Here is a 57,671-nt window from a genome sequence, read left to right on the forward strand (position 1 = left end):
TGCTCTGGGGAATCGCACACGCCATGAGCGATGTGTTAAACAAACATTTTCAAAATGTACTTCAAGTAAGCAAAGCCCAATCGGGGCTCATTCAATTATCTGTTTTTGGGGCGTATGCGATCATGAGTATTCCTGCGGGACTATTCATGAAGCGATTTGGGTATAGAGCAGGTATCTTATTTGGCTTGGGCTTATTTGCATCGGGTACTTTTTTGTTTGTACCTGCTGCCAATGCCGAATCTTTCAATATGTTTCGTTTGGCCTTGTTTGTGCTTGGCTGTGGTATGGCAACACTCGAAACGGTGGCACACCCTCTGGCTGCTTTACTTGGTGCACAAGAAACCTCAGACCAACGACTTAACTTTTCACAATCTTTCAATGCCCTCGGAACCATTATTGGTCCTGCTATAGGCTCATTCTTTTTGCTACGTGCTGGTAACCAAGAGCATAGTGACTTAAGTTCAGTCAAAACACTTTATGTATCTATTGGCATCGCTATTTCCATAATTGCTGTGTTATTTTCTTTGATACAAATACCTCATTTATCGGTTGAGCATCATGCCGAAATGGGAGAAAATAGCCCTATTGATAAGCCCCTTTGGCAACAATCACATTTTGTTTGGGCAGTAATAGCACAATTTTTTAACGTGGCAGCACAAGCAGGAACATGGTCATTTTTTATCAATTATGGTCACGAAATAATGGGTTTTAGTGACGAACAGGCAGCTAATTACATGATTATCTTCATGACAATGATGGCTTTAGGGCGTTTTGCAGGGACTTTCTTGATGAAGTTTATAGCTCCCAACAAGTTATTAGGATTCTTCGCTACAGGCAGTATTCTTTCTTGTTTGGTCGTGGCACAAGCTTGGGGATGGGTCTCGTATAGCGCTTTAATGCTCATCAATTTTTTCTTTAGCATCATGTTCCCAACCATCTTTAGTTTGGGACTAAAGAGTTTGGGTAAGCATACACAACAAGGAGCATCATTTATTTCGATGGGCGTAGTGGGTGGGGCTTTTTTTCCCTTAATGATGGGTTTGGTAGCAAATCACAATGTAGCCAAAGCCTATTATCTCCCTATAATCTGTTATCTGATGATTGCCATTTTTGCATTTAGGTTATATAAAATAAAAAAATAGTACAAAAAGGGTATTCGTGATACATTTCGTTCTCCTCTATAAAACGGAGTGGTATCAAGGATACCTTTTTTCGTAGCTGTAATAAATGTATGATTTCTAAAAAGCTAATAAATACACTCTCCAACTGTTTTGTTTGGGCGAGCATAATGTTTTGTGCCGAATCTATAAAGGCGCAAACACCTTTTGTTTCTAAGGTTTGGGTTGCCGACAATGGCGATGGAACTTACAAAAATCCAGTCCTTCATGCCGATTATTCTGACCCCGATGCCATTCGGGTGGGCAATTACTACTATTTAGTGGCTTCGTCTTTCGAAAATATCCCTGGCTTACCTATACTTCGTTCGAGCGATTTGGTCAATTGGCGTATTGTTGGAAATGCCTTAACGGTACAAAATCCTAAAGAAATTTTCAATACTCCTCAACATGGCAAAGGTGTTTGGGCACCAGCGATTCGCTTTCACAAAGGAGAATACTTGATTTATTATCCTGACCCAGATTTTGGGATTTTTGTAATACGTGCCAAAAATCTTGCTGGTTCTTGGTCAACACCTGTGTTGGTCGAAGCAGGTAAGGGTTTGATTGACCCTTGTCCTTTTTGGGATGAAGATGGAAAGGCTTATTTGATTCATGGTTTTGCAGGAAGTCGGGCTGGTATCAAAAGTTTTTTAGTACTGAAATCGCTCAATGCCGACGGGACAAAAGTGTTGGATGCGGGCAAAATTATCATTGATGGACATGAAACTGACCCTACTTTAGAGGGACCCAAATTGTACAAACGCAAAGGATATTTCTATGTGTTTGCGCCTGCTGGTGGAGTGGCTACGGGTTGGCAATTGGTGTTTCGTTCCAAAAATATTTATGGTCCTTATGAAAGAAAAGTTGTGATGGATCAAGGAAAAACGGCAATCAATGGCCCTCATCAAGGTGCTTGGGTTACGACACCTTCTGGCGAAGATTGGTTTTTACATTTTCAAGACAAAGGGGTGTTTGGTCGTGTGGTGCATCTTCAACCTATGTCGTTCAAAAATGATTGGCCAGTGATTGGTATTGACCCCGATCAAGATGGGAAAGGTGAGCCTGTATTGACTTATAAAAAGCCTAAAAGTGTCATCCCTTCGGTCATAGAAACACCTCAAGATTCTGATGAATTCAATACGCTTGATTTGGGTTTACAATGGCAGTGGAATGCCAATCCCAAACCTACATGGTCATTCGTATATCCAAGTAAAGGGGTTTTGAGACTATTTTCTGATAAAATTCCCTCGAACGAAAACCTATGGTGGACTCCAAATGTACTGCTTCAGAAATTCCCAGCGCCAGCTTTTACTGTTACCACCAAATTGCAATTTACACCTTGTGAAAGGTTAATTAATGAGAAAGTAGGCTTGACCATTTTAGGGTTTAGCTACGCCAATATTGCCCTAAAATCGGCAAAAGATGGGGTTTGGTTAACTTACACAACTTGCAAAGATGCTGATAATCATAAGCTCGAAACTGAAACTAAAATAAAACAAATCGACTCTAAACAAGCGATTTATTTTCGGGTAAAAGTACAAGAAGGAGGAATTTGCAAATTTAGTTATAGTATTGATAATAAATATTTTACAGAGATAGGAGAGGCATTTCAGGCGGAGGTTGGTCGATGGATAGGCGCAAAATTTGGACTTTTTGCTACCCGTGAAGATACCATCAACGATTCAGGCTATGCCGATTTTGATTGGGTGAGAGTTGAGAAATAATATACTTGTAAAACATTTTCTTAAAGCACTTTCTTATGAATCATTATAAAAAACTTATTTTCTTCTTCAGTATGCTGGTAGGAGTGGAGGCGCTGGCACAAAAACATCAAAATTTATTTTTTACACCAGAACGTATTACTCATTTAAAAAAACGAATTGAAACCGATGCTGAAGTAAGAAAAAATTGGGAGGAGGCGCTTACTGTAGCAAAACATCAACTTGAAAAAACTGATTTGGATAAGATTGATTATCTGAGTTTGGCATATTTGATGACAGGCGAGCAAGCTTATGAAGATAAAATCAAAGAACAACTTTTGAAACTTTGTTCAAAATCAACATGGTCGAATCCCGAAATGTTGAAGCGCCAACCTGCTTGGACTTCAGATTTGAAAACAGCAGGAAATTGTTGGATTGTGACCATGGGACTCGAAGGAATTTATGACCAATTATCGAAAGAGGAAAGAAAGACGATTGTTTCGGGCTTGGTACGTATGGGTATTCGTCCTGCTTTAGACGAATGGTTTTTGCCCGAAAAACGGATTCATACTCTCAACTCCATGGGACATAATTGGTGGTCATCATGCGTGTATATGGCTGGTGTGGCTGTACTTGCTGTCAAAGATGATGTGCCTGAATCGGATCAATGGCTCAAAGATTTGAGCGCCTCTGCCGAAGAGTGGTTTGGTTTTGCAGGAGACCAATTACAGCACAAAGTCAAAACTTGGGACGCAAACGGAGGGATGTACGAAAGTGTGAATTATGCCTCTTTTGGCGTTTCAGAGTATCTTTTGTTTCGACTGGCCTTTCAAAATGTTTTACCCAAAGTAAAACAACCAGAGATTCCTTTGTTAAAAAATATTCCTTCTTTTTTTATGAATGTGGGTTATCCTCGTGATGGAATGATGTATTCGTTGACTTTTGGCGATAGCCATAAAAATATTGTAGGCGAACGACCAGTCAAATTGCTATGGGCCTTAGGCTATCAAGATCCCAATGCATTATGGTATTTGAACAATATCGAAACAGGGCAACATCGTGAAGGGTTGGCCAAAAATGCACCGATGGGATTGGTATATCATCCAGATTTTTCAAAAGTGCCTCCATTACCCAATCTTCCTACTTCGCAATTGTATGAGGATATGGATTGGGCAACGCTCAGAGATTCTTGGAAGAAAAATTCGACCTTATTGGCGGTAAAATCTGGTCATACTTGGAATCATTCTCATGCCGACGTCAATTCTTTTTTGCTATTGCATAAAGGCGAATTTATCATCAAAGATGCAGGACATAGTTGGTATGCCTCCAAAGAGTATCCTGCCTACTTTTTTCAAAGTCCTGCGCATAACGTCTTGACTTTTAATGGAAAATATCAGCCGACAGAACAACAATATCATGGAGCGCCACTTCGGGGCGAAATGTCAGAATTGTTAGACGCTGGTGATATTAAATATGTAATGTCGAACGGTACTGGACCAACGTCGTGGATTTACTCTCGAAATTTTCGCCATTTTCTCTGGATTGGCAAAGTAATTTTAGTCATTGACGATGTGAAAGCGCACGAAACAGGCAAATTTGAATGGTTATTGCATCCTGCTGGTGAGGCTCAAAAAGTCCGTGGAGATATAAGTATTGTCAACAAAAAAGGAGCTGTATTAGTTAGACCTCTTTTTCCAGAAACCTTAGTAGAAACAGGTTTTAACCATGATTTTCCTGAAAAAATGACCCTAAATGAAACCCTTGCCCCGAATGAAGAAAATGTAAAAGAGCAAGAAAAGTATTATAGTATCGGTTATCCAGAGCAAGTGCGCCAAACCAAATTTATTACCGCCATTATTCTGAAAGATTCAGTGAATGATACCAATATTCCAGACATTGAGCGAATGACGGGCGAGGATATGATAGGAGTCAAAATCAAACAAAATGGCGAAGTCACCGACGTGTATTTGAATCTCAAAGCAGATGGTCGTTTGATGCACCTCAACAGCATCAAAACTTTTGGTGGCTATACAACTGATGCTTACCTAACGGCTATTTCGTATCCTGAAAATGCTCCAAATACCATTTCAAATTATTTTATTGGGTATGGTAGTTTTTTAAGAAAGGATAGTACCAGTTTGTTTAGTTCGCTTTCTAAGCTATTTTTGGTGGCAAAAAAACAACAATCCCAATATGAGATTCAAGTAAGTGGTCAGCCGCTCATTCGTGCAAGTTTTTATGCTCCCACAAAACCGTCGAATGTGATTGTAAATGGACAAGTGCAGAAAGTTGACTATCAAAAAGGAAATTTTTTAATCAACTTGCAAAAGTAGTGAGTATAATATCTTAAAATATTGACTACTTTAGAAGAAATTTATTAGGCACAGTTGTTTCAAACAAACAATTAGTTTCTCAAAAAACACATTGTGCCTAATACCAAATATGCCTTAACAACCTCTCTATAAATTCATTGCTATGAAAACAACAGATAAAATACCTCACGATGAAGCACTGCTAAATCAATTATGGTTGCGATTTAAGCAGGGAGATGGGGAGGCTTTTGACCAAATTTTTGCTTTGCGCTATCGTGAACTTTTCAATTATGCCACTCGCTTCACCAAAGATCACGAGTTTATTAAAGATTGCTTACAAGACTTGTTTCTTGAAATGTGGGCACGCCGTGAAGGCTTAGTCGAAAATCCCTACGTGACAGTCTATTTAATTAAGGCGCTTCGAAATAATTTGTTCCGAAAATTGAAGTTAGAGAAACGCCTCGGTGCACCAACTGACCTCAATGATGAACTTTACTTTTTAAGCGATGGGCAATCTATGGAGTCAGAATGGATAGCTGCGGAGTTGATGGATGAAAACGAACAGAGCATTCGTCAGGCGATTTCACAGCTATCGAAGCGACAACAAGAGGTAATTTTTCTGAAATACTACAAAGGTCTTTCCAATGAAGAAATAGCCTCAATTATGGAAATTGAAAGACAAACTGTTGCTAATTTTTTACATCGTTCGCTCACAAATCTCAAACGAAATTTATTAATGATGGCAGAGTTTTTACTACTTCCATTTATCAAATTTTTGTACCTAGAATTTTAATCCACTTTCTTCATTTTGACGTTATACTCAAGCAGTATAACCTATACTTTATGTCCTTTTTGTGACCGAAGCATTGCTTTGGTTATTGTTATTTTAGTGAGTTTTATCAAACAATACCTTCTTATCTTTAAGATTGTCTCAAGAGTCATTTACAATACTATTTAATTTTATTTACTCCAAGCAACTAGCTGATAAAATTAAATAATATCAAAATTTTTGTAAAAAAATCAATAACAAAAGGGTATCAATGATTCAATAACTTCTATATCATACAAGGAAGGCTAATAATACAATTTTATCTATGCAGAATTATACAGAATTTACGATAAAAGATTTCATGTTAGATGATGCCTTTTGTCGATGGGTCATACAAAATTCGGAGACGGATAATCAGTTTTGGAACAACTGGATACATGAAAATCCACACCAAACCAAGAATATAGAGACTGCCAAAGAAATAATTAAAAAGATACGTGCTGCTCATGAAGAAATTTCTGAAAGCGATTTGAATGCAGAAATTAAAAGGTTTTCAGATAGCCGAAAACTTTTGTCTTCTTCTCCTCAAATTGATGAAGCCAAAGTGCGCTATTTTGATTTTACCAAATTATGGAAAGTAGCAGCGGTATTATTAGTGGGAGTGTTTGGGGTATTATATCTGTCCAAACAAACAGGTTTTGATGAGTTTAGTTTTGAGAAAACCGCTTATAAAAAACGAACTGACGACAAAAAAGAAATATTAGAAGAAATCATTAACGATTCAGAAAAGACGAAGCTTGTGGATTTACCCGATGGCAGTCAGGTAACGCTATCAAAGCATAGTCGTGTCAGTTATCCGAAGTCTTTTTCAGCTACACAAAGGGAAGTTTATTTGAGCGGAGAGGCATTTTTTGAGGTAACCAAAAACCCGCATAAACCTTTTGTGGTTTATGCCAATGAGCTAGCTACAAGGGTTTTAGGGACTAGTTTTACGATTAGTTCTTATGATAAAGAGGAGGAAGTAAAAGTAATTGTTAAAACAGGAAAGGTAGCAGTTTTTCCTTTGAATAACGAAGATGAGGTATTAGAAAAGAAGCCTGAAGTAATGCTTACACCTAATCAGAAGGTGGTTTTTAATCGAGCTGACAACCAGATGAAAAGGTCGATTGTTGCAAGTCCAGAACCACTCAAAAGTATCGTATCAACGAGTAAATACCTTGTATTTGAAAATATACCTGTTACGCAAGTTTTTGAAAAACTTTATGAATTGTATAACATTCCGTTGGTGTATGACAATACATTGATGGTCAATTGTCGAATTACAGCTGAATTAGGAAATCAACCTTTATTTGAAAAGCTCGATTTGATTTGCAGAGCAATCGATGCTAAATATGAAGTAATTGATGGACAAATCGTGATTCATGGCAAAAAATGTAACTAGCCTTCAAATAGTTCTATACCATTTTTAATTACCCATTTCAACAAAAAAGTCGAAGGTGTAGCAGCACCTTCGACAAAGGTTTCCCTACATGTTGCGCTAACAACTTCCAACCTACGCTAATAGGCTGGGCAGGGATTTTTTTGCTAAAACTTAACAAAAGACAAAACAAGTTATGAAAAAATTTACGAAACAAATTAAGATTTTGTTGAAAATCATGCGCTTTTCTCTTTATCAAGTTATGTTAATACTCTTTTGTGCAACCTTTGCGATAGCACACAAGAATCATGGGCAAGAGTGTTTGAACCAGAAAATTGTTCTTCATTTGGAGAATAAGCCTTTGGATATGGCTTTACGTCAAATCAAGAAGAATGCTTCTGTAAGTTTTATCTATAGCCCACAATTGATTGGTTCTGAGCGGAATGTAACTATTGTAGCACAAAACGAATCAGTCAAAAATGTGCTATTTAAACTACTTGCGCCTTTAGGAATCGATTACGAAGTTTCGGGTACAACCATTATCCTTAGCAAGGCAAACAAATCGCTGCTCACGTCGATGTTTTCGTTGAGACCCATGTTGCTTGATTATATCTATGAAAAATCGGTAACAGGCTTAATATTGGATGAGAAAAACCAACCAATGCCAGGAGTAAATATCTCAATTAAAGGAACATCAAAGGGGGTATCTTCTGATGCAGACGGTAAGTTTTCGATACAAGTACCCAATAACAATGTTGTGTTGGTGTTTTCGTTTGTGGGCTACAAAACGCAGGAAGTTTCGGTGGGTAGCCGCTCCAAAATTGAAGTCATAATGCAGGTCAATAACCAAGCGCTTGACGAAGTTGTCGTTGTAGGTTATGGGGAGCAAAAAAAGGAGAGTGTAGTTGGAGCTATTACTACGGTAAAAATGGCCGACATTAAATCTGCCGCTCCACGCTCCTTGAATAACGCCTTAGCTGGTAAAGTAGCAGGGGTAATCGCAGTTCAACGAAGTGGAGAGCCTGGCTATGATGACGCCCAATTCTGGGTACGTGGTATCAGTACTTTTGGAGCTGGCGCTTCGCCACTGGTATTGGTAGATGGTGTCGAAAGACCTATCAATAACATCGAACCAGAAGAAATAGAGTCTTTTTCAGTTTTGAAAGATGCCTCCGCAACGGCAGTTTATGGTATTAGAGGTGCCAATGGTGTTATCTTGGTTACGACTCGTAGGGGAACAAACGATAAACCGTCCATTAGTTTTAAGTATGAGACAGGCTCAAATTCGCCAACGATGCTGCCACAAATGGTGGATGGCCCAACGTATTTGAATCTTTATAACGAAGCTCAGTTGGCTTCTAATCCTAATTTTGTTACACCTTATACACCTGAGGTTATTGCCAAATATGCTTCTGGTGCCGATCCTTATCTTTATCCTAATGTAAACTGGATAGATTTATTGGTGAAAAAAAATACACCGACCAAACGTGCCAATTTGAATATTTCGGGTGGTTCGCCCAATGCTAAATACTTTGTGTCGGCAACATACTATGATGAGGAGGGAATCTGGAAGGGTGATAATCTTAATCGGTACAATACCAATGCAGGTCTGAAGCGCTACAACTTCAGAGCCAATACGGATGTTAAATTAGGAAAAACGACTGAATTAAAACTAGGATTAGGCGGTATTTTGATTACTGCGAATTACCCAGGTGTAGGAGCGCCAACCATTTGGAGCGATGCCTTATATAATACCCCAATAGGTTACGCACCCACTTATCCATACGACAATCCTGCAGGGTTTGTGTATGGCGGTGTCAATGGTATTACGAATCCATACCAGTCCTTGACAGGAAAGGGTTTTGCTACAGAATGGAGAAATAATATCCAATCAGATTTGACGCTTAATCAAGATCTTTCGAGTATTACAGAAGGTTTGAAGGTTTCAGGAAAGTTTGCATTTGATGGATATAATTACCACTTTATTCAGCGCACTCGTTCTGCGGTAGATACCTATACGGCTCCAACTAGAGATGCCAATGGTAACTTATTACTGACTAAGTTGGTGAATGGAAATGCTGATTTGGGCTTTGCAAAATCTTCTGGCGGAAATAGACGTATATACATGCAAGCTAACTTGAATTATGACAGAACCTTTGGCGGACATACCGTCAGCGGATTGATTTTGTACAATCAACAAGATTATCAAAATGCCGATGCTACCGATGCTATTAGCTCTTTGCCGTTTAGATTGCAAGGTTTGGTAGGTCGCTTGTCTTATAGCTATCAATCAAGATATTTTTTGGAGTTTAATGCAGGGTATAATGGCTCAGAAAACTTTGCAAAAGGACATCGATTTGGTTTTTTTCCTGCTGTAGCGGCTGGATGGATTGTTTCACAAGAACCTTTTTTCAAAGACAACGATGCAATTCAATACCTCAAAGTGAGAGGGTCGTACGGACTTAAAGGTAATGATCAAATTGGTGGACGTCGCTTTGCTTATCTTACTACCGTTGGCGGAGGAAATGGAGGTTATACCTTTGGGCTAGATGTCAATAATGCTTTTGGAGGTAGAGGAGAAGACCAATGGGGCGCAGATTTGACATGGGAGCAAGAAACTGAAACTAATATCGGTCTCGAACTACGATTCCTCAGAGGTTTTTACTTACAAGCAGATGTTTTTAAGAGAATCAGAACGGGCATTTTTATGCAGAGAAATTCACTGCCTGCCATCTTGGGACTTCAAAATAATCCATGGGGAAATATCGGAGAGTTTGAAAATAAAGGTATCGATGCCAATATGGAATACAACAAAAAAATTGGTAAACTCAACCTTGGCTTGAAAGCAAATGTAACTTATGTGAAAAATACCCTCCTCAACGACGATGCACCAGACTATAAATACACCTATCAAAATAGAAGAGGAAAGAGGTACCAACAACCTTTTGGTTTGATAGCAGAAGGTTTGTTTTCAAGCGAAGATGAAATCAATAGCTCTCCTAAACAAACTTTTGGTCCAGTTAGGGTAGGAGATATTAAGTATAAAGACATCAATGGTGATGGATTGATAGATTCTTATGATGAAGTAGCTATCGGAAATCCTCCTACGCCACAATTGGTTTACGGTTTTGGAACAACGCTTGGTTTTAAAGGATTTGATATTTCTGCATTTTTTCAAGGTGCTGGTACGATGAGCTTTATGCTGGGCGGTGTGGGTCTTTATCCTTTCTCAGAAGGAGGTTTGAGGGGCAATGTTCATGTAAGCGCCTTGAGCCGATGGACGCCCGAAAACCCAAGTCAAGATGTAGTTTATCCTAGATTATCCTTTGGCACAAACTCAAACAATTTCCGTTCGTCATCGTGGTGGTTGAGAGATGCCACTTATCTACGCCTAAAGACAGTAGAAATAGGATACACTATTCCCAAAAAGCTCACTCAAAAACTCAAAGTGAATACTTTACGCTTTTATGTTGCAGGGCTAAACTTACTGACTTGGAGTGGATTTGATTATTGGGATCCTGAGTTGGGGAATGGACGTGGGGCTGTTTACCCTATTCAAAAAAATATCAATGTTGGGGTAAATATCAGTTTGTAGGCTATTACAGACCACAAATGGAAAAACGATTTGTTCCAAAACTAGTACTAAAACTCATTCATGATAAGTAGTAGGAAAGTTTAAATTAATAGTATGTCTGTGGTGTAATCTAGTCGTAATATTTTGATTATGAATTACTTCAGAAAATGAACTATTAACATCTTCTTACTTGGCTAAATTTTATCGAACTATCATTATGAAAAGAATCTCTATATTTCTTCTATTGGTCATAAGCGCATTAAGTATTTCATGCGATGATTTTTTGGATAAACAACCCGACGATATGCTTACAATCGATGCGGTATTTACTACCCGATTGGAAGTAGAAAAGTATCTTGCCAATGTTTATAGCTATTTACCAGACCCTTCCGACCCTTATGCAAACTTTACGCCTGTGTCTGATGAGGGAGATTTTGTATGGACAACCATTGGCGCCAACTCGATTAATACAGGTAACTGGGGACCTACTTCAATTCCTTATGATAGATATGCCCATTATTACAAAGGAATTCGTGCGGCATCGGTATATATCAATTCTGTAGAAAAATGTGCTGAATGTGAAGGTGTAACCCCTGGTATCAATCTTCGTACAAAAGCGGAAGCAAGAGCCTTGAGAGCCTATTATTATTTTTTATTGCTTCGTCAATATGGCCCTATTGTGCTATTACCCAATATTATTCCAGTAGACGCCTCGATTTCTGAAACAACTAAGCCTCGCAATTCCTATGATGAATGTGTGAAATATATTGTAGACGAGCTTGATTTGGCTGCCAAAGATTTACCCGCTGTTACACAAAATGTCATTGATTATGGTCGTGTAGATAAAAGAACAACCTTCGCCATGAAATCTCGTGTGCTTTTGTATGCTGCTAGTCCTTTGTTCAACGGTAATAATCAAGATTATGTCGACTTCAAAAATCCTGATGGGAAGCCATTAATTACCAATACTTATGATGCGAATAAATGGAAATTGGCAGCTGATGCAGCCAAGGCTGTGATAGACTTAATGCCAAACGGTTTATATAAGAAGTTTGATGCAACGGGTGCATTAGATCCCTTTGCCTCTTATCGCGATGTTTTTATTGATCGCTGGAATGCTGATGTTATTTGGGGGAGGCCTAGTTCTGGAACTAATAACTGGACAGTACATGCGGCTCCGCGTCAAATGAAAGGTTGGAATGGTTTGGGGGTAACCCAACAAATGATAGATGCCTATCACATGGCAAATGGCAAACGTATTGATGAAGCTGGCTCAGGATATGTTGAAACTGGTCTGTCAACAGCAGATACCAAATATACCAAAGCGTTGGATTGGAATATGTACCTTAATCGTGAACCAAGATTCTATGTAAGCATACTTTATAATCATGATACTTGGGTGTTTACAGGAGCATCAGGAACGCCAATTCAGTTATATGCAACAGGAGCTTCTGGAAAAAATGGCTCACATGATCATACCGAAACTGGCTATTTGTTGACTAAGTTTGTAAGTCCCAACAGTGATGTGCCCAACAACAGATATACTACCCAATCTTGGATTTATTTTAGATTGGCAGAAATGTACCTGAACTACGCTGAGGCATTAAATGAATACAGTCCAAACAATACGGATATAGCTAAATATGTCAATCTGGTGCGTGAACGAGCGGGTATTCCAGCTTTGCCAACGGGCTTAACACAAGCAGATATGCGTGAGCGAATTCGTCACGAACGCCGTATCGAACTAGCTTTTGAAGAACATCGCCTATTTGACGTGCGTCGTTGGAAAACCGCCGATAACACTCAAGGTGGACCTATGTATGGGATGAATGTCAGTAAAGGCACAAGTTTTACGGACACCGAATTTTACCAGAGAGCGATATTCGAAACTCGTGTATTTGAGAAAAAACACTATTTCTGGCCAATTCCACAATCGGAAATAGACCGAAATAAGCAAATGGTTCAAAACCCAGGCTGGTAAGTTAAAGTGCTGAATTAAGAACTTTGCCCTCGTTAGAGCTTTCTTCAACGAGGGCAAAATAGAAGAATTATGGAAAAGCTTTCACTAGCAACAAATTGGTTTAATATTCGCTGCAACACCAATTCGTAATCTGTTTAAGAAAATATCAACGAGTATAAGGGAGATACTGAAAAACGGGATTAGAAGTAAAGATTCTAATTCCGTTTCTTTCCTTTTACCATTCAAGTTTAGTTTTTGTATCTGCCAAAAATTCTTTCAAGGCCTTACTTAATTCTTCATTCAGAATACCATTGTCAGGGCTAAAGTTCTCGTAAAACTTAGGTAATGGGAATGTATTGATAATTTCAGCCCCAAACATTGGCAAAATTTTAATGGCAAGTCCAAGACTGTTTTGTCCCCCAAAACCGCCAGGAGAGGTGGACAAAAGTAGAATTTTCTTACCTTTCAAAAAGTCATATTGCACTCTAGATGACCAATCAATGAGACTTTTGAAAGCAGCTGTCATGCTTCGATTGTGCTCTGCCATCGAGATAACCAAAAGGTCTGCGATTTGTAAAGTCGAGATAAAATCTTGAACAACCGCCACATATTGTGGCTCTTTTTCAATATCAACAGAGAAAGCAGGCAAAGGAAAACTATTCAAATCCAGTAGGTTTAAATCATGTTCTTCAAAGCTTGAAGCTACAAAATGGGCAAAAGCTTTATTGATAGAGGTTTTACTAATAGAAGCACCGAAAGCGACAATATTCATTTGATTGCGGTTTGAAGGGTTTATGGTTTAGTTTTCTCAAAAGTACGATAGAATCATCGAAATGTATTATCAAGAGAAATACATTTTACCATTGTTGTCCTTGTCCCCAACAAACGAGCTCTGTGTTATTTTTGAGAAAGTGCTTTTCTGACATCTAAGGCAAGCTCATGACTAGTAAAAAATGGTGAAAACCCTTTTTTGAAACCTGTAACATGGGTTAGGAAAAAGCCATAAACACCATTGGTTTTATCAATCCAAGGATACGCGCCTGCCCATGAAGGACTGCTTAGGAGAGTGGCTTCTCCTTGAGTATTCACTTCTTCTCGCCATTCGCCTAAGCCATAAATATCTGTTCCTCTTCGCCCTCTTGCTTGCTCGACAAATTCTCCAACTTGAACCTTTACATTTTTTATTTGGTCAGATTGCATAAAAGCAATAGTTTTTTTAGATAAAATCCTTTTCCCTTTAAATACCCCTTTGTTGAAAATCATGGATAGAAAATTGGCATAGTCTTGAAGTGTCGAGCGAGCACCACCGCCCAACATGGGTGCGTGTCCTCCAGCTGAATCGACTGGGGTAAAATGGGTATGAGTCATTTCGAGAGGGTGAGCGATTTTTTCTTGAAATAATTCTTCCCAACTTTTACCAGAAGCTAATTCTGCTATTCGTCCTGCAACTTGCATCGCCAAACCTCCATATTTGAATTTTGTTCCTGATAAAGTATCGGCAGGTAGAGGAAGAATGTTGTCAACAGAGCTCTTTAAGTCCTGCGATATGTCGACAGGGTTGCCTTGGGGCTGATAATCAGGATAGCCAGCAGTATGAGATAGAAGTTGTGCTAAAGTCGCATCTCCTTTAGCATCGGTAAATTCTGGAAGCCAGTGGTTTACCTTATCTTCCCAATGTAATTTCCCTTCGTCGACCAAAACCGCAATCGTTGCGGCTGCCAACCATTTGCCAGCAGAGGCAACATATACAACCGTTTCGGGGCGATATGTTCCGAAGTATTGTTTGTAGAGGATTTGATTATTTTGAAAAACAACTATCGAAGCTCCATCATAATGACCACTGTCTACCCAAGTTTGAATTTTTTGTTGAATAGGCATAAAGCTCTTGGGTGTTTTCTGAGCAACAGCTGACCAAAAACATCCGCACAAGCAAAGAATAATAAGGAGTTGTTTCATAGAGTGTCTTATTTTTCGATCCAAAAACTTTGTTCAATAGGCTCGGCAGATTGTACTTTTCCTGCAATGCCATATTGCCAAGCCACAACGGTTACTTTGATAGGCATTTTAGATTTTGGTGGAATTGTAGTGAAAACAAGTTGCTGATTTTTAATCAATGCAGGCCCTTCTTTTACATAAAAATATACTGGAAGTCCTGCATTTGACGTAGCACTTAATGAAATAGAACGTACATTCTTTATCGAGTTTGGAATAGCTTCAAAAGAAATATTTTGTGATATACCTTGTGTATTTTGTAGGGGAAATTTTAGCTCAAATTGCTGTACGACTGATTTATAATTCTCATCACCTTCGTTATGCGCCAATAGCCAAATCGTATTGCTCCGTTTTTTGTTATTAAATCCCATGCGGTAAAAACTGATTTGAAAAGTACTATCATCCAGTTTTTTGACAGGACCACAAATACGGTCTATCATAATCGGTGTTTTGGCGTGATTGATGACAACTGTAGTTTTGGTCGTATCACTAAAAAAAGCTTTGAAACGAAAACTAATACCATCAGACAAAGGCTTGAAAGTTGGTTGATATTGAGCATGATTTTTGGAAGGAATAAGTATTTTTTCTTCCTGAATTAAGCCCATGTATTGCATTTTTTTACTTCGAGCTTTTGCATAAAATGCTTCTGTGGCTTGGGCATGTTCTTTGTCAAAACACCAAGATGCCGTGTATTTATTTCCTGTAAATTGCGAATAGGGACTAGCTGGAGAAATAGGCAAGGAGTCTTTTCTCCAACGGTCAATCAACCAACCGTTTTGAGGATATACAGGACGTAGTGCTTCGCCTTTTTTTTTCGGAAGGCGATATTTAACGGCTTTTTCGATAAATAATCCTACATAATCGACCATGGATTCATTATAATCAAAATGTCCATGTCCAGCGTCTGCAAAAAAGGTAATAGGCGTTTTCGGATGTTTGGATACATATTGAAAACCTGGTTCGATTCGTTTTTCCCACCATTCGTATTCGCCCATAATAAACAGACTTGGCACACCCTCAATCGTTCTATTTCCCCAGTCTGGATTAGCTCTGCCGTAGCCAGTTAGGTTGGTTTGAGGGGTGTCGCCATGAACAGAAATTATGGCTAAAGTTCTGGCAGGATTCCACGCACCAAAATTCCAAGGATAAGTCGCCATGGCTGAGTGTCCCAAGGGAATAATCGGAGCATTCGATAATTCGGTATATCCCGAAACTTTGGCAAGGGCATCCATCATGGTTTGAAAATGCTTTGGAGCATCTTTATGAAAATCGAAAGGAAATTCTAAAATGGGCGTAACCCAAACTTCGGCAAGACCTAACTCGGTAAGTTTTTTCCTGAAGTTTTCGTTCTCTAACATGCCTTCTTCTATCATGTTGTGCATTCCTACGACCACGCCTTTCACTTCCTTACAATTCTCAGGAATCCACAGAAATGCTTGCGGATTGGCATTGGTTTCCTCGCTAATGAGTCCTTCTATGGGGGCTGACCACTGCCAAACTTGTGCGTGAGTATGGGCGGAAAAACCGATAAATAGTAGGATAAAAATGATGAGTGTTTTTTTCATAAAAGTATTTTTAATCAAGAAAATTTAGTCATGAATTATATCCCAGTACACCACATATCGTTCTCGATGATTGAAAAATTCTTTTCTGAACATAGTTACAAGGTTTATTTTAGAAAAGATGAGTCGAAGGCCTGTTTGATACTCTTTATATCTTAAGAATTATCTTTCAAATGTCTTTTATGTTCTGAAGATTTGTGTTTGAAAAAATTGGATAAATGATATTTTTACCAAATACTAAATATCAGATCCCTAATTTGTTTGTTTGCTAGAATATTCCCATTTTGAGGTTGATCAATAACACACAGAATTTATGTCAGTGGTCAGTGTCTCACTGACCAACTTGCGACAGCAAAGACTTACCCATAAAGCTTTTGAGTAAAGATTGTAAAAGAAGTCCGCTGTGCTACAGCGAGTTGTCGAGTGGGACACTCGCCACGGAAAGAAAGAATTTATATAAAAGCCATTCAAACGGCTTTTCAGGAGTTGCAACTCTTGAAATCAAAGAACCATATAATAGTTGCTCAAAAATAACTTTGCATAACATCAATTATAATTTGACAAGGATAAATTTATGCCCGCTTTTACTTCAAAACTTCTTAATATAAAATCTGCAAAAATTAATTGTTCTACGATTCTGAGAAAAGATAAACCGTACTTTTGTCAGACATATTAAAATATAAGCATTCATGTATAAAGTCCTACGAACACTTATCTTCTTTTTTTACACTTTTAGTTTTTCTACTACTCATGCTCAACAGTGGAAAACTTATAGTTCATTTTCTCAAGCCAATTGTTTTTTTGCAGCCCAAGATTCGACCTTGTGGATTGGAACAGATGGAGGTATTTTGCACTATAATAAAGATTATCAGCTTCTTGCTTCTTATAATCAGAATAATGGTTTAGATAGTACTATTACTTCTATTACTCAGGATGTTCAAGGGAATATTTGGGCTTGCTATTATGATGAATACTTAGGTGAATATGCTAAAACATATCTTTTTGATGGTAGTGTTTGGATAAACAATCAAAACTTAGGAAAGGCTCTTATTACAAATAGGCCTCTCTTATTTAATGCCAAAGATGGCAGTTTATGGATAAGCTATGACAAAGCAAGTAAATTTGTTCAAGTAGGAAAAGATTCTGTATATACTTCTTATGATTGGGTAAATCAAGGGGTAACTTCATTTAACAATAAAAGTCAAAGGCTTTTAGTTGACTCAAATGGGCATTTTTGGGTAAGTATTGGCGTATCTTTTTGGTCTTTTGATGGGGAAAAATGGACAAAATATGATAGTAGCAATAGTACGCTTCCTAAAAGCTATCAATACAATAATGCTGTTATAGACCAAAATGATAATATTTTTTTCTCAAGTAGTGAAGGAATTTATAAATTCAATATCTCCACTAAAACCTGTGAATTTATTTCTTTTCAATATGGTTGGTTACTTTACGTAACCAAAGACAATAAGGTGTTAGTCGGGACAGATGCACTTTATCAATTAAATGGAGATAAACTTTCTGTATTTATTCCTAATGTTTACCCTATTAATATTTGTGAAGATTTTCAAGGAAATTTACTTTTAGGAGATTATTGGGGGCGAATGGATTTATTTGATGGCAATAGTTTAAAAAAGTTACCCCTGCCCAAAAATAATCTTTCCAGCAGTATTATTACTAAAATTGTATCAGATACAAAAAATAATATCTTGATTCAACCTTATTTTACCGAGATTCAATACTTAAAAAATATAAGTGGAGAACTTATAAATATTGCCAATTACGGATATACTATTGCACAAGGCGAAGGAGACGATTTATGGGTAAGCGAACAAACGTCACTTACTCAAATAAAACAAGACAATGGTTTAAAATTAATAAACTACCCTTTAGATATAGAATATGGTGTTAAAAAAATTGTAAAAGATAAAAATCAGCATATTTGGGCGTGGGACTATCAATATTCTTGGTCAACCAATCGCTATCAATACCTTTTGTTTTACTATGATAAAAGTAAATGGACGAAATTTGTGTTAGAAAATGAGATTATAGACATTGCAGCGAGTCCTAATGGGGGGCTTTGTATTCTTAGTTCCAAAGGCTTCTTTACACACGACGGCATAAATTTAAAAGCCAGTAATTATACGAATATACCTTCTAATATCACAAGAATTGTGAATGATAATAATGTAGGTTTATATCTCATTGCTTATAACAATAAAAATTACGAGGGCGAAATCCATCATTTAGTTGGGAATAATTTTGAGAAAGTACAAACTCCTGATGAGTTTAAAATATCAATACGTAACTATTATTATAACGATTTTATGATAGATTCCAAAGGCAATTATTGGAGTGTAAGAGATAAAATACAAAGATATGATGGTGAAACACTCACTACTTTTAATAGTCCATTTTCTTCATTGCTTATTAATGCAATCCATGAATCTAAAGATGGTAGAATTTGGTTGGGGAGTTATACAGGACTTACATCACTTACGTTAGATTGTAAAAATCCTTTACCTAAATCCCTTCGCACAGAAAAGACAGAAATGTTTGGCACAAAAGAAACCTTATTGTCTGTCAACGAGAGTTCTGCCAGCAGTTTTGCTTGGCAAATCAGTAAAGATAAAGGTGCTACTTGGCGAGCTATCACCAACTTTGATTCCACTTATTCGGGGCATCGAACTAATCAATTGACAGTTAATCAAACTAAAATTCGTGATAACAATATTGTTTATCGCTGTTTAGTCAATGGTGAATGTAACAGTGTATTGTCGGATACCGTAAGTATTCAAGCCAAACAATGTGAATTACCACAAACTACACTTCAACCCACCGCACAATCTACCACAGAAAAAAGCTCTGCTCAATTTTTTATCAATGTTTCAGGAGCTTCATCTTATCAATGGCAAGTAAGTACGGATAAAGGAGTTACTTGGAATATGATTTCGAGTAGCGATACTTTATACAGAGGACAACAAACTAACACATTGAATCTGAGTTCTGCCAATCTTTCCCAAAATACTTATCAATATCGTTGTGAGGTAAAGAATGACTGTTATACAATTTACAGTACTGCTGCACCTTTAGAAGTGATGATGATTTTAGGAATTGATAAATTCGAGCGAACAGTACAGGCTTACCCCAACCCCGCCAATGATAAGATTTATGTAAAAGTACCAGCCAAAACTTATACATTGACTTTAGTGGATAGTAGTGGTTCGATAGTCAAGCAAGTATCGAATCAGGATTATATCAATTTAAAAGATATTCCAAACGGCTTATATTTATTGTTGATAGAAAGTGGAAAAGAACGACAAAGTGTTGAAGTACAGGTTTTGAAGTAGGGTTTTACCTCCGTGGTCAGTGTCTCAGTGACCAACTTGCGACAGCAAAAACTCACTCACTAAACTTTGGAGTAAAGATTGTAAAAGTAGTCCGCTGTGCTGCTGCGAGTTGTCGAGTGGGACACTCGCCACGGAAAGAAATGTGTTTTATGTTCTAAAGATTTGTGTTTGAAAAAATGAGATAAATACTATTTTTTGCCAGATAATAAATATTATGAGCCTAATTTGCTTGTTTAAGAGAATATTCCCATTTTCAGGTCGAACAATAGCACACAAAATTTATGTCAACGGAATCAAAAATTAAAGCACGCCAAGCCCTCAATATTGCTCCAGACAATAAGATAATTTTTAGTTTTGACGGAGGAGGAATACGAGGCATTTTTACTATTCAGCTCTTAAAAAAAATCGAAGAAATCGTAGGCTCGCCCATCTACGAATGGGTAGATATGGTGGCAGGCACCTCTACAGGAGCGATAATTGCGAGCTTGATTGCAAACAAAAAATCGGCGTTAGAGATAGAAACACTGTATGAAGATTTAGCTGAAAATATCTTTAAAGAACGATTTTTGGGTAATCGTTACACAAATCCGCCTCAATTCGATAAAATCAATTATAGAGCGATTTGTAAAGATATTTTTGGTAATAAATCCTTAAAAAACCTAGGCGAATCGTCAGGAATAGACCTATTTTTCACTGCCAAAGATATGGTTGCAGGCGAGGAAACGTTTTTTACTTTTTTTAATAAAAATGAAAACTCAAAAGTGGTGGACACTTATCAGGATGCACTGATGCGTGCTGTGGTAGAAGCCACCATGTCGGCACCGACGTATTTCCAGCCCTTTGAGCGCTTTATCGATGGAGGAACTACTGTGTACAATAATCCAGTGATGGCGGCGCTGATGGAGGCATTTCATTATAACGGAAAAGAGAAATATAGTTCGGACAATACGACCGTTTTTAGTTTTGGCACTGCAAGCTTGTTTAGGTTTGTCCCTCTCGAAGAAATCGCCGAGCCTAAAGGACTAGATGTATTGTTTTGGCTGGATTATGTAATGGATGAATCAAGCAAAGATGCGAGTGAAATGCAGGTGAATTTTCTAAGAAGTACACTTATGAGAGGACTCGATTTTCGAAGATTTCAACTTTCTTTGGATCGAAAGTCTATTGAGAAACTACCTAATAAATCACTCAAGAAACTAGACAACATCGATGCCAATTCTATACATCAATTAAGTAACAAAGAGCTGGCAAAAATCAACATGGCTGATGTGAAGATGTTGCCATTAATGAAGATATTGGGCGAAGCCGTGGCAGATTTTGTGCATGATAAAAATGGTTTTAAGTCAGACCTCAGAGGTGAGAATAAGTTGGTGACTGGTATGGATAGCAATTATCGAGAAAAACTTAAAAAGCATCTTCAAAAGGCGAGTTGGATAGATCATTTACCAACAGCGTAGTGACGGTTTTTGATTTAGGTAATATACGTATATTGATTTTGGTTAAGAAAATACTTGGTATGATTCAATGCTTGATATTGGCTAGATTGCCGATATAAAATTTGATTACTCGCTAGTGCTGGCTTCCAAGCCAGTACTTACTCAATCTAAGGATTCCGATCCTATTGGCAAGTATAATGATTTCCTAGTCTCAATTGAAGATTTTGCACAGGATGGAAATCAATTTTTATTTCTATATATTTGAATTGTACTTTAGCTACACTACTAAATCTCGTCTATTGCTAACAAAAAAAATGATACTATGCACTTACAAGAGACTCTACAAAATCACAGAAATTCACTTCATGAGCTACCAAACTACGCTGAGGATATGGCATTAAAATATATCTTGATAATAAAATCCATATAACTCGTGTTGCAATTGGCGGTGTCTAAAGTTGGGGCACACCAAACTTTATTGCATTTCATAATTTTTAACTTCATATACAAAATAGTGGAGTATTTGAATGATTCGATAAGGTATTGTGTCAATATTGAACTTTGGCATTCCCAATATCAAATCGTTATACTCACTCACCCTTTAACTACAATTCTATGAAAACTTTAGCAATTACAATAGTGACAATATTTATTTCACTGACTTCATCATTAGGGCAAACCTCAAAGGACAGTTTGTTAGTCTTTATCGGAGAAAAAATTGAAGTGAAATACATACCTGAAAAGTCTTTGTCAGATACAGTCATTATGGGTAAAGATACTGTGATAACCGTGGGTATAAGTCTTGACAACAGATATAGAGCAAAATACAAAATATTACAAGTAATCAATGGTTCCTTCAGACAAGACACTATTACATTTTTTGCCTATGACCATTATGGCGTACCTGCATTTTCCAAGTTCAAGACAGTTCTTCTTTTTGTTTCTCCTCACAAAGGCGAGCTATATCATGAGAAATACCAATATTTTGATTTGTATTTGACAGCTGACAACAAATGGGCAAGTCCTTATTCAGGTAGATACTATAATGATTATTTCAAGGATAAGGTTAGTGTAAGACCAGAGAAAATTTCGTTTAAAGAAGAAGTTTTGTCTCCAATTAGTCATTTATCAGAAGACCAACGAAAAACTTTGTTCCCTAAACCATATTTTGACATTAAGAATGGTAATGCAATCGCTATTTATGGCAATTATGTGGATGATTTAGTTAAACTCAAAAAACAGACAAATTGAAAGCGAAATGATATTATTGGAAGTCCTGGTTATCTGAGCGTTTAACCTTGCTGTAGCGAGTTGTCGAGGCGGTCTTATATACACCTATGAACAAACAGCTTAGAGATAGCTTCGACAATATACGTATATTGACTTTGGTTAAGAAAATGCTTGGCATACTTTAATGTTCTATATTGGCTGGATAGGCGGAATGAAATTTGATTATATTGCAGTTATAAACTTGTTAGCACCAATTATAACACGACTATGGTAAAAGCACATTTTGACGACATACGACATACCATTTTAGACGAACTTGACAAGGCGACTGAAAGGATAGTTGTTGCTGTTTATTGGTTTACAAATCAGACATTATTCCAAAAATTAATGACAAAAGTTTTGGATGGACTAAAAGTTGAACTAATAATTCATAATGACTATATAAATAATCGTGAGACAGGTTTAAATTTCCAAAGTTTCATTGACAACGGAGGACATTTTTATTTTTCAGACACATACAACCCAATGCACAATAAATTTTGTGTTATAGACAACAAAACTCTTATAAACGGTTCATATAACTGGACTTACTATGCCGAAGATAGGAATAGAGAAAACATTTTACTTATCAAAGACGAAAAAGAAACAATAGATGCGTTTATTTCAGAGTTTGACAGACTTAAATCTTTAACCGAAAAAGTTGAAAAAATTCGTCAATTGACAAAGTTTGAAGTCGATGAATTTAATCTATTACGAGCAAGAGACTATTTAGCAAATGACATCGTATTTCAAGCAAAAGCGACAGGAAATAAGGAAATAATTGAAAGTGCATTTCAAATTGCCCCAGACAATATAGAAGTTCAAAAAACTGCATTTGCTCTTGACTTGACAAAAAAATGGAAACTTAAATATTCTATTGGTTCAAGTTTGAAATATGACAATTATTTAATTATAGTTCCTAAGGATACTTTGCTACCTGTTTCTATATCAAAAATTGTTCAAACATCTGAAGACAATCAAAAAAGTTCAACTTCTACAATTCACTACGGAGAGAATCCAAAAGCAAGTAGAAATAAACAATTTGCCGAAATGACTATCACAGGAATACCACCAAAACTTGCAGGAGAAGCGAAACTCAAATTTCATTTTACAATAGACATTTATGGTAACTTAAAGATGGAGAAATTTTCATTAGACACAGGAAGAAGACAAATAATAACTAAAAAAATTACTGGGCTACTTGAAGAAGAAATTGAAGATAAAATAGAAAAAGAATAACTGGTGCTAACAAGGGTTTGCTAAAATAGGGGCAGAAGTGCTAAATTGAGTATTTGTAATTCTATTGTAAATTTGTGCTAAATGGAACATTTATACTTCTAATTCCCCCACTTCGGTAAGCCCAAAAACGTTGTGTGATATTTTAAAACCCAAAAACTAGTAAAATGATAAAGAAACTTGAACAGCTAATTGTCAAACTAAATCCAAATCAAAAAATGATTTTTGCAATCGTAATACCTATTGCATTATTTGTTTTGACAATGCCAATAGCAGGCAATTTAGTTGCTGGCTGGTATTACGGCTACAATCCTTTTAATTTTAATGTAACTTGGTGGGTTTGGTTACTTTATGTTTGTATTGTTGGATTTATAGAATATAAGGTTTTTGAAGATAAGCCAAAGGCTAATTAAAGATATTCATAGTTCGGTACTTGTTCTGCTTGACATTTGGTTAGACTGTGGTAGTCCCCAATTTACTTGCAAATGAAACAGGTTGCAAGGAAGGTAATTTCTAAAATACAAATTATTTAGAAAGAAATTTCTGAACTTGTATGTAGCGAATTTGCCACTTGTTATTTGGGTATTCATAATTTAGTTGTTTGATTAAATTTGGTACAAAGATAATAATTCCATTTACGGGTTGTGGTGCAAGCGTATAGGGCAGTTTTAGGTCAAGTAATATGAATTGCATTTAGTCACCACACAAGTACCAACTATGATTTTTTCTATGAAAAGTAAACAAAAAAGTAAAACTTGGTTTCAGCCCAAAGGGTATTTACATTTTACAACAAAGTTAAAAGAAAGCAATCTTAACTTTGTAAAGAGTTACATTGAGCAAATTGATAAAAATGGAATACATACCAACATAGTAAAGCACGCATTTTACCCGCTAATCCACAGAACAGTTTTACAAAGGAGATTTAAGAAAGTCCAAGATAATGCAGGTAATCAAATTTTAACTGATAAAGGAAAGCATAAACGAAGTCATTACGATTTTGTAAAAAACAAAACAAATACAAAGCCAAGAGAAATATTTTTTGCAAACCACCTAGACACGCAAATATATTCATACTTTGCTAAGGAAGTTTTAGGGAAAAAATATGAAGAGTTACTCAAAGAGCCTGAAAATATTGGGCTTTCTAAATGTATTTCTGCATATAGATTTATTCCTACAAAAGAAGGAAGTCAAAAAGGAAAATCAAATGTACACTTTGCAAAAGAAATATTTGACTTTATTTCACTTCAAAATGAATGTGTAGTTTTAGCATTTGATATTGAAAAGTTTTTTGATAGCCTTAATCATACTTACTTGAAAGAAATTTGGTGCAAACTCTTAAAAGTGAATAGATTACCAAAAGACCATTTTGACATATATAAATCAGTTACTAATTTTTCGTTTGTAAATGAACAAGATTTGTTAGATGAATTAGGCTTTTCCAAAGTAAAAGATAAATTTCTTTTACGAAAACTTATTGAAAAACAAGGTATTAATTCTTTTTGTGCAAATGCCAAAGAATTTAGAGATAAAATAGCAGGAACAAACAATCAAAAACGTAAATCTTTGATTATTCCTGAACCTTCAAAAGTGTGCGAAACTCAAAAACATTTTTGGGACAAAGAAGGAAATCGACAAGGAATAGCACAAGGTACTGCAATTAGTGCATTTTTAGCAAATCTCTACTTGTTAGACTTTGATAAAGTAATATTCAACGCTGTTAGTCATATAAAAGGACTTTATCGGAGATATTCAGACGACATAATAGTTGTTTGCCCTATTGACAAGCAAGACGAATTTCAAAAACTTGTTTTATGCGAAATCATGAAATATGGGCTTAAAATTCAACCTATCAAAACAGAAATTACGTTTTTTAGAAGAAATATTAAAAACGAATTAGAAACGGACAAAACCAATGATAAAAATGCAAGTTTGAAGTATTTAGGTTTTGAGTTTGACGGACAAAAAATAACAATTAAGAAACCAAGCCTTGCTAAGTATTATAGACGTTTAAAAAGAGTAATTAGAGTTAAATTAATTAAGGCAAAAATTGTAGAAAAGAAGACAGAGAAGAAGCAATTTTTGCACAAAAAAAAAATATACAAACGATATAGTCATTTTGGCTATCAAAACTTTATTACCTATGCTTACAGAGCCAACCGTATTTTGAAAAGTAATAACATAAAAAGACAAGTAAGACGACACATAAAAATTATAAAAGAACACATAAACAAGCACGAATCTAAGACGCAATAAAACCATCACACAACATTGCATTTGTGTAAGGCGGGCTAATGTGCTAATTTAGACTTTTATGCTTTACATAAACACTGTGACCATAGATTTTGGTAATATCGGATTTCAAGCAAGGAAATTTGATACAACTTGGCAACCTAAATTTTAAACTTTTTGATACCTTATATCAGAAGGTTTCAGGTCTTCGGATAATCAAATAGGTTAATTGATAAAGCCTCCCCATAAATAAGCTATCGAATAATTCACTTAGTAAAGAGAATCATTCGATAGCTTTTAATATATACAAAAAAATAGATTGATTTTGGGTATAAAGTGTTGATAATTAAATTGTTAATTTATGATTCGCAATTCATCATTCACAATTCACCACTAATGCTTACTCAACCCGTTTTGCCTCAATCAATCGCACTGGACCAACTAAACCAGATGGTTTTGGCGACCATTTTGAAGCGTCAAAAAGACCTTCCTTATTACGATTTTCGGCTAGTCTGGCGGCCATGTTGATGTTATAATACTTTTTCCAAGGCATTCCATTTTTGTCCATCCAAGCCATACGGTTCGCCATCAAATTCGAAACTTGTATCTCCAACGTGTTTTGGTCTTGTAATAGGTTCGAAGGAATCTCAACAGTGTATTGTGGTCCTATCAAAGTTGCCACAGGTTTACCGTTTATGATGACTCTCGCAGTTTCGTGTACTTCTCCCAAATCCAATATCCAGTGTTGTGTGTTGCCTGAAGGCTTGGCAAAAGTAGTTTTGTAGCTGGCTGTTCCCGAAAAGCGATTCAATGCTTCCTCCGACCATGTAGTCCATGAGCTTAAGGTCGAAATCGTTCTGGTTGCAGGAAGTTCGGGACCGCCTTCTACGAAACTAACTTGCCAGTTGTCCTTAAGTTCCTGAGCTTTTTCTGCTGGTGCGAAAAACGGACATTCTTTTCCTTTGAGAAGATTTGGCGAAACTTTTACGATAATTGACTCATTGGGTTTGAGCGAAACAAATACAGAAGTCCCCGAGTTAGTTTTTTGTACTTTTCCAATGCCTGACTCGCCCGTCATCGGGTTGAAAATAGCTGTGGTAACGCCTTTTCGTTGTAGATTTACCCAACCAGAAAAGCTTATTTTATTCTTATTCCAAACGAAGTAGATGGTTTCGTTCCCCATTTTTTTACGAATAAAAGACAACCCTTGTTGAGATAAGGTTTCCTCTTTGACGCCATGAAAAGCCAAGAGTTTTTCAAATGATTCACCTACACTTATTTGACCCAAGCCCACTTTAGCATTCTGAATCGATTCGCTAGTAGCTTGTAACTGAATACCGTTTTTGATTTGAGAAAAAGTCTTTTGTTTTTCCTCCAAATTTCCCCAACCTGCTACCGATTCAGGTAGTGCGTCGATGAACAAAATCTTGGCACCTGCTTTTGCCAAGGCATTCAGTTTTTGCATGGTTGCCAAAGGTATATATGTACATTTGGGCACTAGAATTACCTTATAGTTGGCATTTACAGCCTGAATTTTTCCGCCAGAGGTGTTGAGCTTTTGTAATTGACTATCAGAGATAAAATCGTAAGTATAGCCTTTTTCTAACAAATTTTCAGCCAAATGAGAGAGTTCTGGCAAGCCCAATTCTTTGCCTAAACCATCGTAGTGACGCAACAGCGATTTGCTTGGTTTTGACCAACTATCCGAAATAGGGAAATAGACAAGCACATCATTGTCGGCAGTAGATTTTTGTAAAAATGACTGCACACGAGTCACATATTGGTTGATACTAGCGAAGTCTTTCCACCAAGGATTGGCAGGTGTAAACTCCGTTGCGGCATAAAATAATCTGCCAGGCCAAGGCTCATTTTCAGGAGAATAGGCGGTGCCATGATAAAAAATATGGTTAATACCCCCTAAAAACATCAAATCAATCGCCTTTTTTACGTCGGAAAGATTTGAGACAAAGTGCTCGTTGAGCCAAGTGGCAGTTTCGGAAGCAACGAGTTTTTTACCTGTCAAGTTAGCGGCGGAACTCGCAAATTTGAGTCTTGGTACTTCCATGCCCTCTGCTTCAGGAATGTCAGCAGCTACGTACAAATCCAAAATATTGGCAGGGGCACCATGACTTTGGTTACGGATAATCTTATGGTTTTTATGCGACCAAGAACTCCATACACCCATGTACTTTTCCAAGATTAAGTCAGAAATCGTTTCACGATAATCACATAGAATACGAGCATTTTTTTCTGGGGTGTCTTTCCCGAAAAGCGCAGGTAGAAAATTCCTTAAATCATAGCCTCTGCGTTTTTGAAACTCATTGAACATATCAGGCGTCCAATCGCTTTCGCCTTTGGCATCGTCGACCTCATAAGAATCGTTGAAATAGCCTCGTAGATAGCTGATATTGGCATTTTTGAACGCTTTGTCAAAATAAGTAAGATAGTTTTGGATAGCTTTGGTCGAGAAATGGTCAATCACTTCGCCTTCGCCACCAGGTCCAGCACGCTCGACTTGTTTGCCATGCAATCCCATAAATAAAGCCAATAATTTCCATTCTCCTTGGGGAGCAGTCCAGTTTAATTTTCCGTTTTTGTCAACCTTATCGGTCAGATTCAAAATTTCATTTTTATCAGAATAAGCCATCAAAACCTGTAAAGGAATCGGGTGCTCAAAGCGGATTTGCTCAACAAAATCTTTCTGTAAATTGGGATTGAGATAATAAGGTTCTTTTAGGTCTTTGAGATTTAAAGACTTATTTCCTGCCTGAAGCAATGGTTTTTGGATATAAGTTACCGATTCAGATAAAGTCTGTCCCTCTTTCAGAGTCCAAGATTTTTCGGTAACATATTTACAAGCATCATCAAGACTTACCCACGATCCACCAAAGGGCCAGCCTGAGGCATTAGCCAAGTCGACACCCATGCCCAATCGCTTACTTTCAGAAAGTGTATGTTCAAACACCTTCACCCAATCAGGAGAAAGGTAATTGATGAATTCCTTTTCTTGATTTTGGACACCATAAATAACTGTAACCTCAGTCCCTCCAAGCCCCACTTGTTTGTATTTTTCTAAGGCTGCTGTTAATCCTTTGGTTGTCACTTGGCTACCATTCCACCACCAGCGTGTCCAAGGTTTTGTTTCAGGAGTAATAGCAGGCCATTGAGTTTGGGCATGGCTCATGATACCAAGCCCCAGAAGAGGTAAGATAAGTGTTTTTTTAAGCATAAGTTTATTATTTGATAAATCAGGTTTTCTTTGGGCATAAATAGCGTACATACAAGATTTTGTAAACTATTTAACACCTTATCCCTAAAAGAAAAATAGGTAGAATTTCTAATGAAAGTAAAATAAGAGAAATGCTGCTAGAAAAACATGTTTGGATGATTTTGTAGAATTAATATATGTTAGTGAAGAAATTAGATATTTTATGTACTTTTATGGTATGTTTTATCACTAATTTAATTTTGTCATTTTATGAACTCACCACCTTATTGAAATGTCAATTCTTCGCCAGACTATCAAAACTTAATTGATAGTTCTATTTCCAATTCATAAACAATAAATTATCCAAAATGCGCAAATTTCTACTATTAGCTTTCTTCCTATTTAACAGCTTTTCGTCTTTTTTATTTGCTCAAAGTTTCGATATAGTCGGAATTGTAGAACCCTCCCAGAACTATATTTGCTCTAAGCAAAAAATTGTACTTGCTATACAAAAAAATGGGACCTTCGATGCCAATAATAAGTTTACATTACAGTTGCTAAATAATCAAAACAAAATCGTTTTGAATCTAGACACAAAGGATTCGTCAGGTTTTTTGGTGACCTATCTTCCAGACTTTGCCCAATATCCTAGTGTGTTTGACTATGAGGGCAATACATCTAGTTTTCTATTTAGATTTCAAATGTTATCTTCTTCGCCAGGCTATACCACAGGAATCTTTAATCAAGCATTTGCCATTGCTAAAGTGCCAAATGTCCGAATTATAGATACTACCAGTACTGGAGTTACTCGTGGTTTGGCTTATGAAATGCGATTGACAGGAAGTGGTTCTTTTCCGATGGTTTTCAAAACTTCCGAGGGGGCTTCGATTGCTTCTAGCTCAAATAACTGGATTGAACCAATTTCTTTAAAAACCTACCCTCAGAAGTCTGGAGATTTCTACATTAAAGAGGTTTCTAACATGTGTGGAATTGCCAAAGTAGCAGGTAAGGTAAAACTCGATGTTGTAGATAACTTCTTAAGTATAAATGATTATGCAATGGGAGAGTTTTGTATTGGAAATAATGTAAAAATATTTGTTGAAAAAAGAGGGACATGGAATACTAATAATAAATTTTATATCCGTTTTGTATCCCCTTATTATCAGAATGTTTACTTTGACGTAGAAGCCATTGAAACTAATGATGGTGCTTTGTTAGCAACTATCCCTACGTATATAAAGGAGGGTACTTATCATATCAAAATACAATCGAGTAGCCCTAAAATAGCTTCCTCGAATATTTTGTATAGTATTCCAGTTTCGAATCCTTCAAAAATGGATATTGTCTTAAATAATCAGACAGTAATGTATGGAAAACCATTTTCAATGTATTTCAATTCCTCGGGATTAATACCCATATTTTATACACTCAATAATGGTGTTCAATATAAATTAGAAAGTTCTGGATATAGTTCTATTGATATAACGCCAGCTAAATCTACCGAATATAAGATTACGAAATATCAAAGCGTTTGTAACACAGGCACTGGGACAAATGTCTTGAAAGTTACTGTGACAAACGGTATTAAAATAGAAGAGGTACTTACGTCGTCTATTTGTCCTGGTGAAATATTTAAGGTTAGGTTTTCTAGTCAGCCCGTATTAGCAGCAAAATCAACGGTATATCTAAATGTAATTTTTAGTGGAGGAAGTACTTTATTACTCACAGGAAAGGTAACTGAAGCTGGATTAGCTGAATTCAAATTTCCTGAATCAAGTCCACATGCAGGCAAAAGGTTTGATTTTAGCCTTTATTCAGACAATATTCCAGAAGCCAAAACAGAGTATAATATTTCGAGTTGTTTGTTTAAAAGTAAACCAACTCTCGATTCGTGGCGTCTTGAGTATTATTCAAAAATCAATCTATCTAATCCAGATTGGATAGAGTACCTTATGGTAATAAAAGGTGGAGGAAATGTCGCAGTAGAAAGTTCTCTTGGTCAAAAATTGCTCTATACCGATGCTAACAGCGAGCTAAATGTTCGAAGTAGATTTTTTGCATCCTCAAATATGCCATTTTCAATAACTAAAATTAGTAATGAATGTGGGGTGATAGATAACCCTAATATAAATTTTAATGTCACTGTAGCTAACTCCAATAATAATTTGAAGTTAGTGACTCCTTTTGGACTAGAAAAAACACTGTGTATAGGGACTAAGCATGATTTGAAGTTAATTAAGAATGGAGTGTTTGCAGATGGAACAAAATTCTATTTAGATTATGTCAATGAAAATGGATATGTTTTAGCTCAAAATGTAGGAGAGTTTATCGATGATAAACTCACTTGGACTGTGCCAGCTACTAATGATAATTTTGCAGGAAAGACTACTTTTTATCTGCAAGTTCATACAAGCTCTCCCTATGTAGCTTACGAGCGTTTCAAAGTTCAGGTATCTAATCCTCCTTCTTATACTGGCGAAAAGGAAATAAATTATTCAGAATCATATAGTTTTAATCCTCATTATGGAAGTATTAGCATAAATAGTCCAACCGAAACAATGATTACATTTAGTAATGGTCAACTGTTTTCTAGTTCAAATGGCTATGTATCATATAAGTTGAATTTGGATAAGGAAACTCAATATGTAATCAATAACATTAAAAATGAATGTGGTTCTATTAATGTGAATATTAAAATTAATGTGAAAATTAAAGAGAGAGCTGTGAATGCCTACAATCAATCATACGAAAATGCTACTACCGTGTGTGCAGGCAAAAAAATCAGTTTTAAATACTATGAAACGGTTTATAGACCTAGCGCTAAGGTTCCAAAATATAAAGTATTGATTTCAACTGAAGGTTCTTCCACATCTACCCAAAATAAGACATTATTGACTGGCGTTACCCAAAACCCAGTAGAAGTGACAATCCCATCAGATATGCCAATCGGATCATATTATATCCGCTTAGTAGATGAAGAGGATTCATTGAATACTACCACTTCTCAGTTTATCAGGGTAGAAGGAACGCCTTCTGTGGCATTATTAACTGAAAATTCTAATAGAGATTTTACTATTCAATATGGCGACAAAGTGAGTCTACAACTTCAATCCAAAAATAATTCTGCCTTTGAGGGATTGATTATGGATTCCAATGGAAATTCTTATACATTCAATGGAATTAATGAAGCTGTGCTAGTAAGTCCAACAAAATCAACTACATATACTGTCAAAAGTGTCTATAATCAATGTGGCAGTCAAAATTTAACTGAAATTGTAAAAGTGAATGTAAACCCATTTGTGAGTTGGGAGATAAAAAGCCCTATCAAGAATTCACTATGTAAAAATGATCAGGTTTTAGTTAAATTAGCCTCTTATGGTAATATTGATTCTACTGCAAGTTATAGATTTGTATTGAACTCAACGAGTTCTTCATTTTCATCAAAAAATTACACAATATCATCATTGAAACCCGACGGAAGCTATTTAATCAAAATGCCAACAACGGCAGTGAATGATATATACTTATTTACTCTGGTATCTGCTTCTGGAAAAACAATTGGAAGAGATGGCTATATTGTAACACTGTTAGACGTTCCCAATGTAACTCTGGAAGGCAATACTACCACTATGGCCAATGTGGAAACAACAGTACGCCTTAGAGCAACTGATCCTACTAATTATTACAATTTTTATGGAACGCTAAACTATGAGCTAACTAATGGTACAAAAGGTATCATTAGCAATTTTGGAGGGTTGACAGCCACTCTTCCAATACAGCTTGATAAAAGTGCGAGTGTGTCACTGAAATCAATTTCAAATCAATGTGGTGTTGGGAGATTTAGTGGAGAATCTAATATTACCATCACTCCTCAAACAAGTAATCGTATCATTACAAAAGATCCTACTGCTTCTATGTTTTTTTATAAAATATGTACCTCAAGTATCAATAGTATCCAATTCGATATTGCAGGCGATTTTAGTACCATACCGCAGTTTGGATTAGAAATGTCAGATAGTAATGGAGATAAATTTGCAGAAATACCTGTCATAAGTGTTAAAACTTTTCCTAATAATATAACATTCAAACTTCCTTCTTCTACCAAGATAGGCGGTAATTATCGATTTAGAGTTATTGCCAAGCAAAGCGGGGTTGGTTCGTCAAGCAACCCATCTCCGATAGAACTTTTCAGCGGAGCAACAGTCGAGTTTGATTCTTCTCAATACTATTTTACGCCAGATAAGCCTATTAACTTAAAATTACGAACAACTGGCGAGCCTCCAATTTATTTTACAGTGGGCACGGATGAAGTAAGTGCCAAAAAATATAGAGTAGACAGCAATGATGCAAGTTTGACACTTAATCCAGTGAGCCCAACAAAATATAAAATTTTTAGTGTAAGCAACTCAGTCTGCGGAGCTGGTTCAGTGGGAACCAAATCCATTGTTAGTCTCGAATTAGTCACAGGTTTTGAAGATGTCCAGAAGTTAGGCGTCACTGTTGGACCAAATCCTGCAACGGATTATATTACCATCAATACAGATAATCGTGACATCAAGGTTGAGTTGGTCAATGCAACGGGTAAAATACTCGAAGAAACCATTCTTAACTCAGGCAATAATGTAATAGATTTGAAGAATTATCCGATAGGATTTTACCTACTTCGAATCAGCAAAGATTCAAGAATAGGTGTCTTTAAAGTGATAAAGCAATAAACAAGCTCTCCTGACTTTGGGAGAGATTGATTTACGAAAGTAAATTTTGACTGATAGTTGGATTAAGATACTCTGATCAAACTTTGAGTAAGAAAATTAGAATTAGCATACGAACGAATTTAATGAAGCTATAAAAAACGACGTTTTTTATAGCTTCATTTTTATAAAGAAATGAGATAACTATCAATAGTTTTTAGTCTTACTTTTAATTTGTCAAGACGACTAAATTTTTATACAAGTAGATGTGTAAAAATTGAGTATCGAAAAGCTTCATTGTTTTTATCAAGAAAGAATAATAATGATGAATATCGAAATACTTAAATTTAGTGTAAATTTGTTGCTATTATAATTTCTGACTAAACTAAAAATACATCTAGCCAAATGACACCTTTGATTCCGCTAAACGTACCAAATTATCCTCCGTTATCAAATTCAAATTCTGTTTATTGGGTAAAGTAAGAGCGCCAAACTCTCTGGTTTACTATTTTTTATCAATTTTTATAGTCCACATATATGCGCAAATTTCTACTAATACAGCTATTCATATTTGGCTGTTTTCTACAGGTTTTTTCACAAACTGTAACTATCACAAGAATAGTTCAACCTACTTCGACTAATTTTTGCTCGGGAGGTCGATTTATCATAGCTTACAAAAAAACAGGTGAATTTAACTCCGACAACAAATTTAAGTTACAACTTGTCGACTCCTATAGTACTAGTAAAGTTCTGGTAGACATCGATACCAAAGATTCCTCTGGCTATTTAGTAGGAACCTTTCCTGATTTTCAACAAATTTCTGGATTAAGTAGCTACCTCGATAATAGCTACTATAGCAATGTAATGTTACAGATCGCATCTACTTCACCTAAGGTAGATCCTATTAAATTTGTTACATACGCAAGTTTTTCCTTGGCAGTTCGCCCAAATATTAAACTTGATACTACTAGTGCTTCGATTTCTCGCGATAAAGTACTCCAACTTAAACTATCAGGTATTGCCACAGGGACATTTTCAATAACTACTTCTGAGGAATCTGTACATACAGTTCAGAACTACTATACAAATTTTACTGATGTCAGAGTGAATACCTATCCCAATAAATCAGGAGATTTTTATATCAAAGAGGTTTCAAATTTTTGTGGAGTGGGGGTTGCACAAGGAAAAATAAAGCTAAATGTGTCGGACAATCTTTTGAATATCTCTAATTTAACCAGTACAACTTATTGTACGGATGGTAACATTAGTTTTAGTATTGAAAAAAGAGGTACATGGAATGCTGATAATAAATTCAAAATTCGATTTATTTCGATAAGCAATTCTTCTCAATATTATGAAGTTGAGGCCAAAGAGTTAGATGGAGTAGTTTCTGCAAAAATACCTGGACTTATTCCTAGAACTAATTTTAATATAAGTGTTATTGCTACAAGCCCTCTTACTATTTCTCCTACTTTTTCAACATCGGTGAGTATTGCCGAAGGCTCAAAAATAGATATACGATCTGAAGCGATGACAGTCAGATATGGGAGTATAGTCAATCTCAATGTTAACTCAAGTGGTTTTGCACCTATCAATTTTGAATTATCAGATGGTTTTAATTACAACTTAAGTTATTCTGGATATCCAACCTCAGTTCCTATTTACCCAACCAAAACTTTGGATTACAAAATTAAGAGGTTCACAAGTGAGTGTAATTCAGGGGAGGGTATTAACATCACCAAAATAACGGTTACTGATGCAATAAAGGTAGAGGAAGTCTTGACAAAATCAGTTTGTCCTTCAGGAGTTTTTAAAGTGAGGTTTTCTAGTCAGCCAGTGATGGAGGTCAATACACCCATAAATATGGCACTGTTGTTTAGCGATGGAAGTAAAACAGCACTTACTGGGAAGGTGACAGAGGCTGGCATAGCGGAGTTTACTTTTCCTAGTTCAAATCCAAATGAAGGCAAAAGCTTTACTTTTGGTCTTTTCCCAAATCCATTAATAGGTTCCACATTTGAGTATGGATCTACTCGATGTCTTTTCAAATCAATCCCAAAATTTGTTTACAGTAATATTGGGAGCCCTTATACCTTAGACAAACCTAGTTGGGTTTATAGTACTCTTGGTTTTATAGGAGGAGGAATAATAGAATTTGAAGATAATTTGGGAAAAAAATCTACACTGTATATGCCTGAAGGTGGCTTTGCTTATTTTAACTCGAAGTTTTACGCCTCAGATAATATGACATTTAAAGTAAATAAAGTGGCAAACGAATGTGGTGTAAATACAGATTTAAAGTTGAATGTCGATATTCAAGTGTTAAATCCTGTAAAAAGCCTAAAACTTCAAGCGCCCTTTGGTCAAGGGTCAGCAATTTGCGCTGGGTCTACACAAGAACTTATCTTGCAAAGAAGTGGAACCTTTGATGTTAGTGCAAAATTTTATTTGGATTATGTAGACGATTCTGGGAATATAGTCGAAGCGAGTGTTGGCGAGTTTGTGAACGATAAATTGTCGTGGATAGTACCATCAAAGTATTCCACTATTAATTTACAGGTGAGAGCTTCAGCACCTTATACTACTTCTGAAAGGTATCTTGTTGAAGTTGGAGATATCCCGAGTTATTCTGGACCAAACGAAATTAATACTTTAGTTACTTATGGCAATTATTACAGTGGAACGTTAAGATTAGATAATAAACTATACACCACCGCAGTGTTTGATCATGGTTTACGAGTATCAGGTTATGGAGGGGTCATAGGGTATTCTTTTGATGTATATAACTCTGGTACTTTTGTAATCAAAAAACTGACAAATGGTTGTGCTACAAAAGACGTGAACATTAAAATTAATGTGAGTTTAGCCGACAGAACGGTTGATTTTAAAGGAAACTATAACACTATATTTGCGTGTGCTGGTAAAAAAGTTGAACTAAAATATGGTGAAACAATTATCAGACCATCAAACCGAGTGGCGAGTTACAAGTTGGTTCTTTTAAAATTAGATGATACCCCATATTCTAAGCAAGCCCTTCTCACAGGAATCAAGCAGAGTCCATTTGAGGTAACTTTACCTCAAGATATAGAAGGTAACTACAACTTGCGATTGGTTGAAGAGTCAGATTCTTTATTGGTTAGTTACGCTAGAGCTATACGAATTCAAAAAGCACCGAATGTTTCAGTTGCCGTAGTCAATGGTCAAAAAGATATTGAGCTGAGTTATGGCGAGTCAGTTTCACTTACATTTACTAATAAAGGAAATTCAAATTTTGACGGTGTTATAAGAGGTAAATACGGCGATGTATATCCTGTTGATTACTCTAATTATTCTTACCTCAACCTTTTACCTAAATATACGACAGTTTATACACTACCTACTGTTTCTAATCAGTGTGGTGTTCAAAATTTGAACTTTTCTATTAATGTACGAGTAAAACCTCTAGTTACTTGGGGAGTATCAAACTTCAATTCGAATGGTAATAGTAGTATTTGTCGTAACGAAAAGCTAAGTATTAATCTAGCTTCTTATGGAGAAGTTGATACCACACAACTTTATAAATTGTCCTTCATGACCTCTATAAATGGAGTGTCAGTTTATCATGAAATCGCAAGGATAAAACCTTATGGTAGTTATGCTTTATCAATTCCAGCCAATATTCCAATAAATTCTTATCAGGTGGTTTTGCAAAATATATCAACGCAAAGTGTTGATATCAGAGGTTCATGGTACTGTACTTTAATAGAGGCTCCAGACCTAACCATTGCAGGTAATGTAACTACAGTAGCTAACCAGCCTGTTACTTTGACCTTGAAGTCTAGTAGTAGCGCTGATGGGTATTATTTATTTAGTGGCAATCCAACTTTTGAATTAAGTAATGGTGTTACAGGTGTGATTACGAGCAGAACTAGACAATCTGGGTTTGTAACTTTTGTAGCCCAAAAATCCGAGACAGTTACCCTAAAGTCAGTGTCTAATCAATGCGGTGTTGCCCCTGGAAAGGGTTCTGCAACCATTACTGTGTTACCTGAATCTGCCAAGTATGTTCTGACCTTGAATCCAACTGTGAATAGCATTTACAATTTTCTTTGTTCAGGAACGGAAACAAAAATTGGTTTTATGTTGATGGGTATTACTGGGACAAATCCGAGTCTTGGACTTGAAATGTCAGATAGCTTAGGAGTTAATTTTAAGGAGATTGAGACACTAGGAATTTCTTACACAACAAATACCATTTCTTTCAAAATTCCTACTAATACTTCTTCTGGACAAAATTACCGATTTAGAGTAATTTCAAAAGAAAATGGCATAAGCTCAACTACAAGTGTTATTCCACTCGATGTTATAAAATCACCAACAGCCTCATTTGATACTACTTTGTATTATTTTTCACCAGAAAAGAAGGTTGATTTAAAAGTAAAATTAACTGGTAATTTTCCAGTAAGTTTCAAATTAGGTACAGATGAATTAAATGCAAAAGACTTTAGTGCACCAACCTCGCCATATACTGTTACTTTGAATCCTACTATTCCTACTAAGTTTAGATTATTTAAAGTATCTGACTATTACTGTAGCACAGGAATCATCGGTTCAAACTCAACAGTTAGTCTGGAGTTAGTCACTGGTTTCGAAGACATTCAAAAGCTGGGCGTTACCGTTGGACCAAATCCCGCTACGGATTTTGTTACGATTAATACCGATGAGACTGGCATTAAAGCCGAATTGGTTGATGCAACAGGAAATGTTCTCTCAGAAATAAAGTTGCAGTCTGGTAGTAATCAACTAGACCTTAAAAACTACCAAAATGGGACGTATCTTTTGCGTATCAGCAAAGATCAAAAGGTTGGAATATTTAAGTTGATGAAGTTCTAAGTACGAAGACGTTATTGGTTATTTGAAGGCGGTTGTAATCAAATAATTTAATCATTCCTTCTACTTAATTTAAGATATCAGATAGCGTAAACATGATTCACCCCGAATTTTGACGTTTGGGATATTTTCTAATGGTTTATCAAAAAAGGCGTTCGAAATTAGTTTTTCGAACGCCTTTTTTGATGCTACTATACTAGAAATGACTTGGCTTAAGATGCAATCATTGCGTCTCTATTGATGGGATACCAATTTTTTAAATAATCACTCATTCGCTCAATTTGAGATTATTTCCAAAACTTATAGTTACCCATCGTAACGGTTGTACCAGCAAATCTGTCGCCAATACGTTGGGCTTTTTTGGAATAAATAGCCGAAATAATGGCGCCTAATCCAAGGGTTAGATAAAAATCGAATATCACGCCAAGCCATCTGAAAAAAGCATGTTTGGGGTCAATTATTTTGCCGTTTAAAAGTCTTACTCGTAAGCCACAAATGAATTTTCCAACGGTAAATCCAAAAGAAAGGTATTCGAAAAAAAGCTCATAAAGCACACAAAATGGAATGAATAAAATCATTTCTTGTAATCCTGTAAATAGCCCATCATGAGGATTCATGACATCACGATTTAAAAAATCATAAAATTTACCAAAGCAATAATTAAGAAATATCAGGTCGATTAATCGGGCTAATGATCGTAGCAGAATGAGTTTGGTTTTTTGCATGTAAAATAATTTCAAGACAAACTTTTGTAATAAGTACAATATCTCAAAGGTAAGACTTGATTGATGTTAATAAAATGCTGGTAGGTAGACAAAAATGAAAAAGTTTTAGATTTTTTAAACCTTTTTAATGATAAAACGCTCCAAGAGGTCAAGAAAGGTTTCATATCTTTAGCACATTAAGTAAATACTCAAATCAGGATGCAAGTACTATTAGTGGAAGATGACCCCAAATTGGCGGGGTTTATTCAGAAAGGTTTTTCTAGCGAAAACATCAATTTAGACATAGCTTACGACGGTTTGATTGGTCAAAGAATTTTGTCTCAAAAGCCCTATGATGTGGTAATTTTGGACGTTAATTTACCAAGTATCAATGGATTTGAGCTTTGTAAGTTTGTTAAAAATAATTGGGCATCTACCCCAGTGATGATGCTAACCGCATTGAGTACCATCGAAGATAAAGAGATAGGGTTCAATGCTGGCGCTGATGATTATTTGGCAAAACCCTTTGAGTTTAAAGAGCTGTTACTGAGAGTTAAGGCACTTGGTCGTCGAAATATGTTTGTTTCTAAACCAAGCAAGATTCTGGAAATTGCTGATTTAAAACTAAATCTGGATACGCAGGAGGTAACTCGTTCAGGCAAAAAAGTTGAACTTACCAAACGTGAATACGATTTGCTGGAATATCTGCTACTCAATAAAGGCAAAGTCGTAAGTAGAGTTGATATATTGGAAAAGGTCTGGGACCTAAATTTTGATACAAATACCAATGTCATAGACGTGTATATTACGTATCTGAGGAGGAAGATAGATAAAGATTTTGACCCAAAACTGCTTTATACTATTATCGGTAGAGGCTATTCCCTACGAGAAGAATGACGATTAAACAACGTATTATCATTGCCTTCCTCTTTGTAGTGTCGGCTATCCTCATCTTATTTTCTTTGTATGTGTATTATTCGTATGAAAGCTACAGAGAAAATTTGATGCACGACCGCTTGATTTCAAGAACCGAGGCTACAAAACGTTTTGTAAAAAGTCTGAGTCGTTTCAAAAAGGAGTTTTTCTTTCCTTTGAGCGAGCAATACGAGGCCGTGTACGACGATAAAAACAGGATTGTTTATACCTCAGATACAAATCATGATTATTTTCCAGAAACGAGTCTTTTGAATCAAATTCGTACAGAAAAAAAAGTCTATTTTACCTACAAAAATACACGCTTGGGTTATCCCAAAGAAGGCTTGGGGATTTCCTACTGGCAAAATGGACGAATGTTTGTGGTTATCGTTACCGCCTACGATTTGCATGGGCACAACATGAGCGATACCTTGAGATATTCTATCATTATTGGAAATCTGCTAGCGTTAATTATCATTAGTTTGGCAGGGTATTTTTTTTCAAAAAGAGCCATGCAACCCTTCGACCGCCTCAATGCGCAGTTGGGTGAGGCCGCTATCTCTGATTTTGGTTTTCGTATCAAAAACTTTGAAAATGAACAGAATGAGGCTTCTGTTTTAGCAGATGCTATCAATCAATTACTGGAAAAAATTCAAAAATTAGGAGAAAATCAAAAGCGTTTTATCTCTTATGCTTCACACGAATTACGGACACCTTTAACTGTTACCAAAGGGGTGTTGCAGACTTCTCTAGCCTATGACCAAAGCGAAGACGCCCAGAAAAACAGTATTCAAGAAGCCCTTACACAAGTAGATAGAGCCATCGATTTGTCCAATAACTTGTTGTATTTGACAGAAGTAGAATCTATTTCATCTCCGATTTTTATGCACTCAATCAATATACTCGAATTACTCATGGATACGATTGACGTGATTAATCAGAAATACCCCAAGCAATTACTCAATTTCAAAATTGATGACACCTTTACCGAATCAGAGCAGGGAGAACTTGTCAATGGAATGTTCCATTTGCTTCGTTCAGCATTAACTAATGTGTTGGATAATGCCTGTAAGTATTCAAACAAAAAACCTATAGCTGTAATCCTTTCTAAAGAATCCCATTTCATAAAAATAGAAATCAAAGACCAAGGTATTGGTATTTCGAAGGAAGATATTCAAAATGTATTTTTGCCAATGATGCGTGGCAAAAACAGTACACATATTCAAGGTTCAGGTATTGGTTTGACTTTAGTCAAGAAAATTATCGAACTCCATAAAGGTGAATTCGATATTCAATCAGAAATCAATCAAGGTACTTGCGTTTGTATTTTACTGCCTATTGCATAAAATGAGGTTATTTGTTAATTGCTTGTCAGTTAATAGATTATACCTATAATTTGAAGGGTTCTGTTTGTTCAATAAGCTTGAAATAACTAGCGTTTGTTTAAAATTCCAAAAGCATAAAAATGTAATTCTGTAGAGACGTAATATTTTACGTCTCCAAGCAAAATGTCAGTTCCCAATATTTTAATACACCTATTTCCTCCACAAAATCCTCCATCTTAATACCATACAATTTTCAACTATTTCTTTAATCTCTTTTTAATGTCTCTCTCAGAAGGCTCTTAGTCGTGGCATATACCTTTGATTCATAAACCAATCAGAGATTATGGATAAAAGAGTATTTGTCTATTGGGGAATAGGTATGCTAATGTGCTGTACGATAGGATATTCTCAAAATAGTCCCAACAATTTAAGCATTCAACAAGCCGTCGAAACAGCAACTGCCAACTATCCAACGATACGTGCCAAGATGTTAGCAATAGACGCAAACGAACATGATGCCGAAGCCAAAAAGTTAAACTATACCATGCCTTCGGTCGTGTTTCAGGCGCAAACTTTGTTTGCGAGTTCTAATCAGGTAAGAGGAACTTATTTTTCGAATGAGGGTGCTGCTATTCCGTCTTCGGGGACTACCAATATCGATGGATTTGCTTCTGAGCCTGTATTTAGCAGTTTTACGACCATTTTGACGAGCTATAAATTAGCCACTTTTGGAAAAAAAGAAGCCGACTTAAAAGTAGCTAATGCCAGTATTCAGCAGGCAAAGTTGGATTACGAAAAGGAAGTCTATGTACATAAAGCAAAAGTATCAGATGCTTATATTCTGAGTTTGGTGTTCCAAGAGGCTACCAAAATTCAACAAAAAAATCTGGAACGAGCACAGGCATTTTACCAAACGATCAAAGCCAATGCCATCGCGGGCTTACGTGCAGGTGTAGACACCTCTTTGGCGGTTGCAGATATTGCCAAAGCTAAAATCTTGCTGATAGAAAGTCAAAAACTGGCAGAGCAGCAAAAAGTAAGATTGGCAGAATTATTAGGTTTACCACAAAACCAATATCAGTTACTCGATACCAAATTGGATGGTACTCAGCCCTTTGCTTTAGCCAATAATTCTTCCGATAATCTTAATAATCACCCTGTTCTTAGGTTTTTTGAAGCAAGGGTAAATACCTTAACGCTCAAAATCAATAGTATCCAAAAATCGTATTTACCTGCCATTATGGCTCGTGGGGCGGTATGGGCAAAGGGTTCGGGGATTGAAGATCACTTGGGTGCCGATGGCAATTATGTCTATAATCAGTCGCTTTCGGGACTTGGCTTTAGAGCCTATAATTATATGTTGGGTTTGACTACCGTCTGGAATATGTCTGATATTTTCAGAATCAAAAAAGAAGCATCTGCCCAACATTCACTTAGTCAGGTTTATCAGAAAGAAAGAGATGAAGCAACTATCAAAATTCAATCAGAAGTAGCACAGTCGGCTATTGAATACCAAAAAGCAAAGGAAGTTTTTGAACAAATTCCATTGCAATTGACCTCTGCCAAAGCTGCCTATGCTCAGGCACAGTCACGCTACCAAGCGGGTTTGGGGACTATTCTGGAAGTAACTCAAACCCAAATGATTCTAAATCGTGCCGAAATAGACGAGATAGTAGCACGAAATAATGTTTGGAGGGCAGTGCTGCATCAATATGCTTCAAAAGGTGAACTAAGTGTTTTTCTCAATCAATTTAACTAAAGAATTCGAGCGATAGGGTTTTGATAATTTCAATCACCTATCAACTCAATGATGATAAAATATGGACAAATTACTCACAGGAGCCTTATCGAAACCCATAACTGTCATTGTGGCAATTCTTGGGCTGACGATTTTTTCGATTTTGGCTTTATTCAAAATACCCATTGATATTTTTCCAAAACTGAATTTACCAACAATTTATATTGCACAACCCTACGGTGGAATGACGCCCGCCCAGTTGGAGGGCTTCATTTCTACCCGTTACCAAAACCAAATGTTGTATGTCTCGGGTGTAAAAGATATTGAGGTAAGAAATGTACAGGGGCTATGTATTGTGAAGTTGACTTTTTACGAAAATGTAAACATGGCGCAGGCAGCAGGGGAGGTTGCCAACAACGTAAACCGCTCATTGAACTACATGCCTCCAGGGACAGTTCCCCCAACAGTAGTACGTTTTGATGCGACTAATTTGCCTGTAGGTCAGTTAGTTTTTAGTAGTAAAAAAGCAGATTTGAATGAGCTACAAGATTTGGCGTCTACCAAAATTCGTCCATTGTTTTCTCAAATTCCTGGGGCTTCTTCACCTTCACCTTTTGGAGGTAACGAACGTACTGTTGTGGTTAGGGTAGATCCCGAAGCAATGCGTAGTTATCAGTTAACACCTGATGAAATTGTGCAGTCGGTGGTTAAAAACAACCAAATTTCACCTGCTGGGAACGTGCGTGTGGGCGACTATACTTACATGACGCCTATCAACTCGGTGATGAAACATGTAGAGGACTTTTTGAATGTGCCAATTAAAAGATTAACAGGGACTACCATTTTCTTGCGAGATGTGGCCTCGGTCGAAGATGCCGCCGATGTGACAGTAGGATATGCTTTAGTAGATGGTAAACGTTCGGTGTATATTCCTCTCACCAAAACGTCTGACGCCTCAACGATGAGTGTTGTTAAGGCATTGAAGGCAAAAATGCCAGAAATGCAATCACTTTTACCCGACTATGTAGAGCTAAAATATGTGTTTGACCAGTCGGTATATGTGACCAATGCGGTCGAAAGTTTAGGAACAGAAGGTTTGATTGGGGCATTGTTGACGGGCTTGGTGGTATTACTTTTCTTGGGTGATTTAAGGAGCTCGCTTGTGGTTATCATTACGATTCCAACCTCATTGCTAGTAGCAATTTTGGCGCTGAATTTAGTAGGTGAAACCATCAACATCATGACCCTGTCTGGACTTGCTTTGGCTATTGGTATTTTGGTTGACCAAGCTACCGTAGTAATCGAAAATATTCACCAACATTTGGAAATGGGCAAGTCCAAAGCTTGGGCTATTTTGGATGCCACTCGTGAAGTTTCGTTCCCCTTGGTCTTGATTACACTTTGTATTTTGGCAGTTTTTGCACCTGCATTATTGATGACAGGCGTTCCCAAAGGAATGTTTATGCCTTTGTCGTTGGCAGTCGGTTTTTCGATGATTGCCTCATTTATATTTTCTCAAACACTAGTTCCAGTATTGGCAAACTGGTGGTTGAAAGGACACGAACATCCTGTAAAACATGAGAAAAAAATCTTGAATGATTTGGATAGCCCACACGAAGAGGCTATGGAAGAGTATGAAGAAAAACATCCAGAAAAAACTTCAGGATTTGAGAAGTTCAAACTGGGTTATCTACGACTCTTAGAAAGTTTGATGAATCAGAAAAAGGCTTTAATTCTCGGCTACCTTGTTGTGACGATTGGTGTTGTTGTGGTTGGTTTTATGAAAATTGGAAAAGATATGATGCCCAAACTCAACCACTCTCACCAATTTCAGGTAAGAATTATTGGACAACAAGGGAAACGCATTGAACGAACCGAATTAGCCGTAAAACAGGTCATAGGCATTATTAAAAGTATTGTTCAAGATAAGAATATTGAGATTTCATCGGCATTTGTTGGTATGACGCCATCTAGTTATGGAACAAGTTCCTTGTATGTATTCAATGCAGGTCCTCACGAGGCTACGCTTCAAGTCAATATTGCAAAGGAATATGAAATGACTTCATTGGATAACCTAAAAGATGAAATTCGTAAAAAGGTGCGTGAACAATTATCAGGTGTAAATGTGTCTTTTGAGCCTATTGATTTAACGGATAAAATTATGAGTCAAGGTTCGTTAACGCCGATTGAGGTGAGAATAGGAGGAAAGGATTTGAAAGATGGGCAAAAGTATGCCAATCAACTGATCACTGAATTAAAGAAGATTTCGTACCTCCGTGATATTCGTATCAACCAACCATTGAACTATCCAAGTTTTGATATTAAAATAGATCGAGTTCGTTTAGCTCAGTTTGGACTAACCGCCGATATGGTATCCAAATCGGTTGTGGCTGCGACCTCTTCGAGCCGTTTTACAGCCAAAAACTTTTGGTTAGATGAGAAGAAAGGATATGCTTATCAGGTACAAGTAGCTTTACCTGAGTACGAAATGTCTTCGGTACAGGATATGGAAAATATTCCACTGATTTCGGGACAATTACGACCAACCTTGGGAGATGTTGCTACGATTACACCAACAACAATTCCTGGGGAATACGACCGTGTAGGTCCTCGACGCATTGTAACAGTCTCAGCGAATATCCATCAGGTTGATTTGGGTACAGCTACCGTTGATGTCAATCGTGCTATTGCTCAAGCAGGTGAAACGCCTAAAGGAACTGTCGTAGAATTGAAAGGAATGGCAAAGCTTTTAGAGGAAACGCTTCAAAGCTTAAGTTCTGGCTTAGCACTAGCTATTGTGGTGATTTTCTTGTTGCTAGCGGCTAATTACCAGTCTTTTAAGGTGTCAGGCGTAGTATTAGTGACAATACCTGCTGTATTGGCGGGCTCGATTTTGATTCTTTTAGCAACAGGAAGCACGCTCAATCTACAATCCTATATGGGTATTATTATGTCAGTGGGGGTATCGGTTGCGAATGCACTTTTATTGGTAACTAATGCCGAAACACTTCGATTAAGCTACAAAGATTCCTATCAAGCTGCCAAAGTAGCAGGAGCCGTTCGATTGCGACCGATTTTGATGACTTCTATCGCCATGGTCGTAGGGATGATTCCGATGGCAAGTGGTATGAGCGAGTCAGGTGAACAAAGTGCACCATTGGGACGAGCAGTTATTGGAGGTTTGGTTGCGTCAACTTTTGCTGCCTTGTTGGTATTGCCTGTTGTATTTGCAGCCGTTCAGAAAAATAGCTCGTTAGTATCACCTTCGTTAAATCCTGAGGATAAAAATTAGTATTCAGATTCAAAATATTGAACGTTATGAAACTCTCACATCTTATCATATTAGCGGCTTTGACAAGCCAACTTTTATTGGATTCTTGCACCCAATCCAAATCAGAACCTATCAGCTCTAATACCGAAGAGCAAGTGATATATCCTGCCATCAAGGTAGAAAGCGCTAAACCTAGCCAAGAATTACAAATTCCTGGCGAATTAGAAAGCTACTTTGAAACCGACCTTTTTCCTAAAGTAAACGGATATATCAAAAGAATTAATGTGGATATTGGCGACCGTGTGAGTACTGGGCAAGTATTGGCCGTACTCGATGCTCCCGAACTAAGTTTGCAATTGGCGGAGGCTACTGCCAAAATGCGTTCGGCTGAGTCGCAACTCAATACGAGTAAATCGGTGTATAAAAGGTTGCAAAAAGCCAATCAAACCCCTGGGACAGTTTCGCCAAATGATTTGGATATTGCCCATTCAAAGATTGTATCTGATAGTTTGACGTGGTTGGGCACAAAGGCCGTTTATCAATCCATTCAAGTGATGACTGAATATCTATCCATCAAAGCACCTTTTGATGGCGTAGTTGCCGAACGTCGTTTGTCGCCTGGGGCTTTTGTCGGACCTAATGATAAAAGTGCGGTGGCTATTTTTAAAATCAAACAAGAAAATAGACTTCGTTTAAGAATTCCTGTACCTGAACGATACATCAGTGCTATTCGTTTGAATCAACCTATCTCTTTTTCCGTAATGAATTTGCCAGACAAGCAGTTTACTGGAAAAGTGAGTCGTATATCACATAACGTTAATAAACAAACTCGCTCCGAACTCATCGAAATTGATGTTCAGAATCCTCAATTGCAGTTAGTATCTGGTACCTATACACAAGTGACTTTGCCTTTTCAGCGCAATACGACTAGTCTCACTGTGCCTAGTTCGGCTGTGGCTACTACCTTAGAAAAATGCTTTGTGGTAAAGGTAGAAAACGGAATAGCTTCATGGGTTGAAGTAAAAAAAGGGATAGAAGCTGAGGGAAAAGTAGAAATTTTTGGTGACATCAAATCTGGCGATACGGTGCTCAAAACGGCATCTGACGAAATACCCAACGGCGTAGCTGTAAAAACGAAATTATAAGAAAAGCACTGGTCAAGTGATCAGTTCAGTAAATACGACCAGTGCTCCAAAATACTTACCAACAATTTAATAAAACAAAACTATGAGAACCATTATTTCACTTTTGCTTTTAACCCTGTTGACCTTTCAGACTAAAGCTGGAAAACAACCCAAAGGCAATCATATTTCAAGAATTTTGGGCAATAGTAAAGATATTGCCTTGCCAAATATTGCCACGCAAGACATCCGTTCGGTGGACTGGAAAGCGAGTAAAGGGGCGATAGAAGTACATATCAAAGATGGTCAAACTCAAATATTGGACATACATCATTTTTGGGGTTATCAGCAAGAAGATAAAGACGTGTATCGTTTTTTTGAAGGTAATTTTTACAAGGTTGAACAACTAGGAAAACTAGTGGTTTATTCACAAGAAAACTTTGTGGGTGATACCAACAATACACTTTATTATTTTAGCGAAACGCCTGATTCTCCTATTTTATGGATGTCACGCCAAAACTTAAAAATGGTTTTTCATGATAAAAGTTGTGTGCTTGAACAACTTGAAAAACTTCCTTGGACAAAACCTATTGCTGCTTATTCTAAAAAAGATAAAAGCTTTATGATTGAGCATTGGCTGGAAGATTGTCAATAGTTTTGGCATCTGTGACAGATGTTACAGAATAATATGAATCACTCTGCTAACTTTGAAATACATTGATTGATTAAATAAGACAATTCTAAATTCACTCATTTAGTTTAAAGTTATGCAGAGCAATATCGAAAATTCTTTGGGTTTCTCTACCAAAATGATGCTAGGACTGGTTTCGGTTCTAGTTGTTTTGGTTTTTACGGTTTTAGGTTTGGTCGTAAATGAAAAACCATCAGATAGTTCCAACTCAATAGATTCACTTTTGGTAAAAAACTATCAAGCACCCGATTCCAATTTTACACATTTATGGGAAGCACCCGCCGATTGGCGATTAGCTCAACTCGATAAAAATCAGCGTGATTTGATTCACTATGGGAAAGATTTGATTGCTAATACTGCTGAATATTTAGGCCCCAATGGCACAGTCTCTCATATTTCTAATGGAATGAATTGTCAAAATTGCCATTTGAATGCGGGCACCAAGGCATGGGGAAACAACTATTTTGCGGTGGCATCTATCTATCCCAAATTTCGTGCTCGTTCAGGAAGACTTGAATCGAAAGAAAAACGAATTAATGATTGTTTTGAGAGAAGTTTGAATGGAAAAGCATTGGATTCGACCAGTAAAGAAATGCGTGCTATAGTGGCATATATGGACTGGATAGGTTCAGACGTAGAGAAAAAACATACGCCAAAGGGCACGGGTATTTTTAAATTAAAACTACTCAAGCGCGCTGCTGACCCTACAAAAGGTGCGGAAGTTTACACCCAAAAATGCCAAAGTTGCCACCAGACAAATGGGCAAGGAATATTGGCAGAAGGAGGGAAGAAGTTTACTTATCCTCCGCTTTGGGGTAAAAATAGTTATAATGATGGTGCAGGTTTGTATCGCTTGTCCAACTTGGCTGGCTATGTCAAATACAATATGCCTTTAGGTGTTACTTACCAGAATACACAACTGAGCGACGAGGAGGCTTGGGATGTAGCGGCGTATATCAACTCACAAATCAGACCGCATAAAGATTTGAGTCAAGATTGGCCGAAAATTGCGGATAAACCTTTCGACCATCCTTTTGGGCCCTATACAGACCCTTTTTCAGAACTGCAACATAAATACGGTCCTTTCAAAGCCATAAAAGACTGGAAGAAGAAAAGAAATTAGTTAACTTTAAGCGCTTCTGTTCACAAGCTAGTCTTCAATATTTTAAACTCAAATTACTCTATAACAATGAAAAAAATACTTTTTTGGGCATTGGCTTTCTGGTGCATAGCTAGCCTTCCCTCGTTTTCACAAAAAACTAAAAAAATGAAAGAACACGCGATTGTATTTCACCTAGCAACACCCGACACTGCGGCTTATCGTGCCTTGACGAAACAATTAAATAACGTTTTGGAAGTTTGGCCAACCGCCAAGTTAGAGGTGGTTGTACACAATAAGGGTATTGGATTTATGAAAAAAGAAGGGAATGTTCTCACTCCTCAAATTGAAGCACTCACCCAAAAAGGCGTTGTTTTTGCGGTTTGTGAAAATACCATGAAATCCCAGAAAATAACCAAAGACCAAATTCTTCCTACAGCTCAATACGTCCCCGTCGCACTAATCGAATTAGCGCTCAAACAAGAGGAGGGTTGGTCGTACATAAAGGCAGGGTTTTAAGCTATTGCGGATTGGGGATTTCTGATTTCGGAAATATGAGAGGTTGCCTCTACAACAACATTCTTAAGAAAGACCTTCTTTGAGCTCCGTAGGAGCGATAGAAAGCAAACTATCTTGCTTTCTGTCGCTCCTACAGAGCTGATGTTAAAGTTATGCTTCTTGAGAATTCTCAAGTAAAAAGGCATATTATTAACGCATAATGCCTACAGCTCTGCGCCTACAGCAAAATCTTCCTAAAATTCCTTCTGTAACAAATATCACTTTTTACCATTTTTCTCTTTGATAATTTTGGGCATACTTAATCACTTAGATGTATGCGTAATATTTTTCAAATAGTCATTTTCTTTATTTTTCCGTTGGTCTTACAGGCACAAACGGATAGTAGTTTTGTCGGAGCATTGTCCAAAGGAAATATCACGGGTCAGGTTAGATTGATGTCCATTTCGACTTGGAATAAGGACGAGCTCAGCGATTATTCGGCTGGAGCTGTTGGGCTTACGCTTGGCTATCAAACCTTATCGTTCAAGGGTTTTCGATTGGCTATTTCTGGTAGTTTGACACAGCAGATATATGCCCCTAACTTTTCTATTCCAGACCCCAAAACCCTTCAGCTAAATCGTTATGAGTGGGGAATGTTTGATTTTACCAATCCTAACAATAAGGATATACTTTTGCGTTTGCAGGAACTCAATTTGCAGTATCGCACCAAGAAAATCCAAGCATTAATCGGCAATTATATTCCTCAAAATATCTTTTTAAATGCACAAGATGGACGCATGAGCCCGACTCTGGTGCAGGGGATTTCGTTTAAATACTTTCCCAATTCAGGATGGCAAATTGGTCTTGAAGCTATCACAGGCATGAACCCTAGGTCGGCGGTAAAATGGGTTTCTGTAGCAAATTCTTTTGGTATTTATCCTGTAGGATTAAATCCAGATGGAGCAAAATCACAATATGCGGGTCATACCACTACCAAGGGTATTGGTATCGCTGAAGTAATGTTTAAACCAAACGCAAAGTGGCAAATCTTGGCGAGTGATATATTAGTCGAAAATGTTTTTCATACTGCCTATCTCAAAACAGAATACCGCAAATCTATTTGGAACAACCAACAGTTAATGTTGGGAGGATTGCTAGCAACCCAGCGACAGCTTGGAAATGGTGGGAGCGATGTAGCTAGTCAGGTGTATTTTACCAAAGGAAATAAGCCCATTATTATTAATGTCAGATTAGGTTTGAAAGATAAAAAATGGGAAGGTTCACTCAATTTCGGGCGTATTACCGCACAAGGACGTTATCAGATGCCACGTGAATGGGGCGTAGAGCAGTTTTATACTTTTATTCCCAGAGAGCGAAATGAAGGTTCGGGAGATGTCTGGGCATACACAGCGAAATACGCTTATACTTTCTCCAAAAATTGGAAGCTTGAGGCAGCTTATGGGTATTATAACATGCCAGATGTAAAAGATACTCGACTGAATAAATATGGCGTACCAGATTATTCGCATACGATGCTTAATGTGCAGTATAATTTTCAGGGAAATTTGAAAGGACTAAGCCTGCAAGCGCTCGGCATATACAAAGCAAATCAGGGCTTGGTCTATGACAATCTCAAATATGTCCAAAACAAAGTGGATATGAGCCAGTTGAATTTGGTAGTTAATTATAAATGGTAAGTGATTTGGAAATTTGAGAATTTGAAGATTTGAAAATGTGTTCGTAAATAATTAATAGTCAATAATTTAATTTTTTAATGGGGCTTTTCTAGGAGTTTTATTTTATTAAGAAGCGTTCCTGTTATTCGCGTTTTAACGTAGTGGCAACCCTTGCGGTTGCCGTACTGCAAGAGTTGTCGCTACACTGTTTTGTTTGAAAGACAAAATAAAACTCGTACACAACTAATTCACAATTCGAGATTTACAATGCAAAATTGACACATAGTATGGAAAATAAAATAAGATTTTTACCTAACAAATGGAAAGTATTTGGCGCCTTAATCGGTGCCATTGGAGGATATTTCTATTGGTCAGAAATAGGTTGTTTGACTGGTACTTGTCCCCTCAAATCGCAATGGCAAACGATGGTGCCGTATGGTGCAGTACTAGGTTTTACGATTTCAGGAATCATAACTGATATTTTGAAAAAGAAATAAAACGTACATAATTAGCATGAGTCAAATGTGAAAAGAGGTATTGTTATTATTTGTCCTTAAATTGTACAAAAAAATACCTTCTTTTCATATTTATTCGATTCATTATGTTATTATCCAAAAAACTTAAAATTGTGCTATTAGGCGTGTTTTCACTACTTACGTCAATATCTTTCGCTTCGACGGTTGATAGCTTGGACGTACCAAGCGCTGTTATGAACAAAACTTACAAGTCGGCGGTAGTATTGCCCAATTCCTACGCCAAAAACAAATCCTCTTATCCTGTGCTTTATTTGCTTCATGGCGGAGGCGGGCATTTTAGGGACTGGCTAACGTCTACTCCTGATAAGATGCTTGTCAAAAACTTGGCAGATCAGTACAATATGATTATCGTAATGCCCGAAGGCGAAACTTTTGGTTGGTATTTAGATAGTCCTTACGATGCCACAAACAAATTTGAAACTTATATTACCAAAGAGGTTATTCAGAAAATTGATAATACTTACCGAACGGTTAAAGATAAAAAAGGAAGAGTTATCACAGGTTTATCGATGGGCGGTCACGGTGCTATGTATTTGTCTACCCGTCATCCCGAATTGTTTGCTGCCGCTGGAACGATGAGTGGTGCTATGGATATGAATTATACCAAATTCAAAATCAATGAGGCTTTTACACAATCGCTCAAAGATAGATTCCAGAAATTACTGGGAACTTCGGATGTAAGTCAGGAAGTGTTTTTCAAAAATTCTGTAGTGAATATGGCTGAAACGATAAAAGCCAATAACCTGCCAGTGACGATTGATTGTGGTGTCGATGATTTTTTGATAGACGTAAATCGTGAATTGCACCGACGTTTAGTCTATAACGGAACACCTCACGATTACACTGAGCGCCCAGGTGCACATACGTGGGAGTATTGGCAAAATTCTTTGCCATATCATGTATTGTTTTTTCATAAAATTTTAAAAACAAATGGTGTAACTGTGGAGTAAAAAAGTGTTAAACAGCCTCAAAGACAAATCTTTGAGGCTGTTTGCCGAATAATCTGATACATTTGCCCTTTTGGAAATATTCTACTACCTTCAAGCGCACAAAACATTTTTATAATTCCTATTTTTAATAATTTCTACCCAAATATTATCATGAGAACAAAAAATAGCCTATTATTCAACTGTCTTCTTTGTTTGTTATTTTCTACTAAAAGCTTTGGTCAATATGATATTCGAGCCGACGGAATAGTTTATGTTAAGAACCGAGAAGCGCCTATCAAAGGAGCCGTCAAGTTTACAAATCATTATACCAAAGTATCTATTTTAAAAGAAAACGACCAATACACAACCCTACCAATTTCACAAATCGATTCAGTCAAAACGGAAGGCAAGTACCTATTTGTAGTCAAAGAGTTTAAAGAAAATCCAATTTTACTAGAGGCAAGTGTCATTGCACCTGTTTCACTATTTTTCAGTAGAAAATTACAGATGTTTTTTTACTCAAAAGGTAAAGAAGTTGTCCTAATTCCAAAAGAAAAACTTCGGGGATATTTGCTTGTATTTTTTCCTGATTTTTCTTACACTCCCAAATTGAGATCAGCAGGCTACCAGAAGATAAAATATAAGGAAGAGTACCTATCGCAACTGGTTACTACCTACAATGAAGAGATTTATCCAAAATATTATCCCAAGGTTTACCCTTTGCCGAGTCAAAAGTTTAAGATAGATGTTTCCCCTTTTTTGGGAATGAATGTCAATTTAAACAATAGTAAATTTTTTGAAAAACCAGAAGTAATTGATTACAGACTCAATCTACAGCCTCAAATTGGATTCACTATTAATTTTGAAGGTAAAAGTAGAATATCGATGCAGCTAGATACTTATTGGACAAAATTGACAGGAGAATTGCCAATTAATCTGGGTGAAAAGTACACCAGTATGAAGGACGCATATCAGTACTTTAGCATAGGAAAATTTGATTTATCTGGGATTGGGTTTGATGCAAAGTTCAAATACTTATTAGGTAGGACTATCAATGTCAAACATCCACTCAGGCTATTTGCTGGACCTTCTTTGTTTATGCCATTAAAAGCTTCAAGTGTAATTTACAATACTGTTCCAATATACGAAGCACCTGACGTGGTATTTGTACCTCAATTAGCGGGCGCTTCAAGTAATGATTCGCCAAACATATTGATTGGAGTAAATATGGGATTGGATTCACAATGGCAACTTTCAACCAAGTATGATTTTCATGTAGAAGCCAAATTGAAATATTTGCAAATGCCCAATTCATACATGGACTGGCGAGGTTCAAAAGCTACCTATAGCCTCAATTCACTTCAGTTAGGATTAGGTGTATTCTTTACCTATCGTTGATAACTATTCTTTTAAAAAGAGGATTAAAAACGCTTGTTTATCCAAAAAATTAATCAATCCAACGGGTATTCAAGCGTTTCTCCTTACTTTCGTAGTCAAATAAAAGGAATCAAATATGATGGATATTCTAGTAATTGAAGACGATTTAAGAGTTTCGGAGCTAATCAAGCGAGGTTTGGAGGAGCAAGGTTTTTCGGCTACAGTAGCATACGACGGTGTTATGGGGAAAAAATTAGCCCTTCAGCACCCTTATGAGTTGATTATTACAGATATTATTTTGCCCAAGATGGATGGTCTCGAATTGTGCAAGCAATTGCGACAAGCAAGCCTCGAAATTCCTATTATCATGCTCACCGCTTTGGGTACTACCGACGACAAACTCGAAGGCTTTGATGCTGGTGCTGATGATTATTTGGTAAAGCCATTTGAAATAAGAGAACTGATGGCTCGTATTCGGGTGCTTCTCAAACGCCAAAGCAAAAATCCACAGACTTACAGCAATGTGCTCAAATACGATGAATTAGAATTGAATCTCCAAAACAAAACTGTGAAAAGGGGAGAGCTAGATATCGATTTAACTCCTAAGGAATTTAAGTTGCTAGAATATTTACTTCAACATCCAGAAAGAGTCCTTTCGAGAACCGAAATCGCAGAAAAAGTTTGGGATACTCATTTTGACACGGGTACTAATTTTATCGATGTGTATATCAATTATCTTAGAAAAAAGATTGATAAAAGTTTTGAGAAAAAATTGATTCACACTAAATCAGGCATGGGCTTTATTCTTAAATCAGACTTATGAAAATACGGACTAAAATTAGCCTTTTGTTTATCTTTCTGTCAGTCATTATTTTGTTTGCTTTTGCAAGTTTGATATACCTTTCTGCCAAAAGAGATAGAGAAGTCCAGTTTTTTACCAGACTCAAAAAAGAAGCTGTAACAAAGGCTAATCTCTTTTTTGATGCCCAAGTAAGTGCCAAAACCCTCCAACGTATTTACAAAAACAATCGCCAGACTATCAGTGAAGTTGAGGTAGCGATTTATGATTCTACCTTTAACTTGGTATATCATGATGCTTCGGAACTGGATTTTGTGAAGGAAACCAAAGAAATGATGCACACTGTTTTTAGTAATGGACAAGTGCGTTTACAGAAAAACAATTGGGATATTATTGGTATTAAATACAAGTACGAAGGAAAAAAATATTTAGTCACTGCTGCCGCTTACGACCAGTTTGGGTACAATAAATTGCAAACACTTTTTGAAAGTACAATCGCTTTTTTTGTGCTTTCAATCATCATGATTTACATTATCGCTTATTTCTTTGCGCTTCATGTGCTTGACCCTATCAGAGAAATGACCGATAAAGCCAAACAGATTTCGGGTACTAATCTGGACCTTCGATTGGTGACTACGCCAGACAAGGATGAATTAACAGAATTAGCCGAAACTTTCAATCAAATGCTGAATCGATTGGAAAATTCGTTTGATGCCCAAAAAAGCTTCGTCTCCAATATCTCTCATGAATTACGTACTCCACTGGCAGCTATCGTGGCAGAACTGGAACTAACCAGCGAAAAGGAACGCACAAATACCGAGTATAAATTGGCTATTCATAATGCCCTCAACGACGCCCGAAAAATGGTACGTTTGTCTAATAGCCTCCTCGATTTTGCCAAAGCAAGTTATGACCCTTCCGAAATATCATTTCGTCTTGTGAGAATCGACGAACTGATTTTGGATGCTTGTTTGTTGATTCAAAAATCAAATCCAGATTATAAGATTGATATTCATTTTGAAGAAGATTTTGAAGATGATGACCAAATCTCAGTCAACGCCAACGAATATCTTCTTAAAACGGCTTTTGTGAATTTGATGGAAAATGGCTGTAAGTTTTCCCCTGAAAAACAAATGTTGGTGGCCATCTTTTTTGACAAAAATGGTATTTTAGTCTCCTTTGAAGACCATGGAATAGGCATTTCCGAAAAAGACTTGGAAAGACTTTTTACGCCATTTTTTAGAGGAGAAAACAAAAGCCATGCCGACGGAAATGGTATAGGTTTATCACTCACCAAACGCATTGTAGAACTGCATGGAGGAAGCATTCAGGTGAAATCTATTAAGTCTCAAGGAACAACATTTCTTGTTCATTTGCCATATACACATTGATTTCATCTACATCTTCTCATATCACAACTTATAATTCTTCTATTTTATCGCACTTTTCTAATAAATTTCTAATTTTTTTCTATTAGAGCTCTAACGGCTATTCTTAATCGTAAAACATAGTTTTGTACCGCTATACGATGACCCTCAATGCAATGATGAAGAGAATAAAAATAGTCCTTTTACTCTCGCTGGTAGTCGGCAAAGGTTATGCTCAAAATGTGATAAGCCTAACACAAGCCCTCAAAACTGCCACCGAGCAAAACCCCTACATGAAGGTGGGAGCTTTAGAGGTTGACGCCTCCAGAGCCGATATTGTTACGGCTAAGTTGCGCCCCAACCCAATACTCAATAATCAGTCTTTACAGGCTCTTAGGCCTTCACAACTCGCCAATAATCCCAAATTGCTTACAGGTGAAAGTATGCAAACTTGGTGGCAGTTGACCAAAGAGTTTCAATTAAGCGGACAACGTAAAAATCGCATCGATTATGCTAACCAAAATGTCAAATTAGCAGAAAAAGAATACGCCGAATTTCAACGAGGTCTTTATACAGACGTTGCATTCAAATGGGTTGAAGCTTGGAATACAAGAAAGCAAATTGATTTGTTAAAAACAGCCGTAAACAATATTGATACCTTGGTGACGATTAATAGCTATCGTTTCAAGAAACAAATTATTACCGAAACAGAGCTTTATCGTACTCAATTAATTGCCAAGCAATATAAAATTCAAATTTCTGAGCTAAATCAGGAGTTAAGACAGCAATTGAACGAACTGCAATTGATGATTGGTGCTAAAGAAAATTTGTCTATTTCAACGAGTGCTGACCTTGGAGTTGATAGTTTTCTGAAAGTAGATTCCTTGTTGGCCG

35 protein-coding genes (2 of these 35 cut by a window edge) are annotated in these 57,671 nt (G+C 36.8%); 30 read left to right on the plus strand and 5 right to left on the minus strand.

The features are described from left to right. The 7 genes from fucP to QM491_RS19055 form a co-directional block, all read left to right on the plus strand. Positions 1 to 1,142 carry the 3' portion of an L-fucose:H+ symporter permease gene (fucP, locus tag QM491_RS19025; protein WP_283329123.1) on the plus strand. 73 nt of this gene lie to the left of the window's left edge, so 1,142 of the gene's 1,215 nt are visible here — the last part of the coding sequence; its start codon lies beyond the left edge, outside the window; its stop codon occupies positions 1,140 to 1,142. Positions 1,143 to 1,231: 89 nt separating this feature from the next. Beyond that, entirely contained in the window at positions 1,232 to 2,881 is a 1,650-nt protein-coding gene (locus tag QM491_RS19030; RefSeq protein ID WP_445451916.1) for a glycoside hydrolase family 43 protein, read from the plus strand. A gap of 35 nt (positions 2,882 to 2,916) precedes the next feature. After that, positions 2,917 to 5,190 (plus strand): heparinase II/III domain-containing protein, encoded by a 2,274-nt coding sequence (locus QM491_RS19035; RefSeq protein WP_283329124.1) that lies wholly within the window; start codon positions 2,917 to 2,919, stop codon positions 5,188 to 5,190. Positions 5,191 to 5,332: 142 nt separating this feature from the next. Next, positions 5,333 to 5,962: an RNA polymerase sigma factor gene (locus tag QM491_RS19040; RefSeq protein WP_283329125.1), complete on the plus strand. Its 630-nt coding sequence runs from the start codon at positions 5,333 to 5,335 to the stop codon at positions 5,960 to 5,962. A 301-nt stretch (positions 5,963 to 6,263) separates the two neighbouring features. After that, positions 6,264 to 7,379: a FecR family protein gene (locus tag QM491_RS19045; protein WP_283329126.1), complete on the plus strand. Its 1,116-nt coding sequence runs from the start codon at positions 6,264 to 6,266 to the stop codon at positions 7,377 to 7,379. A gap of 172 nt (positions 7,380 to 7,551) precedes the next feature. Further along, positions 7,552 to 10,950, plus strand: a complete 3,399-nt coding sequence (locus QM491_RS19050; protein ID WP_283329127.1) for a TonB-dependent receptor — start codon at positions 7,552 to 7,554, stop codon at positions 10,948 to 10,950. 196 nt (positions 10,951 to 11,146) lie between these two features. Next, positions 11,147 to 12,910: a RagB/SusD family nutrient uptake outer membrane protein gene (locus tag QM491_RS19055; protein WP_283329128.1), complete on the plus strand. Its 1,764-nt coding sequence runs from the start codon at positions 11,147 to 11,149 to the stop codon at positions 12,908 to 12,910. 214 nt (positions 12,911 to 13,124) lie between these two features. Here the strand turns inward: QM491_RS19055 and QM491_RS19060 are convergent, their stop codons facing one another. The 3 genes from QM491_RS19060 to QM491_RS19070 all read right to left on the minus strand — a co-directional run bounded on the left by QM491_RS19060 (position 13,125) and on the right by QM491_RS19070 (position 16,446). Continuing rightward, complete coding sequence (locus QM491_RS19060; RefSeq protein ID WP_283329129.1) at positions 13,125 to 13,661, minus strand: NADPH-dependent FMN reductase; 537 nt, start codon at positions 13,659 to 13,661, stop codon at positions 13,125 to 13,127. A gap of 125 nt (positions 13,662 to 13,786) precedes the next feature. Next, positions 13,787 to 14,845, minus strand: coding sequence for a serine hydrolase domain-containing protein (locus QM491_RS19065; RefSeq protein WP_283329130.1), 1,059 nt, complete (start codon positions 14,843 to 14,845; stop codon positions 13,787 to 13,789). Between the two features lie 8 nt (positions 14,846 to 14,853). Continuing rightward, on the minus strand, positions 14,854 to 16,446 hold the full coding sequence (locus QM491_RS19070; RefSeq protein WP_283329131.1) for a hypothetical protein: 1,593 nt from the start codon (positions 16,444 to 16,446) through the stop codon (positions 14,854 to 14,856). A 686-nt stretch (positions 16,447 to 17,132) separates the two neighbouring features. On the opposite strand from QM491_RS19070, the gene QM491_RS19075 reads away from it, so the two are divergent. The 6 genes from QM491_RS19075 (at position 17,133) to drt2 (ending at position 25,987) form a co-directional block, all read left to right on the plus strand. Further along, positions 17,133 to 19,793 carry a T9SS type A sorting domain-containing protein gene (locus QM491_RS19075; protein ID WP_283329132.1) on the plus strand — a complete coding sequence of 887 codons (2,661 nt, stop codon included), beginning with the start codon at positions 17,133 to 17,135 and terminating at the stop codon, positions 19,791 to 19,793. A gap of 281 nt (positions 19,794 to 20,074) precedes the next feature. Then, positions 20,075 to 21,250, plus strand: a complete 1,176-nt coding sequence (locus QM491_RS19080; RefSeq protein ID WP_283329133.1) for a patatin-like phospholipase family protein — start codon at positions 20,075 to 20,077, stop codon at positions 21,248 to 21,250. Positions 21,251 to 21,844: 594 nt separating this feature from the next. Then, positions 21,845 to 22,480, plus strand: a complete 636-nt coding sequence (locus tag QM491_RS19085) for a hypothetical protein (RefSeq protein WP_283329134.1) — start codon at positions 21,845 to 21,847, stop codon at positions 22,478 to 22,480. A 246-nt stretch (positions 22,481 to 22,726) separates the two neighbouring features. Continuing rightward, a complete protein-coding gene (locus QM491_RS19090) occupies positions 22,727 to 23,737 on the plus strand; it encodes a phospholipase D-like domain-containing protein (protein ID WP_283329135.1) in 1,011 nt (336 codons plus the stop codon). A gap of 164 nt (positions 23,738 to 23,901) precedes the next feature. Further along, positions 23,902 to 24,147 (plus strand): hypothetical protein, encoded by a 246-nt coding sequence (locus QM491_RS19095; protein WP_283329136.1) that lies wholly within the window; start codon positions 23,902 to 23,904, stop codon positions 24,145 to 24,147. 316 nt (positions 24,148 to 24,463) lie between these two features. Next, entirely contained in the window at positions 24,464 to 25,987 is a 1,524-nt protein-coding gene (drt2, locus tag QM491_RS19100) for an antiviral reverse transcriptase Drt2 (RefSeq protein WP_283329137.1), read from the plus strand. Positions 25,988 to 26,363: 376 nt separating this feature from the next. Here drt2 and QM491_RS19105 read toward each other — a convergent pair whose 3' ends face one another. Then, the gene (locus tag QM491_RS19105; protein ID WP_283329138.1) at positions 26,364 to 29,192 is read right to left on the minus strand and encodes a glycosyl hydrolase; all 2,829 of its coding nucleotides are present in this window, start codon (positions 29,190 to 29,192) and stop codon (positions 26,364 to 26,366) included. Positions 29,193 to 29,752: 560 nt separating this feature from the next. On the opposite strand from QM491_RS19105, the gene QM491_RS19110 reads away from it, so the two are divergent. Both QM491_RS19110 and QM491_RS19115 read left to right on the plus strand, forming a co-directional pair. Next, the gene (locus QM491_RS19110) at positions 29,753 to 33,886 is read left to right on the plus strand and encodes a T9SS type A sorting domain-containing protein (RefSeq protein ID WP_283329139.1); all 4,134 of its coding nucleotides are present in this window, start codon (positions 29,753 to 29,755) and stop codon (positions 33,884 to 33,886) included. A gap of 513 nt (positions 33,887 to 34,399) precedes the next feature. Further along, entirely contained in the window at positions 34,400 to 38,734 is a 4,335-nt protein-coding gene (locus QM491_RS19115; protein ID WP_283329140.1) for a T9SS type A sorting domain-containing protein, read from the plus strand. A gap of 284 nt (positions 38,735 to 39,018) precedes the next feature. Here QM491_RS19115 and QM491_RS19120 read toward each other — a convergent pair whose 3' ends face one another. After that, positions 39,019 to 39,456: an RDD family protein gene (locus QM491_RS19120; RefSeq protein WP_283329141.1), complete on the minus strand. Its 438-nt coding sequence runs from the start codon at positions 39,454 to 39,456 to the stop codon at positions 39,019 to 39,021. A 198-nt stretch (positions 39,457 to 39,654) separates the two neighbouring features. Here QM491_RS19120 and QM491_RS19125 point away from each other — a divergent pair, with 198 nt between their 5' ends. The 15 genes from QM491_RS19125 to QM491_RS19195 all read left to right on the plus strand — a co-directional run. Further along, the gene (locus QM491_RS19125; RefSeq protein ID WP_283329142.1) at positions 39,655 to 40,332 is read left to right on the plus strand and encodes a response regulator transcription factor; all 678 of its coding nucleotides are present in this window, start codon (positions 39,655 to 39,657) and stop codon (positions 40,330 to 40,332) included. Then, positions 40,329 to 41,696, plus strand: a complete 1,368-nt coding sequence (locus QM491_RS19130) for a HAMP domain-containing sensor histidine kinase (RefSeq protein WP_283329143.1) — start codon at positions 40,329 to 40,331, stop codon at positions 41,694 to 41,696. Before QM491_RS19125 ends, QM491_RS19130 begins: the two co-directional genes overlap by 4 nt. Before the next feature lie 322 nt (positions 41,697 to 42,018). Beyond that, complete coding sequence (locus tag QM491_RS19135) at positions 42,019 to 43,434, plus strand: TolC family protein (RefSeq protein WP_283329144.1); 1,416 nt, start codon at positions 42,019 to 42,021, stop codon at positions 43,432 to 43,434. A 61-nt stretch (positions 43,435 to 43,495) separates the two neighbouring features. After that, a complete protein-coding gene (locus tag QM491_RS19140; protein WP_283329145.1) occupies positions 43,496 to 46,705 on the plus strand; it encodes an efflux RND transporter permease subunit in 3,210 nt (1,069 codons plus the stop codon). Between the two features lie 26 nt (positions 46,706 to 46,731). Then, a complete protein-coding gene (locus QM491_RS19145) occupies positions 46,732 to 47,829 on the plus strand; it encodes an efflux RND transporter periplasmic adaptor subunit (protein WP_283329146.1) in 1,098 nt (365 codons plus the stop codon). An 82-nt stretch (positions 47,830 to 47,911) separates the two neighbouring features. Continuing rightward, complete coding sequence (locus QM491_RS19150) at positions 47,912 to 48,460, plus strand: hypothetical protein (RefSeq protein ID WP_283329147.1); 549 nt, start codon at positions 47,912 to 47,914, stop codon at positions 48,458 to 48,460. Positions 48,461 to 48,572: 112 nt separating this feature from the next. Then, positions 48,573 to 49,619 (plus strand): c-type cytochrome, encoded by a 1,047-nt coding sequence (locus tag QM491_RS19155; RefSeq protein WP_283329148.1) that lies wholly within the window; start codon positions 48,573 to 48,575, stop codon positions 49,617 to 49,619. 66 nt (positions 49,620 to 49,685) lie between these two features. Further along, the gene (locus QM491_RS19160; RefSeq protein WP_283329149.1) at positions 49,686 to 50,114 is read left to right on the plus strand and encodes a DsrE family protein; all 429 of its coding nucleotides are present in this window, start codon (positions 49,686 to 49,688) and stop codon (positions 50,112 to 50,114) included. A 314-nt stretch (positions 50,115 to 50,428) separates the two neighbouring features. Next, on the plus strand, positions 50,429 to 51,790 hold the full coding sequence (locus tag QM491_RS19165; protein ID WP_283329150.1) for a hypothetical protein: 1,362 nt from the start codon (positions 50,429 to 50,431) through the stop codon (positions 51,788 to 51,790). Positions 51,791 to 52,056: 266 nt separating this feature from the next. After that, positions 52,057 to 52,266, plus strand: a complete 210-nt coding sequence (locus QM491_RS19170; protein ID WP_283329151.1) for a DUF6132 family protein — start codon at positions 52,057 to 52,059, stop codon at positions 52,264 to 52,266. Positions 52,267 to 52,478: 212 nt separating this feature from the next. Continuing rightward, complete coding sequence (locus tag QM491_RS19175; RefSeq protein ID WP_310589590.1) at positions 52,479 to 53,255, plus strand: alpha/beta hydrolase; 777 nt, start codon at positions 52,479 to 52,481, stop codon at positions 53,253 to 53,255. 150 nt (positions 53,256 to 53,405) lie between these two features. Continuing rightward, positions 53,406 to 54,632, plus strand: coding sequence for a hypothetical protein (locus tag QM491_RS19180; protein ID WP_283329153.1), 1,227 nt, complete (start codon positions 53,406 to 53,408; stop codon positions 54,630 to 54,632). A gap of 118 nt (positions 54,633 to 54,750) precedes the next feature. Then, positions 54,751 to 55,434 (plus strand): response regulator transcription factor, encoded by a 684-nt coding sequence (locus QM491_RS19185; RefSeq protein ID WP_283329166.1) that lies wholly within the window; start codon positions 54,751 to 54,753, stop codon positions 55,432 to 55,434. Then, the gene (locus QM491_RS19190) at positions 55,431 to 56,801 is read left to right on the plus strand and encodes a HAMP domain-containing sensor histidine kinase (protein ID WP_283329154.1); all 1,371 of its coding nucleotides are present in this window, start codon (positions 55,431 to 55,433) and stop codon (positions 56,799 to 56,801) included. Before QM491_RS19185 ends, QM491_RS19190 begins: the two co-directional genes overlap by 4 nt. Positions 56,802 to 56,953: 152 nt before the next feature. Continuing rightward, positions 56,954 to 57,671: the 5' portion of a TolC family protein gene (locus QM491_RS19195; RefSeq protein WP_283329155.1), read on the plus strand. The gene runs 533 nt beyond the window's last position; only the first 718 of its 1,251 coding nucleotides appear in the window; the start codon lies at positions 56,954 to 56,956; its stop codon lies off the right edge, out of view.

The organism is Flectobacillus longus (assembly GCF_030056705.1).
GTDB classification, from domain to species: domain Bacteria; phylum Bacteroidota; class Bacteroidia; order Cytophagales; family Spirosomataceae; genus Flectobacillus; species Flectobacillus longus.

Coding starts and splice junctions, on each gene's coding strand:
- QM491_RS19060 (WP_283329129.1), bottom strand. CDS start 13,661: ATGAATATTGTCGCTTTCGGTGCTTCTATTAGTAAAACCTCTATCAAT.
- QM491_RS19105 (WP_283329138.1), bottom strand. CDS start 29,192: ATGCTTAAAAAAACACTTATCTTACCTCTTCTGGGGCTTGGTATCATG.
- drt2 (WP_283329137.1), top strand. CDS start 24,464: ATGAAAAGTAAACAAAAAAGTAAAACTTGGTTTCAGCCCAAAGGGTAT.
- QM491_RS19045 (WP_283329126.1), top strand. CDS start 6,264: ATGCAGAATTATACAGAATTTACGATAAAAGATTTCATGTTAGATGAT.
- QM491_RS19065 (WP_283329130.1), bottom strand. CDS start 14,845: ATGAAACAACTCCTTATTATTCTTTGCTTGTGCGGATGTTTTTGGTCA.
- QM491_RS19150 (WP_283329147.1), top strand. CDS start 47,912: ATGAGAACCATTATTTCACTTTTGCTTTTAACCCTGTTGACCTTTCAG.
- QM491_RS19130 (WP_283329143.1), top strand. CDS start 40,329: ATGACGATTAAACAACGTATTATCATTGCCTTCCTCTTTGTAGTGTCG.
- QM491_RS19050 (WP_283329127.1), top strand. CDS start 7,552: ATGAAAAAATTTACGAAACAAATTAAGATTTTGTTGAAAATCATGCGC.
- QM491_RS19180 (WP_283329153.1), top strand. CDS start 53,406: ATGAGAACAAAAAATAGCCTATTATTCAACTGTCTTCTTTGTTTGTTA.
- QM491_RS19090 (WP_283329135.1), top strand. CDS start 22,727: ATGGTAAAAGCACATTTTGACGACATACGACATACCATTTTAGACGAA.
- QM491_RS19145 (WP_283329146.1), top strand. CDS start 46,732: ATGAAACTCTCACATCTTATCATATTAGCGGCTTTGACAAGCCAACTT.
- QM491_RS19055 (WP_283329128.1), top strand. CDS start 11,147: ATGAAAAGAATCTCTATATTTCTTCTATTGGTCATAAGCGCATTAAGT.
- QM491_RS19075 (WP_283329132.1), top strand. CDS start 17,133: ATGTATAAAGTCCTACGAACACTTATCTTCTTTTTTTACACTTTTAGT.
- QM491_RS19095 (WP_283329136.1), top strand. CDS start 23,902: ATGATAAAGAAACTTGAACAGCTAATTGTCAAACTAAATCCAAATCAA.
- QM491_RS19185 (WP_283329166.1), top strand. CDS start 54,751: ATGGATATTCTAGTAATTGAAGACGATTTAAGAGTTTCGGAGCTAATC.
- QM491_RS19085 (WP_283329134.1), top strand. CDS start 21,845: ATGAAAACTTTAGCAATTACAATAGTGACAATATTTATTTCACTGACT.
- QM491_RS19040 (WP_283329125.1), top strand. CDS start 5,333: ATGAAAACAACAGATAAAATACCTCACGATGAAGCACTGCTAAATCAA.
- QM491_RS19125 (WP_283329142.1), top strand. CDS start 39,655: ATGCAAGTACTATTAGTGGAAGATGACCCCAAATTGGCGGGGTTTATT.
- QM491_RS19070 (WP_283329131.1), bottom strand. CDS start 16,446: ATGAAAAAAACACTCATCATTTTTATCCTACTATTTATCGGTTTTTCC.
- QM491_RS19140 (WP_283329145.1), top strand. CDS start 43,496: ATGGACAAATTACTCACAGGAGCCTTATCGAAACCCATAACTGTCATT.
- QM491_RS19175 (WP_310589590.1), top strand. CDS start 52,479: ATGAACAAAACTTACAAGTCGGCGGTAGTATTGCCCAATTCCTACGCC.
- QM491_RS19170 (WP_283329151.1), top strand. CDS start 52,057: ATGGAAAATAAAATAAGATTTTTACCTAACAAATGGAAAGTATTTGGC.
- QM491_RS19115 (WP_283329140.1), top strand. CDS start 34,400: ATGCGCAAATTTCTACTAATACAGCTATTCATATTTGGCTGTTTTCTA.
- QM491_RS19120 (WP_283329141.1), bottom strand. CDS start 39,456: ATGCAAAAAACCAAACTCATTCTGCTACGATCATTAGCCCGATTAATC.
- QM491_RS19030 (WP_445451916.1), top strand. CDS start 1,232: ATGATTTCTAAAAAGCTAATAAATACACTCTCCAACTGTTTTGTTTGG.
- QM491_RS19160 (WP_283329149.1), top strand. CDS start 49,686: ATGAAAAAAATACTTTTTTGGGCATTGGCTTTCTGGTGCATAGCTAGC.
- QM491_RS19135 (WP_283329144.1), top strand. CDS start 42,019: ATGGATAAAAGAGTATTTGTCTATTGGGGAATAGGTATGCTAATGTGC.
- QM491_RS19155 (WP_283329148.1), top strand. CDS start 48,573: ATGCAGAGCAATATCGAAAATTCTTTGGGTTTCTCTACCAAAATGATG.
- QM491_RS19190 (WP_283329154.1), top strand. CDS start 55,431: ATGAAAATACGGACTAAAATTAGCCTTTTGTTTATCTTTCTGTCAGTC.
- QM491_RS19080 (WP_283329133.1), top strand. CDS start 20,075: ATGTCAACGGAATCAAAAATTAAAGCACGCCAAGCCCTCAATATTGCT.
- QM491_RS19165 (WP_283329150.1), top strand. CDS start 50,429: ATGCGTAATATTTTTCAAATAGTCATTTTCTTTATTTTTCCGTTGGTC.
- QM491_RS19035 (WP_283329124.1), top strand. CDS start 2,917: ATGAATCATTATAAAAAACTTATTTTCTTCTTCAGTATGCTGGTAGGA.